At 70.0% G+C, this 56,837-nt stretch carries 51 protein-coding genes and 1 pseudogene (1 of these 52 running past the window's edge); 25 read left to right on the top strand and 27 right to left on the bottom strand.

Annotation, left to right across the window (positions count from 1 at the left end):
- The 6 genes from NXI30_25310 to NXI30_25335 all read right to left on the bottom strand — a co-directional run.
- The coding region (locus tag NXI30_25310; GenBank protein MCR9097550.1) for a hypothetical protein at window positions 1–486 on the bottom strand (486 nt) is incomplete at its 3' end.
- A gap of 450 nt (window positions 487–936) precedes the next feature.
- Window positions 937–2,040 carry a histone deacetylase gene (locus NXI30_25315; GenBank protein MCR9097551.1) on the bottom strand — a complete coding sequence of 368 codons (1,104 nt, stop codon included), beginning with the start codon at window positions 2,038–2,040 and terminating at the stop codon, window positions 937–939.
- An 88-nt stretch (window positions 2,041–2,128) separates the two neighbouring features.
- Window positions 2,129–2,800: a hypothetical protein gene (locus NXI30_25320; GenBank protein ID MCR9097552.1), complete on the bottom strand. Its 672-nt coding sequence runs from the start codon at window positions 2,798–2,800 to the stop codon at window positions 2,129–2,131.
- 67 nt (window positions 2,801–2,867) lie between these two features.
- Entirely contained in the window at window positions 2,868–3,317 is a 450-nt protein-coding gene (locus NXI30_25325) for a hypothetical protein (GenBank protein MCR9097553.1), read from the bottom strand.
- Window positions 3,314–4,492 (bottom strand): AAA family ATPase, encoded by a 1,179-nt coding sequence (locus NXI30_25330; protein ID MCR9097554.1) that lies wholly within the window; start codon window positions 4,490–4,492, stop codon window positions 3,314–3,316. Before NXI30_25330 ends, NXI30_25325 begins: the two co-directional genes overlap by 4 nt.
- Window positions 4,489–5,472: an ArsA family ATPase gene (locus NXI30_25335; protein MCR9097555.1), complete on the bottom strand. Its 984-nt coding sequence runs from the start codon at window positions 5,470–5,472 to the stop codon at window positions 4,489–4,491. The genes NXI30_25330 and NXI30_25335 overlap by 4 nt, the downstream gene beginning before the upstream one ends.
- Window positions 5,473–5,670: 198 nt before the next feature.
- Here NXI30_25335 and NXI30_25340 point away from each other — a divergent pair, with 198 nt between their 5' ends.
- Window positions 5,671–7,287 carry a zinc-ribbon domain-containing protein gene (locus NXI30_25340; protein MCR9097556.1) on the top strand — a complete coding sequence of 539 codons (1,617 nt, stop codon included), beginning with the start codon at window positions 5,671–5,673 and terminating at the stop codon, window positions 7,285–7,287.
- On the opposite strand, the gene NXI30_25345 is transcribed toward NXI30_25340, so the two are convergent.
- A complete protein-coding gene (locus tag NXI30_25345) occupies window positions 7,263–7,463 on the bottom strand; it encodes a twin-arginine translocase TatA/TatE family subunit (GenBank protein ID MCR9097557.1) in 201 nt (66 codons plus the stop codon). The two genes, NXI30_25340 and NXI30_25345, sit on opposite strands and share 25 nt — an antisense overlap.
- A gap of 266 nt (window positions 7,464–7,729) precedes the next feature.
- Between NXI30_25345 and NXI30_25350 the strand changes: the two genes are divergently transcribed.
- Together NXI30_25350 and NXI30_25355 are read left to right on the top strand one after the other, a co-directional pair.
- Window positions 7,730–9,079: a phosphomannomutase/phosphoglucomutase gene (locus NXI30_25350; GenBank protein ID MCR9097558.1), complete on the top strand. Its 1,350-nt coding sequence runs from the start codon at window positions 7,730–7,732 to the stop codon at window positions 9,077–9,079.
- Entirely contained in the window at window positions 9,079–9,888 is an 810-nt protein-coding gene (locus NXI30_25355) for an EI24 domain-containing protein (GenBank protein ID MCR9097559.1), read from the top strand. Before NXI30_25350 ends, NXI30_25355 begins: the two co-directional genes overlap by 1 nt.
- Before the next feature lie 9 nt (window positions 9,889–9,897).
- Here the strand turns inward: NXI30_25355 and NXI30_25360 are convergent, their stop codons facing one another.
- The 6 genes from NXI30_25360 to NXI30_25385 form a co-directional block, all read right to left on the bottom strand.
- Complete coding sequence (locus NXI30_25360; GenBank protein MCR9097560.1) at window positions 9,898–10,662, bottom strand: esterase FrsA; 765 nt, start codon at window positions 10,660–10,662, stop codon at window positions 9,898–9,900.
- A gap of 158 nt (window positions 10,663–10,820) precedes the next feature.
- Window positions 10,821–11,426, bottom strand: coding sequence for an RNA polymerase sigma factor (locus NXI30_25365; GenBank protein MCR9097561.1), 606 nt, complete (start codon window positions 11,424–11,426; stop codon window positions 10,821–10,823).
- Window positions 11,427–11,808: 382 nt separating this feature from the next.
- Window positions 11,809–12,444, bottom strand: coding sequence for a hypothetical protein (locus tag NXI30_25370; protein MCR9097562.1), 636 nt, complete (start codon window positions 12,442–12,444; stop codon window positions 11,809–11,811).
- Complete coding sequence (locus NXI30_25375; protein ID MCR9097563.1) at window positions 12,437–13,276, bottom strand: hypothetical protein; 840 nt, start codon at window positions 13,274–13,276, stop codon at window positions 12,437–12,439. The genes NXI30_25370 and NXI30_25375 overlap by 8 nt, the downstream gene beginning before the upstream one ends.
- An 81-nt stretch (window positions 13,277–13,357) precedes the next feature.
- The gene (locus tag NXI30_25380) at window positions 13,358–14,461 is read right to left on the bottom strand and encodes an AAA family ATPase (GenBank protein MCR9097564.1); all 1,104 of its coding nucleotides are present in this window, start codon (window positions 14,459–14,461) and stop codon (window positions 13,358–13,360) included.
- Between the two features lie 134 nt (window positions 14,462–14,595).
- Entirely contained in the window at window positions 14,596–15,846 is a 1,251-nt protein-coding gene (locus NXI30_25385; protein ID MCR9097565.1) for a MerR family transcriptional regulator, read from the bottom strand.
- A gap of 554 nt (window positions 15,847–16,400) precedes the next feature.
- Here NXI30_25385 and NXI30_25390 point away from each other — a divergent pair.
- The 4 genes from NXI30_25390 to NXI30_25405 all read left to right on the top strand — a co-directional run bounded on the left by NXI30_25390 (window position 16,401) and on the right by NXI30_25405 (window position 19,581).
- Window positions 16,401–16,925 carry a hypothetical protein gene (locus NXI30_25390; protein ID MCR9097566.1) on the top strand — a complete coding sequence of 175 codons (525 nt, stop codon included), beginning with the start codon at window positions 16,401–16,403 and terminating at the stop codon, window positions 16,923–16,925.
- Window positions 16,926–17,053: 128 nt separating this feature from the next.
- Window positions 17,054–17,716 carry a tRNA (guanosine(46)-N7)-methyltransferase TrmB gene (trmB, locus tag NXI30_25395; protein ID MCR9097567.1) on the top strand — a complete coding sequence of 221 codons (663 nt, stop codon included), beginning with the start codon at window positions 17,054–17,056 and terminating at the stop codon, window positions 17,714–17,716.
- A complete protein-coding gene (gene rlmN / locus NXI30_25400; GenBank protein ID MCR9097568.1) occupies window positions 17,709–18,782 on the top strand; it encodes a 23S rRNA (adenine(2503)-C(2))-methyltransferase RlmN in 1,074 nt (357 codons plus the stop codon). Before trmB ends, rlmN begins: the two co-directional genes overlap by 8 nt.
- Before the next feature lie 121 nt (window positions 18,783–18,903).
- Window positions 18,904–19,581: a serine/threonine protein phosphatase gene (locus NXI30_25405; GenBank protein ID MCR9097569.1), complete on the top strand. Its 678-nt coding sequence runs from the start codon at window positions 18,904–18,906 to the stop codon at window positions 19,579–19,581.
- Here the strand turns inward: NXI30_25405 and NXI30_25410 are convergent.
- Both NXI30_25410 and ffh read right to left on the bottom strand, forming a co-directional pair.
- Window positions 19,578–22,052, bottom strand: a complete 2,475-nt coding sequence (locus NXI30_25410; protein ID MCR9097570.1) for a LysM peptidoglycan-binding domain-containing protein — start codon at window positions 22,050–22,052, stop codon at window positions 19,578–19,580. The two genes, NXI30_25405 and NXI30_25410, sit on opposite strands and share 4 nt — an antisense overlap.
- Before the next feature lie 341 nt (window positions 22,053–22,393).
- Window positions 22,394–23,905 carry a signal recognition particle protein gene (gene ffh, locus NXI30_25415; protein MCR9097571.1) on the bottom strand — a complete coding sequence of 504 codons (1,512 nt, stop codon included), beginning with the start codon at window positions 23,903–23,905 and terminating at the stop codon, window positions 22,394–22,396.
- Window positions 23,906–24,095: 190 nt separating this feature from the next.
- Here ffh and NXI30_25420 point away from each other — a divergent pair, with 190 nt between their 5' ends.
- Entirely contained in the window at window positions 24,096–24,314 is a 219-nt protein-coding gene (locus tag NXI30_25420; protein MCR9097572.1) for an acetyl-CoA carboxylase biotin carboxyl carrier protein subunit, read from the top strand.
- A 7-nt stretch (window positions 24,315–24,321) separates the two neighbouring features.
- Window positions 24,322–25,200, top strand: a complete 879-nt coding sequence (locus tag NXI30_25425) for a GNAT family N-acetyltransferase (GenBank protein ID MCR9097573.1) — start codon at window positions 24,322–24,324, stop codon at window positions 25,198–25,200.
- Here the strand turns inward: NXI30_25425 and NXI30_25430 are convergent.
- Window positions 25,178–26,602 carry a DUF3500 domain-containing protein gene (locus tag NXI30_25430; GenBank protein MCR9097574.1) on the bottom strand — a complete coding sequence of 475 codons (1,425 nt, stop codon included), beginning with the start codon at window positions 26,600–26,602 and terminating at the stop codon, window positions 25,178–25,180. The genes NXI30_25425 and NXI30_25430 overlap by 23 nt on opposite strands.
- A gap of 116 nt (window positions 26,603–26,718) precedes the next feature.
- Here NXI30_25430 and NXI30_25435 point away from each other — a divergent pair, with 116 nt between their 5' ends.
- From NXI30_25435 to NXI30_25465, 7 genes and pseudogenes are all read left to right on the top strand, one after another.
- A complete protein-coding gene (locus NXI30_25435) occupies window positions 26,719–27,582 on the top strand; it encodes an SDR family oxidoreductase (protein ID MCR9097575.1) in 864 nt (287 codons plus the stop codon).
- Between the two features lie 88 nt (window positions 27,583–27,670).
- On the top strand, window positions 27,671–30,460 hold the full coding sequence (locus NXI30_25440; protein ID MCR9097576.1) for a 1-acyl-sn-glycerol-3-phosphate acyltransferase: 2,790 nt from the start codon (window positions 27,671–27,673) through the stop codon (window positions 30,458–30,460).
- Window positions 30,461–30,544: 84 nt separating this feature from the next.
- Window positions 30,545–30,949 carry a phosphoribosyl-AMP cyclohydrolase gene (gene hisI, locus NXI30_25445; protein MCR9097577.1) on the top strand — a complete coding sequence of 135 codons (405 nt, stop codon included), beginning with the start codon at window positions 30,545–30,547 and terminating at the stop codon, window positions 30,947–30,949.
- On the top strand, window positions 30,946–31,848 hold the full coding sequence (gene hisG, locus NXI30_25450; protein MCR9097578.1) for an ATP phosphoribosyltransferase: 903 nt from the start codon (window positions 30,946–30,948) through the stop codon (window positions 31,846–31,848). The genes hisI and hisG overlap by 4 nt, the downstream gene beginning before the upstream one ends.
- 136 nt (window positions 31,849–31,984) lie before the next feature.
- Window positions 31,985–32,497, top strand: a pseudogene (locus NXI30_25455) (NUDIX hydrolase).
- Between the two features lie 152 nt (window positions 32,498–32,649).
- The gene (locus NXI30_25460; protein ID MCR9097579.1) at window positions 32,650–34,878 is read left to right on the top strand and encodes a molybdopterin-dependent oxidoreductase; all 2,229 of its coding nucleotides are present in this window, start codon (window positions 32,650–32,652) and stop codon (window positions 34,876–34,878) included.
- Between the two features lie 297 nt (window positions 34,879–35,175).
- On the top strand, window positions 35,176–36,990 hold the full coding sequence (locus tag NXI30_25465) for an ATP-binding protein (protein ID MCR9097580.1): 1,815 nt from the start codon (window positions 35,176–35,178) through the stop codon (window positions 36,988–36,990).
- A gap of 67 nt (window positions 36,991–37,057) precedes the next feature.
- Here NXI30_25465 and NXI30_25470 read toward each other — a convergent pair whose 3' ends face one another.
- The 7 genes from NXI30_25470 to NXI30_25500 all read right to left on the bottom strand — a co-directional run bounded on the left by NXI30_25470 (window position 37,058) and on the right by NXI30_25500 (window position 45,022).
- Window positions 37,058–37,555: a hypothetical protein gene (locus tag NXI30_25470; GenBank protein MCR9097581.1), complete on the bottom strand. Its 498-nt coding sequence runs from the start codon at window positions 37,553–37,555 to the stop codon at window positions 37,058–37,060.
- Between the two features lie 709 nt (window positions 37,556–38,264).
- Window positions 38,265–38,990, bottom strand: coding sequence for a cytochrome c biogenesis protein CcsA (ccsA, locus tag NXI30_25475; protein MCR9097582.1), 726 nt, complete (start codon window positions 38,988–38,990; stop codon window positions 38,265–38,267).
- Window positions 38,991–39,089: 99 nt separating this feature from the next.
- Window positions 39,090–39,755 carry a heme exporter protein CcmB gene (locus NXI30_25480; GenBank protein ID MCR9097583.1) on the bottom strand — a complete coding sequence of 222 codons (666 nt, stop codon included), beginning with the start codon at window positions 39,753–39,755 and terminating at the stop codon, window positions 39,090–39,092.
- A 34-nt stretch (window positions 39,756–39,789) separates the two neighbouring features.
- Entirely contained in the window at window positions 39,790–40,539 is a 750-nt protein-coding gene (locus NXI30_25485; protein ID MCR9097584.1) for an ABC transporter ATP-binding protein, read from the bottom strand.
- On the bottom strand, window positions 40,536–42,488 hold the full coding sequence (locus NXI30_25490; protein MCR9097585.1) for a zinc ribbon domain-containing protein: 1,953 nt from the start codon (window positions 42,486–42,488) through the stop codon (window positions 40,536–40,538). The genes NXI30_25485 and NXI30_25490 overlap by 4 nt, the downstream gene beginning before the upstream one ends.
- The gene (locus tag NXI30_25495) at window positions 42,485–44,560 is read right to left on the bottom strand and encodes a heme lyase CcmF/NrfE family subunit (protein MCR9097586.1); all 2,076 of its coding nucleotides are present in this window, start codon (window positions 44,558–44,560) and stop codon (window positions 42,485–42,487) included. The genes NXI30_25490 and NXI30_25495 overlap by 4 nt, the downstream gene beginning before the upstream one ends.
- Window positions 44,561–45,022: a cytochrome c maturation protein CcmE gene (locus NXI30_25500; GenBank protein ID MCR9097587.1), complete on the bottom strand. Its 462-nt coding sequence runs from the start codon at window positions 45,020–45,022 to the stop codon at window positions 44,561–44,563.
- A gap of 267 nt (window positions 45,023–45,289) precedes the next feature.
- On the opposite strand from NXI30_25500, the gene NXI30_25505 reads away from it, so the two are divergent.
- Complete coding sequence (locus NXI30_25505) at window positions 45,290–46,528, top strand: pyridoxal phosphate-dependent aminotransferase (GenBank protein MCR9097588.1); 1,239 nt, start codon at window positions 45,290–45,292, stop codon at window positions 46,526–46,528.
- On the top strand, window positions 46,525–47,205 hold the full coding sequence (yihA, locus tag NXI30_25510) for a ribosome biogenesis GTP-binding protein YihA/YsxC (protein ID MCR9097589.1): 681 nt from the start codon (window positions 46,525–46,527) through the stop codon (window positions 47,203–47,205). Before NXI30_25505 ends, yihA begins: the two co-directional genes overlap by 4 nt.
- Window positions 47,206–47,215: 10 nt before the next feature.
- On the opposite strand, the gene cofE is transcribed toward yihA, so the two are convergent.
- From cofE to NXI30_25530, 4 genes are read right to left on the bottom strand one after another with little or no spacing between them, the layout of a single operon-like run.
- Entirely contained in the window at window positions 47,216–47,983 is a 768-nt protein-coding gene (gene cofE, locus NXI30_25515; protein MCR9097590.1) for a coenzyme F420-0:L-glutamate ligase, read from the bottom strand.
- Window positions 47,976–48,623 carry a 2-phospho-L-lactate guanylyltransferase gene (cofC, locus tag NXI30_25520; GenBank protein ID MCR9097591.1) on the bottom strand — a complete coding sequence of 216 codons (648 nt, stop codon included), beginning with the start codon at window positions 48,621–48,623 and terminating at the stop codon, window positions 47,976–47,978. Before cofC ends, cofE begins: the two co-directional genes overlap by 8 nt.
- A gap of 34 nt (window positions 48,624–48,657) precedes the next feature.
- Window positions 48,658–49,602, bottom strand: a complete 945-nt coding sequence (gene cofD, locus NXI30_25525; GenBank protein ID MCR9097592.1) for a 2-phospho-L-lactate transferase — start codon at window positions 49,600–49,602, stop codon at window positions 48,658–48,660.
- Window positions 49,599–49,934 carry a hypothetical protein gene (locus tag NXI30_25530; GenBank protein MCR9097593.1) on the bottom strand — a complete coding sequence of 112 codons (336 nt, stop codon included), beginning with the start codon at window positions 49,932–49,934 and terminating at the stop codon, window positions 49,599–49,601. The genes cofD and NXI30_25530 overlap by 4 nt, the downstream gene beginning before the upstream one ends.
- A 228-nt stretch (window positions 49,935–50,162) precedes the next feature.
- Here NXI30_25530 and NXI30_25535 point away from each other — a divergent pair, with 228 nt between their 5' ends.
- The 7 genes from NXI30_25535 to NXI30_25565 form a co-directional block, all read left to right on the top strand.
- Complete coding sequence (locus NXI30_25535; protein MCR9097594.1) at window positions 50,163–51,848, top strand: hypothetical protein; 1,686 nt, start codon at window positions 50,163–50,165, stop codon at window positions 51,846–51,848.
- On the top strand, window positions 51,845–52,543 hold the full coding sequence (locus NXI30_25540; protein MCR9097595.1) for a PEP-CTERM sorting domain-containing protein: 699 nt from the start codon (window positions 51,845–51,847) through the stop codon (window positions 52,541–52,543). Before NXI30_25535 ends, NXI30_25540 begins: the two co-directional genes overlap by 4 nt.
- A gap of 234 nt (window positions 52,544–52,777) precedes the next feature.
- The gene (locus NXI30_25545; protein MCR9097596.1) at window positions 52,778–53,029 is read left to right on the top strand and encodes a hypothetical protein; all 252 of its coding nucleotides are present in this window, start codon (window positions 52,778–52,780) and stop codon (window positions 53,027–53,029) included.
- A 372-nt stretch (window positions 53,030–53,401) separates the two neighbouring features.
- Entirely contained in the window at window positions 53,402–54,004 is a 603-nt protein-coding gene (locus NXI30_25550) for a hypothetical protein (protein MCR9097597.1), read from the top strand.
- A gap of 158 nt (window positions 54,005–54,162) precedes the next feature.
- The gene (gene ftsE, locus NXI30_25555; GenBank protein MCR9097598.1) at window positions 54,163–54,846 is read left to right on the top strand and encodes a cell division ATP-binding protein FtsE; all 684 of its coding nucleotides are present in this window, start codon (window positions 54,163–54,165) and stop codon (window positions 54,844–54,846) included.
- The gene (locus NXI30_25560; GenBank protein MCR9097599.1) at window positions 54,843–55,748 is read left to right on the top strand and encodes a permease-like cell division protein FtsX; all 906 of its coding nucleotides are present in this window, start codon (window positions 54,843–54,845) and stop codon (window positions 55,746–55,748) included. Before ftsE ends, NXI30_25560 begins: the two co-directional genes overlap by 4 nt.
- Window positions 55,745–56,837 carry the 5' portion of a peptidoglycan DD-metalloendopeptidase family protein gene (locus tag NXI30_25565; protein ID MCR9097600.1) on the top strand. 71 nt of this gene lie beyond the right edge of the window, so 1,093 of the gene's 1,164 nt are visible here — the first part of the coding sequence; its start codon is at window positions 55,745–55,747; its stop codon lies off the right edge, out of view. The genes NXI30_25560 and NXI30_25565 overlap by 4 nt, the downstream gene beginning before the upstream one ends.

Below are 56,837 nucleotides of genomic sequence, written 5' to 3' on the forward strand. Positions count from 1 at the left end.
GCGCGTCTGCGTTCCGCCACCGCAGGCCGCGGAGCAGGATCCGTAGTCGCCGGTCACCCAGTCGTAGCTGCACGCTTGCGTGTTGCACGACTGCGTATCTACCGGTCGCGATCCCGGATCGCAGAACGCATCGGCGACGACGTTGCCGAATCCGTCGTCACATACGACGGAACGCGTCTGCGTTCCGCCACCGCAGGCCGCGGAGCAGGTTCCATAGACGCCGGTCACCCAGTCGTAGCTGCACGCTTGCGTGTTGCACGACTGCGTATCTACCGGTCGCGATCCCGGATCGCAGAACGAATCGGCCACGACGTCGTCGTTCGCGTCGAGGCACTCGACGGTTCGGGTCTGGTTTCCTCCACCGCAGGCGACGGAGCACTCGCCGAACAGGCCCGTGGACCAGGTGAAGCTGGCTTGTGCCCGCGCCTCCGTGTGGGTCGCGAGCAGCGCGAGGAGCGTCAGGAAGAGGATCGACAGACTGCGCATCGGTGTGTTCTTTCCGGCAGCGGTGTTCGGTCGGAGGGTACTGCTCTCGAGTCTGCCCTTCGGCCTCCCGGCGCTCAGGCTGAAAGTGATCGGGCCTCGAACCGGATGGTGACTTCGACACGCGGACTCGTCACCGCTCGAACTGCGGTCCCTCTCGCCGCGCCAGGGTCTCCCCCGTAGGAACAGGCACGAGCCGAGCCCGGCGCCACCGCCGGGATCGGACACCGCGAGGCGCAGGAACGCGCCGCCATTTCCGGAACGCGCTGAGGGGCCCCGACAGCCTCCCGCATGGCGGGGCCGAGGCAGCGAGCAGCTCGGGCGTCACTGCGTCCGGTCACCCGTGACCGATCGGTTCGGCCGGGATACGTGCGACCCGGAGCGACGGACCGAAGAGACTCGTGTCGTCGCTCGGACGGAGCCCTGCCGCGAGCGCGAGGTCCGCCGTCACGCCTAGCGTGCGCCGAGGTTCGGAATTCGGCGTCCGTGGACCTCGAAGACGGCGTCGACGATCGCCTTGAGGGGCGTGCCGGCCTCCAGGTTGTTGCGTCCGTCCTCGGTTCCGTAGGAGAGGCGGGCCTCGTCGGCGAGGAGCGACTCGACGACCGCCGTCGCGCCTTCGCGCACGCCCGAGAGCGCATACCCCCCTTCGAGGACGTGCACGATCCGCCCTTCGCAGAGCGTGTCTGCGAGCGAGCGGAGGATGCGCGAAAGGGCGCGGTAGCCCTCGAAGCTCAACTCCATCGAGGCGAGCGGATCGTCGGCGTGGGCGTCGAAACCGCACGACACGAGGATCAGGTCCGGCGCGAAGCCCATCGCCGCGGGCACGATCAGGCGCTCGACGACGCCGACGTATTCGGCGTCGCCGCACCCGGGTGGCATCGGCACGTTCAGCGTCGTCCCGAGTCCGCGCCCTTCGCCTTCTTCGCCGAAGTCACCGGTTCCGGGATAGAAGGGGAACTGATGGGTCGACGCGTAGAGCACGTTCGGATCGTCGTCGAAGATGTGTTGCGTCCCGTTCCCGTGATGGACGTCCCAATCGAAGACGAACACCCGGAGGTCGGGCTCCTCGGCCTGGAGCGCGCGGACCGCGACCGCGACGTTGTTGAAGAGACAGAACCCCATCGAGCGCGCCGCCTCGGCGTGGTGTCCCGGCGGACGCACGGCGGCGAGACCGCGCGCGGCTTCTCCGCGCAACACGCGTCGAGCCAGGTCGATCGTGCCCCCCGCGGCGAGGAGGGCGACATCGAAGCTCGAAGGCGTGTGGTACGTGTCGGCGTCGATGCGTCCGGGCGGGAGCTCGCGGGTCGTCGCGAGGGCCTCGAGCATGCGGGTCTCGTGCGCTCGCGCGATCTCTTCGACGTCGGCCGCGCGCGGCGCGACGATCTGCACGCGATCGCGGAAGGGGGCGAGGGCTTCGCCGAGCGCGACGAGCCGCTCGGGGCGTTCGGGGTGTCCGTCCGGGCCCCGATGGCTCTGGTAGCGGGCGTCCTCGACGACCTCGACGGGCGCGGTCGGTTCGGCGTCGGTCGGACGATCCGGGGAGGCATCGGGCATGGGGACCTCGGCGGGCGCACGGGCTCCTGGATTCCGAACGGCCCGGTCGTCGTGTGTGGGGAAGCGCGTCGCGCGGGGCGGCGCGCGTTCAGTCGCGTTCGCGGAGCGACTTCTCGAGGCGTTCGATCGCGTCCGCGACTCGCGTGAGATTCTCGTTGAGCGCGTCGAGATCGCTCTTGCGCGGAATGTCCGCGAGGTTGCGGAGATCGCTGCGTTCGATCGCGCCCGCGATCGCCGACTGGATCGACTCGCGGAGGTCGGGGAGTCCGCCCACCCGGGGCCAACGTCCGGCGTCGCGGGCTTCGTCTTCCGATTGCGCGGCGCCTTCCTCGCGAGCGGGCTCGCGGGAGGTGAAGGGCGAGCGTCGTTCGTGCCCCTCGCGCGCCTCCCATCCGAAGCCTCGACCGCTCTTGCCGATCCCGGGCGATGCGTCGACGAACTCCTTGAAGCGATCCTGGAACTCGCCGAGCCCGTCGGTCGCGTCGTCGACGCTCTTCTTGATCGCGCCGTAGAGAGCATCCCCGCCCCGGGAGAGGATCTGCGTCAGCAGCGTGTCCGACGGATCCTCCTTCGCGCGCTGGTTGTCGACCAGGATCTGCGAGAGGGCGACCTGCGTGATGTCCTCACCGGTCTCCTTGTCGACGACGCGGACTTCCTCGCCTTCGTCGAGGAGCTTCGCGATCCCCTTCAGCGTGATGTAGCGGCTGGTCTCGGTGTTGTAGAGCTTGCGGTTGGCATACCGCTTGATCAGGATCGCCATGTCGTCAGTCTAGCGCGCGATCGCTCTTCTCCGGCGGCCGGGCCTCCCGTTCGCGGGGGACGCGGGCTCATTCCTCGACGTCGAAGCGCTGCACGCGACGGCCCCGCTGCGCCGGTTTCGGCCGCTGCGCCGCGGGCTCCTCCGGCGCGCCGGGTGAGTCGGCCCGGAGGCCCAGCTCCCAGAGCAGCTCCCGGAGACCGAGGAACGCGCGGAGGACCGCTCGGGCGTCGGGGTCGCGCTCGGATCGCTGCTCCCAGCGCTCGATCTCCCGGGCCAGGGCCTCTTCGAGGGGCTTGGCGAGGCCCGACGGGAAGATCGCCCCCTCCCGGAGGCGGCCGACCTGGGCCTCGAAGCGCCGCGCGACCTCGGCGGCGAGTCGCTCGGTCTGCTCGGGGTCGAGGCCGCTCGCTCGCCCGCCCGCCTCGAGGATCGCGGCGATCGCGGCGACCGATTCCCGGGCCGCATTGCCGACGTGGACCCGGGCGCGCGCGATCGCCTGGTCGAACTCGTCGCTCAAGTCGCGTCCCCGACCAGCTCGTCACCGATCCGGAGGAGCGCTTCGAGGCCTTCGATCTCCGTGGCGCGCTCGGCGATCTCGTGGAAATCGACCGCTCGACCCTGCACGCGTCGTCCCAGCGCTCGACGGGTCTCGAGCAGGTCCTTTCGGGTGTGCGAGGCTTCCTCGAGGATGGCTTCGAGGACGGCGACCTCGGCTTCGGGGGCTTCCACGCCGTGTCGGGCGAGGTCCTCGGTCAGGCGTTTGCGGTCGGCGTGGACGTCGGCGCCCTGCGCGAAGTCCGGGTCCAGGTCCTCGGGCCACGGGGCGATCCGGTTGAGGACGACCGCGGCGAGTCGGGCGCCCTCGGCGTCGAGCGCTTCGAGGAATTCGAGCGTCCCGGGCTCGGTGCCGGAATGGGCGCCTCCGACGAGCACGAAGCGCGTGTCCTCGCCGACCAGGATCTCTTCGACGCGCGTGGTGCCTGCCTGGAAGCCCTCGGTGAGGCCGGACACCGCGGAGAGGAACTCGGTCAGATCGTCGAGGAAGCCGACGCCCGCGATCCGCTCGATCAGCCCCATCATGCGCTGGAGGGAGCGGCCGAAGATCCGGAAGCCGAAACGACTGGCCGACATGGCCGGCCGGATCAGCGTCTGGACGAAGCGCCCTTCGAGGAACTCGCGCAGACGCCGAGGCGCGGAGAGGAAGTCGAGGGCGTGGCTCGCCGGCGGCGTGTCGACGACGACGAGGTCGTAGCGCCCGGATTCGACGGCCTCGCGCACCTGCTCGAGGGCCGCGTACTCCGCGCTCCCGGCGAGGGCTTCGGAGAGGTGGCGGTAGATCTTGTTGTCGAGCACCCGGGCGCGGGAGGCCGCGTCCGGGGCGAGCCGCTCGACGAGCCCGTCGAAGGTGGGCTTCGGATCGAGCATCAGGGCCTCGAGCGGAATGTCCTCAGCGTCGGCGCCGAGCGAGACGGGCGCGGGCTCGGCCCCGAGGACTTCGATGCCCAGGGCGTCGGCGAGTCGCCGGGCGGGGTCGATCGTGAGCACGAGCGTCCGTCGGCCGCCCTGCGCAGCGCGCAGGGCGAGGGCGGCGGAGATCGTCGTCTTGCCGACGCCGCCGGTGCCCGCGCAGACCAACACACGTGCGTGTCGCAGGGCTTCTTCGAGTCCCTGCGTGGACTCCCGCGGCGTCATGCGGCGCTCTCCCCGGCGTGTTCGGTGGCGGGTCGGACCGGTTGGGCGACGAGCCCGTCGGCGAATTCGCTCCAATCGGTTCCGCCCTCGAGGCCACCGGGCAGGATCGGCACGTCGACCACCGGCAGGTCGCAGCGGGTCGAGACACTCACGCGTTCGGCCTCCGCGAGGGCCGCCCGCGACGCGGCGTGCTCGACGAGCGGTGTGAGCGCGGCGGGGGGCGGCCAGGCTTCGAAGGAGAGGTCCGAGGCGGCGAGCACTTCGCGCAGGGCCGGGGACGGCCGCGGCGGGAGGCGGTTCACGATGACGCGATCCACGCCGATGTCGATGTCCTCCCGAGCCCGGTTCACGAGCTCGACGGTCTCCCGCACGGGCAGCTCTTCGGGCAACGTCACGGGGAGCAGCAGGGTACGCTCGCGGTCGTGGACGAGGGCCTCGACCCAGCCCGCATGGCGGGCGAGGGGGCCCGCGCGCACCGCCTGCTGCGCCACGCGAGGGACGTCGAGAAAGGTGAGCCCATGGCCGGTCGCCGGCGCGTCGACCACGATCAGGTCGTATTCCGGGCGTCCGTCTTCCTGGCTCTGTTCGACGTGCCAGAGCTTCCCGAGCAGGATGAGCTCACGCCATCCCGGCGCCGCCTCGAGCAGCTGGCGGAAGATCTCGCTGCCGAGGATCCGATCGGTCACGAGCCCGAGGCCGGTCTGGAGACGGACGTAGTGGGCGAGGGCCTCGTGGGGGTCGACCCGGATCGCGTGGAGCCCGGGGCGGAGCTCGCGTCCCTCGTAGCCGAGGGGCTCCGGGTCGGACTCGAACCGGGAAGCGACGGCCTCGATCGGCGCCGTCTCGGCCAGCAGGACCCGCATCCCGGTCCGCCGCGCGGCCTCCGCCAGCAGGCAGGCCACGGTCGTCTTCCCGACCCCGCCCTTGCCGGTCACGATGATCAGACGGTGATCCAGCAGGCTGCGAATCCTGGAGGTCATGCGTTCCTCGACCTACGCGGGTCGGCTCGGTGGGGAAAACCCTTCGTTCCAATCCACAGTCTAGCTCCCCCGTGGTCGCCGCGTGCTCAAGTGGTGTGCGAAAGAGGCCGAAGAATTCGGTTGTCAAAGTGTTTTTCGCGTCGCTGTCCGCCGACCGGCTCCGGTCGCGGCCCGACGCTGCCGAGTCGGGGAAACCACGTGATCGTCACCTGCGAAGAATGTACGACCAGCTTCCAGCTCGACGAAGCGCGCATTCCGCCGGGCGGGGCCCGGGTGCGCTGTTCGCGGTGCAAGCACGCCTTCTTCCTGCCCAGCCCGAACGAGTCGGCACCGGACCCGGTCCACTCGATCGCGGAAGAGGCGGCCGCCGACGCGGCCGCGGGCACGCCCGAGCCGTCGCAGGATCTGAACGAGGACACCTGGGACGGGCTCGGCGGCGATCCCGTCGAGACCGGCGACGCGGCGTCGTCCGCGATGACCGATCCGGCCGAGTCGCGTGCTGAGCCTGCGTCCCCGCCCGAGGTGGACGAAGAAGAAGATTGGCAGTTCAGCGAAGAGGTCCGCGTCGAAGGCGACGACGACCTCGAAGACGATTTCGGCGAGGACTTCTCCGGAGAGGCGGAGGGGGAGCTCGATTTCGGCGGGAGCCAGGACTTCTCCGAGGGCTTCGACGAGTCGGCGCTCTCGATGGAGGCCGACGACGCTTCGGTCGCGATGCCGTCCGTCGACGAGCCGGACATCGCGTCGGCTGCCCTCGAGGACACCGGTGCGGGTTCGGGACTCGATCTCGATGGCCCCGAGACGCCGCCGCCGGTGGCGACCGCGTCGGCGGACGCTGCGGCCGCTGGTGTTCGGGACGAGTCGAGCTTCGGCACCGTCGACGATTTCTCCTCGCTCATGGAGGACGACGTGCCGGCGGCGAACGACGCCGTGGGCGGGCTCGCGAGCGAGATCGCTGCGGAGCTCGACGCCGAGGACGCGAGCGCCGGTCTCTACGCGGGGGGCGGTCAGTCCGATGACCTCGGTGACCCCGAGAGCTGGGATCTGGTGGGCAGCGACGACTACGGCGCGCCGCGCGCGCGGGGGGCCTCGCCCGCTTCCGCCGCGATCAGCGCGCCCGTCGACGAAGACGCGTTCTTCAACGACGACGTCTTCGAGGACACGCCCGAGGAGATCGACCTCTCGGCGATGCCGCTCGCGACCGGAATCGTCGGTAAGGTCGTGCGCGCGATCGGTTGGGGCGCATCGGCGGCGGCCGTGATGGCCGTCGGTTTCCTCGCGTTCCAGGCCGAATGGGCCCGGGTCACGCCTTCGCTCCAGGCCGTCTCGGCCGGGCCGATCACCGCGCAGACCCTCGGCTCGGGCTGGGTCGAGACCGCGCGAGCCGGCACGCTCCTTCGCTTCGAAGGCGAGGTGCGCAACACGGCGGCGACCCCGCTCTTCGCGTCCGACGTGACGATCGCGCTCCTCGATGCGAAAGGGGAGCGCCTGCCCGCAGCGCCGATCCTACGCGCCGGCCTTCCGCTGCCCGAGACGTCCCTCCGCGAAGCGGCCCCGGACGTGCTCGACGAAAGCGTGGCGGCCGCGTCCACGCGCTTCGCGCGCACGCCGATCGCACCGGGCGGATCGCTTCGCTTCGAGGCGATCGTGGCCGCGGACGAGCTCCCCGAGCGAGCCGCCCGGGCGTTGCTCGAGGTCGCGGAGCCCCGGCCCGCGCCGGCGCGGCGAAGCGCGCCGGCGGCACCGGTTCCGACGGCGACCGCGGCATCCGGACCGCCGACGGAGACGGGTCAGGCCGAGCGATCCTCGCCCTGATCGACCTTCTCCTTCTCGGGCGTGACGTCGATCTCGTCGTCTCCGGAGATGCCGGCCTTGAAGTTCTTGATCGCCTTGCCGAAGCCGGAACCGATCTCCGGCAGTCGACGCGCACCGAAGAGCACCACGACGATCACCAGGATGATCCCGAGCTCCATCGGACCCATTCCGAACATCGTGTCTTCCTCTCTCTCCCCACGGCGCCCCCTCCATGATCCTGCTGAGGAAGGACGGGGCGTGTGGAATCCGGCGCGCATTCCGTCGGCAGGACTCCGCCTGCGCGATTCGGGCGGATGGTGCCGCCGGGTCCATCCCGGGTCAAGCGCCGGGGGTGCCCCGGATTGCGACGATTCGGGCAAGCAACGACCCGTAGTCGCCGCGGCGGCGACCCACTCCGGAACTTCTCCCTAGAACTCCTCACACGAAGGCTAGAATCGACTCCATGGCACTCTTCAAGGCCTACGACATCCGCGGCATCGTTCCGGATGAGCTGGATCACACCAAGGCATACGCGATCGGCCGCGCGATCGGACACTGGCTCGGAGAGGGTCCCGTCGCGGTGGGTCGCGACGCGCGGACGCATTCTCCCGAGCTGACCTCGGCTCTGGTCGACGGCCTCCGGGACGAGGGGCTCTACGTGCAGGACCTCGGGCTCGTGGCGACCCCGATGCTCTACTTCGCGGTGGAGTCCCTGGGCGCGAACGCCGGCGTGATGGTGACCGCCTCCCACAATCCGGGCGAGTACAACGGGTTCAAGATCTGCCGGGCCCACGCGGTCCCGGTCGGCGAGGCGAGCGGTCTGAAGGAGATCGAGGCGCAGGTCGAGGCGAGGCGCGATGCGCCGGCGGCGGCCGCGCGCGGCGGGGTCACGCACCACGAAGTCGGTGATGACTACACGAACCACGCGCTGTCGGTCGGGGAGCATCGCCCCCCGCTCAAGGTCGCGATCGATTGCGGCAACGGCATGGCCTCGGTGGGGCTCCGGCCGATCCTCGAGGCGCTTCCGATCGACGTCGTCGAGCTCTACTTCGAGCCGGACGGCTCCTTCCCGAATCACGAGGCGGACCCGCTCAAGGTCGAGAATCTCGCGGACGTGGCGGAGGCGGTGAAGCGCGAAGGGGCGGATCTGGGCGTCGCGTTCGATGGCGACGGAGACCGCGCGGTCTTCGTCGACGAGCAGGGTGAGCCGGTCTCCGCCGATCTGGCGACGGCGCTGATCGCGCGGCGGATGCTCGAGCGGGAGCCGGGGGCGCGGGTCCTCTACGACCTGCGTTCGAGTCGCGTGGTCGCCGAACAGGTCGAGCGATCCGGCGGCGTCGCCGGCATGTGTCGCGTCGGGCACTCCTTCGTGAAAGCGCAGATGCGGGAAGAGGGCGCGATCTTCGCGGGGGAGCTCTCGGGCCACCTCTACTTCCGGTTCACCAAGGACCTGATCGCCGACGACGGCACCGCGGCGCTCGTCGCGATGCTCGACGTCCTCGGCGCCGAGGGGCGGCCGCTCTCGGAGCTGATCGCGCCGCTGCGCTGTTATGCGGCGAGCGGTGAGATCAATCGTCGAGTCGCGGACACCGGCCACGTGATCGAGACGATCGCCGGCGAGCACGCCGACGCGCCGGAAGTCTCGCGGCTGGACGGTCTCCTGGTCCGTTACCCCACCTGGTGGTTCAACATTCGAGCCTCGAATACCGAGCCGGTGCTGCGTCTGAATCTCGAGGCGGACACCGCGGAAGAGATGGCCGCCCGGCGAGACGAGATCCTGGGTCGGATCGAGGCGCTCGGCGCGGGGGACTGATGGGTTTCGTCGCGCGCGTGCACGCCGGGATGCGCCTCGCGAGCGAGGGCTTCTCGTTCCTGCGCGGGCAGCCGCGGCTCTGGGGGCTCGCGACGGTGCCGGTGCTCTTCGCGCTCCTCTGCGTGGGAGGCGCCGGGAGCGCCTTCTGGCTCCATCTCGACGAAATCCACGCGTTCTTCGCCTCGCTCCTGCCGGAGCTCGAGGCGGGGGCGTGGTGGACCTGGCTGTGGGTCGGGCCGGGCAAGGCGCTGCTCTTCCTGGCGCGCTGGCTGGCGGTCCTGCTCTCCTTCGCGGTGACCTTCGTCGCCGCCCTGCTCGTCGCGAACGTGGCGAGCGCGCCCTTCCTCGACGTGCTCTCGGAGCGGGTCGAGGCGATCGCGCTCGGGCGAGGCGTCGCGAGCGAGGAGGGATTGCTCGCCGGGGCGCTCTCGAGCTTCGTGTCCGAGCTCGGTCGGGTGGCGTTCCTCGGCGGGATCTGGGTCCTGCTGACCGGAGCGGGGCTCGTCGTGCCGGGCGCCCATTTCGTGACGGGCCCGCTTCTGATCGCCATCACGATTGCGTTCCTGCCCCTCGACTATGCGGGCTTCGCGCTCGACCGCCGCGGGCTGTCCTTTGCCGATCGCCGTCGATGGCTGGCGGCCCATCGCCCGACGATGCTCGGCTTCGGCGGGATCGCGTTCGCCGCATGCATGGTGCCGGGCCTCAACCTGGTGCTGCTCCCGACGCTCGTCACGGCGGGGACCCTGCTCGTGGCGCGCACGAATCCGACTCGGGACGAGGCGGCCGCGCTCGGCGTCGACGCAGGCTGAGTCGTCGGCCTAGCCGGCGAGCGCTTCGGTGACGAAGTCGAGGATCGAGGCGACGTCGTCCTCGCCGTTCGGAGTCGAGACCTTCTCTGTCGTCGGCCGCCCGGGAAGCGCCTCGCCGAGCGCGCGGATCGCACCCTCCGCGTCGCTTTCGTCGGTCGCGAACACCCGGCAGCGCAGGTCGCCCAGGTCGGCGCGCGCGATCGGCCCGATCGGGTCCAGCCCGGCGTCGGCGGAGTGGCCGACCGGTCCTGCGAAGACGCATGCGCGGACGTTCGAGAGAAAGGGCAGGGCCCAGGCGCAAGCGCTCGCACCGAGGCCCACGCCGACGATCGCGATCCGGCTCCCATCGAGGCTCGGTTCGGCGCCGAGGGCCTCGAGGCTGCGTACGATGTCGGAGACCGATTGCCGCGCGAATTCCTCGACGAGGGCCCGCGTGTCCGCATCGAGGGCCTGGCCTCGGGTCAGCTTCGCGTGGCCGTCGACGAGGCGGTCGGTGAGCTTGGGGCTCTGGCGAGCGCCGAGGAGCGGGAGGTCGATCTGTGCGATCGCGAGCGGTCGTCCCGCCTCCGCAGACCAGGCGTCGGATCCGCCGAGCACGAGGACGAGGGGTGAGGACTCGCCGTTCTCCGGTCGATGGAGGCGACCCGGCACGAAGTCACCGCGGCTCACGACCTCGAAGACTTGCCCGGTCCCCCTGGCCGGGGACGCGTCTCGCAGGGTCAGGCGTGCGGGCGACTCGTCGAGGGGGCGGTAGAGAGAGGGCGCGGCGGACATGGCGCGCAACCTTAGCAGTCGCCACGCGTCGACGGGTGGCGCCCGCGGCGAAGGTGAAGCGCCCGCAGCGAAGGTTGAAGCGCCCGCGGCGAAGGCGAAGCGCCCGCAGCGACGGCGGAGCCAGCGTCGCTTGGAGGGAGAAGCCGAGGGCCGGGGTGCTACTTGAGCAGCAGCTTGCGCGTGCGGTAGAGCGTCGACTTGACGGCGTCTTCCGACTTCGACGTCGCGGCGGCGATCTCCGCGATCGGCATCGATTCGAGATGATGCATCTCGAAGAGCCGGCGCTGCTCGGCCGTGATCTCGTGCTCGAGCACGTGATCGAGGTGGCTCGCGCGTTCGACCATCTCGTAGTTCTCGAGCGGCGTCGCCTCGGGTGCGCTCGCGGCGGTCAGGCTCGAGAACGCGACGTCCTCGTCCTCCTCGAAGAGCGGGACGGTGGGGTGGCGCTTCTTGCGGAAGCGCGCGGCGAGGGTCCGGCGCGTCAGCCCGAAGATCCACGCGGCGAAGGGCGCATCGCCCCGGAAGCCGTCGATCGACGAGAAGATGTTGATGAACACCTCCTGCGTCGTCTCTTCGGTATCCGCGCGGTTGCGCAGCCGCTTGTCGAGGAACGCGTACACGCGCTTGAAGTAGCGCTCGTAGATCTCGTCGAAGGCGGCGCGATCGCCGGTCCGGATCCGATCGACCAGGACTTCGTCCGAAACGCGACCCGACGGGTTCGTGGGGTCGATCGGAGTAGCATCCGGGGAAAGCGGCGCGCCCATGGAGAGCGGTGCGCCGTTGGCGTCGGGCGATGTACGCGCGTCTCGCTCCGACTCCGGTCGGGCTCGATCTCGCGCTTCGCTGTCTCCGCTTGTGCTGCTGCTGATCGTCAAAGCCGAATTCCTCGAGCGCCGCGTTCGAGCGCTCGGACCTTCGTTCCTCCGGCTGGCCCAGTCCAATCCGGAGTCTCCCCCCACATAGACAGTTGCCCGGAGGCATGGCGGGGTGTCAAAAATTGTCACCTCCCGCCCGAATAAGCCCGAAATCGTCACTCCGACCCGAGGGGGATGGCGCCTGCTCGATTATGACGAAACGTCAGATCCGGATCCGCCGATCGGGAGCGAGCTGGACGACCTCGGGCGGCTCGGCGATTGGTGGCACCCCTCAGGCGGGGACGAGCGGCTCCGCGAGGAGGTCCGCATCCGTCAGGCCGGTGCGGAAGGCCGAGGGGCTCGGCGGGTCGACCAGGCCGGAGGCGGCCGGATCGGTGGCGCGGATCGGATGTGCGGCCCCGAGGGTCACCCGGCGCAGCCCGTCCGAAGGGCCACCGGCCTCGAGCGGCTCGAGCAGGAGCGTGAGCTGTCCCTGCTGTCGCAGTGCCCGAGTTCGCGAGAGCCCGAGGCGGCCGTCGCCGAGCAGGCCCGAAACGTGCTCGACGGCGGCGAGCACCTCGGCGTCGAAATCGGGCGCGAAGAGCTGGAGGCGCGGCGGCGCGAGGGGACGGAGGCCGAGCTCGGGGGCGAGCTTCTGGAAGTCCGCGACGCGCGGGGTGATCCAGCCGAGATCGGAGAGCCCGCTCGCGAGCAGACGGGCGACCGGGTCGCCCGCGTCCTCCGCCGTCGCGCGGATGCAGATCAGCTCACCCGCCTCCCCGATCGCGAGGAGGTCGATCGGGGACGTGGCTCCGAGGAAGCCCTCCGCGACGACGCGCCAACCCGGCGAGGAGCGCCGAAGGGCCTGCCGCAGCGCCCGTCGGAGCGATCCGACCTCGATCGCGCCCTGCCACTCGAGCTCAGCCAAGGACCCGGCTCCGCGCGTCTTCGTAGAGGAGACGCGCCACGTCCATCAGCGCCCGCGCCGCCGGCGACTGGGGATGGGCGAGCCCGATCGGCCGCTGGGCGGCGATCGCACGGTAGACGTGGAGATCGTCGACGAGCAGACCGTACGAGATCAGCGGGCGCCCGGACTCCGCCTCCGTTCGCCGCGCGAGGACGTCGAAGGCCGCCCGCGCCTCGGCGATCGACTCGACGCCGTGCAGTGTCACCCCGAGTTCGAGCGCCGGATGACGCGCGTAGAGGGCGCGAGCGAGGCCGGCGGTGTCGTCGAGGTCGCGAGGGCGCGCCCCCGAGAGCAGAAGCATCCAGCGCATCGATTCTCCGCCGGTGCCTTGCTCTTCGAGCCAGTCCGGCGGGATGCGCACGAAGACGATCCCCCCGTGACGGGCTTGCCGGGCCTGGCGCGAGGCGAGCTCTGCCGCCGTCTCGTAGAGCCCTCTCAGGTCCTTGGCCGGGCAGAACAGGAGCTCGCAGCCGAGCGGGCCCACGCCGGGCTCCGGCCAGAGCGGGGAGCCACGATCGCCGTCCGGGACGAGCAGGGTCGTCGATGCACCGAGGCGTGCCGTCTCGACGGCGAGATTCCAGGCGAGGGCGGCGCGTACGACGTCACGCTCGCCGATCGGCAGTCCGAGCACCGGGAGCGGCGGCGGCGTCGGTCCGCGATCGGTCGACTCCGTCGGCGGAAGGGCGGGTGCCTCGGGCGCCTCCGGCGCCGGGGCATCGGCCTCCGCAATCCCTTCGCCCTCTTCGAGCTCGGGCAGGAAATAGTGCAGGACGTCGGCGAGATCGCGCGGCAAGGCGTCGTCCCTCGGGCTTCGGTCCGGTCGTGAGCGAAGCGGAGGCGGATCCGACCGGCAGGACCGCTCCGGGAGCAGCAGCTAGCGGACGTGGAGGATCGAGTTCGGTTGTCCCGTCGGGCCGGGGGCCGTCTGGGGATTGTTCGGATCTTCCCGCCACTCGCCGTCGACGACGTAGCGGTACTGGTAGGTGCCGGGCTCGAGGGTCAGGACCTTGGTCCAGACCCGCTCCTGACCTTCCGAGGCGATCAGCGAACGCACGCCCCGGTCCGGTACCCAGCCGTTGAAGTCGCCCGCGATCCGCACGTCGCCGGCGACACCGTCCTTGAACCGGACGACGACCTCGCGCGGCGGCCCCCCGGCCTCGGGCGCCTCGTCCTCTTGCTCGAGGGTCGGCGGTCGCGTGGCGAGCTGGTCCGGCGGCGAAGCGGCGAGCTCGAGGGCGACGGAGGCGTAGTCGAGAGCGCCGTTCGCGGACGGTGCGTAGAGCGAGATCGGTAGACCCTGCCTCGCGGCTTCGCGGAGCTTGACGTTCAGCCGGATGACCGAGTCGAAGCAGAGCTCCTTGAACAGCTCGCGAATGTCACCGAGGGTCTGCCGCGCATAGCGCGTTCGACCGTCGTAGAGGGTCGGCAGGACCCGGACGTGGAGCTCGTGGCCAATCCGATCCGAGAGGAGGCTGATCGTCTCGAGCAGCTTCTGCACGCCGTCGATCGCGAAGAAGCTCGTCTCGAGAGGGACGATCACTTCGCTGGCGGCGCGGAGCGCGTTGAAGGTGAGGAGCCCGACGTTCGGCGGGCAGTCGATCAGCACGTAGTCGTAGAGGGGCGGCAGCGTGTCGATCGCCGCGGCGAGCCGCTCGGTCCGGGCGTCGTGGCGTTCGGTGGCGAGCTTCTGCTCGAGGGCGGAGAGCACGATGCTCGACGGTGCGATGTCGATCTGGTCGGAGACGTCGATGATCACCGAGTCCATCCGGCTCGCGCCGGCGGGTTCGACGAGGACTTCGTAGAGGTTCGCATCGAGGTCGTCGGGCTCGAGGCCGACGGCGAGCGTCGCGTGGGCCTGCGGATCCATGTCGACGATCAGGACGCGGTGGCCGTCCGCGGCGAGGGCGCCGGCGAGGTTGACCGTCGTCGTGGTCTTCCCGCAGCCGCCCTTCTGATTCACGATGGCGATGACACGCATGACGTCCCCCCCGAAACGTTCCACCGCCTCTCTTCGAAATGCGGCGTGCGATCTGTCTGCACCGGACGCGAGTCCGGTCCTCCCTCGGGACCCCCCGATCCCCAGGGCCTGCAGTCAGAGGGGCTGGCGAGCCGTCAGCCGGTCTGACTCCAATCCTTGATCCGGCGCTTGCTGGCCGGCTGTGCTGCACGCGGGCCCGGCTTGGCCGGGAACGCCGCGTCCTGGACATCATCGAGCGAATCGGTCTCGACCGCCACCGGGGCGGCGCCATTCTCGAGCGAACGATAGAGCGAGACCTCGCGCTCGAACTCCGCGACCTCGAAGACCCACTCCTGACCGGTGATCGCTTCGAAGACGGTGTCGTCCTGGAAGACGAGCACCACGTCCCCGGTCGCGACCAGCACGAGCTCGGAGAGCGGGCGACCGACCTGGGGCAGGAGCGCCTGCAGGGCGCGAACGCTCTTGCGGATCTTCTGAACGGAGACGCCCGCGTCGATCAGGCGCTTGGTCGCCTTGAGCGCGACCAGGTCGTCGAAGCTGTAGCGGTGATGGCCACCGGGCGTCCGCTCCGAGGGCTCGATCAGACCGGTCTTCGCCCAGTACTGGAGCTGTCTCCGGGACAGGTCGAGCAGATCCACGACCTCCCGGGTCTTGAATTGCGACCGTACGACTTCCGAAGCATCCCGTGTTCGACTCGACTGCGACACCTGCCCCCCTGCGCCGGTCCCGGTTCGGGAACGCGGCCTCCGACCTGCTCCTTCGCGCGATCGCGAAGTCCGCTCTGCTGTGGCGCCGCTCTCCCGCCCGCGAGGGGTGGAAGAGGCGGCTCCGGGATCCGGGGCCGAGCTCCGCTCGAAACACGGCCCGATCGACTGCTTCCGGTCTGTGCCGGGCTCCGGCCGGGGCGTCCAGCCACGGTCGAAGCGATGGATTCGGGGGGTTCGAACGCGCTCGCTGCCCCGGGGGTTTCGCCAGAGCCGGTCGAGCCTCTGCAGAGTAAATTGGGGGCGGGGCTGCAAGTCAAGCCAAAAGACCCGGGATTTGTCGCGATGAGGGGGAAATAGTGCCTCCGGCTCGGGCGTGTCCCCGAGGCATCGGCGGCCCTTTCTTCGGTGGGGTCTCCCCTCGTATGCGGCGCTCGGGCTCGCTGGGTAAGGTCGCGACGTGCCGAATGACGCCGACGTCGAGAAGCGCGCCGAATCGAGCGCGAGCGGGGGCCGCGCCGCGGACGGGGGCTCGCGGAGCGCGATGTCCCGCTTCGCGGGCCGCGAGGGCGCCGTCCTGGACGCCGAGGACCGCTCGAAAGAGGCCGAGGAAGCCGAAGAGGAAGAGGAGAGCCTGTCGCGCCTGCGGGTGGCCGACGGCGATGTGCTTCGTCCCTTCATGCGCGGGATCCTCGTGCACTCCCTCACGGAGCGGGGCGTCGCCTTCGAAGACGCCTACGAAGTCGCGCAGGCGGTCTGGAAGCGGCTCCGCGGGCGCAGCCAGGTGAGCAAGAAGGAGCTCGGGGCGCTCGTCGACGAGCTGGCCGAAGCCGGCGCGCGGACGGATCCGGCGGATCGCGGCATCAGCCTCGACACCGTGCTCGACGTCCACGGCAAGGACGGCCGCTGGCCCTTCAACCAGGGACGCCTCCAGCAGAGTCTCCTGGCTGCCGGGCTCCGGCCGCGTCAATGCTTCGAGATCGTGCTCGAGATCGAGCGCGACGTGCGCGAGCGCGGGGACGACAGCGTGACCCGCGACGCGCTCCGTGAGAGCGTGGCCGCGCTGCTGCGGGAGCGCGTCTCCGCTGCCGCGGCGGACCGCTATCTCGCCTGGCGCTCCTTCCAGGCCGAGGACGAGCGGTGTCGGCAAGTCGACCCTCGCGCTCGAGGTCGCGCGGCGTTTCTCGATCGGGCGCCTGCTCTCGACGGACTCGATCCGGGACGTGATGCGCGTGATGTTGTCCGACGATCTGGTTCCGACGCTCCACGTGTCCTCCTTCGAGGCGCATACGCGACTGGTCAATCCCGTGCGGGAAGGCGCGGATCCGGTGATCGAGGGGTTCCTCGATCAGTCGCGGACCGTCTCCGTCGGCGTCCGCGCCGTGATCGAACGCGCGATCGCCGAGGGGACGAGTACGGTCCTCGACGGGGTGAGTCTCGTCCCGGGTCTCTTCGATCCCGAGGAGTGGCGCGACCGGGCACACGTCTTCTTCCTGCTCGCGGCGGACGAGGATCGCGAGTCGCTGCACAGTCATCTCGTTGCGCGCGCGCATGGCCGCGGGGCGCGCGCCTCCGAGCGCTACGTGCGCAACTTCCAGGGCATCTTCACGATCCAGGAGGATCTGCTCGAGCGCGCCGAGCGCTTCGGCATCCCGGTCGTCGACGTCCAGGATCGGGACCGGGCGGCGAGCCGGGTCGTGAAGCACGTCGTCGACCTCCTCGGAGAGCGGCGCCGGGCCGAGCGCGGCGCCCCGGCGTAGCGCTGCCGGCTTTTCGGCGACGGCTCGAGTAGAGTCCGGGCGCCGGAGGCCCGACCGGGCCCGGCCCGGATCTGCGCGCCCCGCGCGATCCCCCCTCCCTCCCTCACTCCTGCCTCGAGGTTCGATCCATGGGTCGATCCCTGAAATACGAGATTCCCGGCGTGGACCCGCGCGTCGCCCTCGACGTGTGGGCGGAGAAGGGGTGGAGCGGGGTGTTCGGGACCGCCGCGGAGGCGGAGCGCCGCTCGCGTGTCCTCGAGATCGGCTTCGGCCGCGGGGAGTTCCTGCTCGATCTCGCGACGAGCGCGCCGGACGTCGAGTTCGTCGGCGTCGAGGTCTCGTTCAAGCGCACGCTCAAGATGGCACGGAAGGTCGCGCGGGCGGCCCTCCCGAACGTTCGCCTCGTGGAGGCGCGCGCCGAGGAGGCGATCCGGAGTCTGCCCGAGCCCGGCAGTCTCGACGCGATCTGGATCAACTTCTCCGACCCGTGGCCGAAGACGCGCCACGCTCATCGCCGCGTGATCCAGCCCGAGTTCGTCGCCGCGGCCGCCGCGGCGCTCTGCGAGGGCGGCCACCTCTACGTGGCGACCGACGACGTTCCGTACGCTCACCAGATGGACGAGGTGCTCTCCGCCGAGCCCGCCCTCCAGAACGCCTACGCCCCCTGGCCCTTCGTGAGCGAGGTCAGGGGACGGAGGCGGACCGGCTACGAATCCCAGTGGCGCGAGGAGGGGCGGCCGATGCACTTCTTCGCCTATCAGCGCTGCGGCGTGGAGCGCCCGGATGGCTGAGTCGATCGTCCAGACCCACGCGACGCGGCGACCCAACCTGAAGGATCACGGGCGGGAGGCCCTGCGTGCGCTCTTCGCCGAGCGGGGCTGGCCGGCCTATCGCGCGGACCAGGTCGCGACCTGGCTGTACCAGCAGGACGTCGACGACGTAGAGGCCATGTCGAATCTCCCTGGGGCGATTCGCGAGGCGCTGGGGTCGGAGTTCGACACGCGCTCCCTCGACGTCGTCGAGACCCAGCGCTCCGTCGACGGGACGCAGAAGCTCCTGCTGGGCGCCTTCGATGGGGCGCGGATCGAGGCGGTGCTGATTCCCGAAGAGCGCCGCAATACGCTCTGCGTGTCGACCCAGGTCGGTTGCCCGCTCACCTGCGACTTCTGCGCGACCGGCGCGCTCGGATTCACGCGCAACCTGTCGACCGCCGAGATCGTCGATCAGGTGCTCCACGCCCGTCGACACATGGAGCCTGGCTCGAGCCTCACGAACCTCGTCTTCATGGGCATGGGCGAGCCGCTCCTCAACCTGCCGGCGGTCTCGGAGGCGATCCGGATCCTGACGGACCCCAAGGCCTTCGCCCTCGCGCCGCGCCGAGTGACGGTCTCGACCGCCGGGGTCCTCCCGCAGATCGGGCCGCTCCTCGAGGTCGCGCCGATCCATCTCGCGGTCAGCCTGCACGCGACGACCGATGCCGTGCGCGACGTGCTCGTGCCGCTCAACAAGCGCTTCCCGATCGCGGAGCTGCTCGAGACCCTGCGCGAAGAGCCACGGATCCATCGACGTCGCCCGGTCTTCTTCGAGTACACGCTGATGAAGGGCGTGAACGACTCGATCGCGGACGCGAAGCGCCTGCCCGGGCTGCTGCGCGGGATTCCCTCGAAGGTGAACGTGATCCCGATGAATCCGCACGACGACGCGCCCTACGAACCCCCGAGCCAGGAGACCGTCGACGCGTTCACGGCCGCGCTCCATGACGGTGGGGTCCGGGTCACGCTCCGCCGCGATCGCGGGCGCGACATCGACGCCGCCTGCGGCCAGCTCGCGAACCGGCGCCCGGCCGGCAACGCGTAGGCAACGGGCCCGGCCCCGCCCGGCTCGACGCCCCGCGGTGCGCCCGAATCCCGTCAAGCGCACCCCGGGGAAGGCCGATGCGCCCGGGAGGACGACGGGGGGCCGCGTCCGGTGAGGGGACATGCTCTACGCGTTCGGGGACATCCACGGTGAGCTCGAGAAGCTCGACGAGCTGCTCGACCTGACGCCGCTGCAGCCCGGGGACCGCCTGGTCTTCCTCGGCGACTACATCGATCGCGGACCCGACTCGAAGGGGGTGATCGATCGCCTGATCGCGCTCTCGCAGGAGTACGAGTGCGTCTTCCTCCTGGGCAACCACGAGTCGATGTTCCTCGACTTCCTGGGTTGGACCGACGACGCCTACTTCGGAGGCGACGCGTTCCTGCTGAACGGCGGCGACCGGACCCTCGCCGGCTACGGCTACTTCGATCGCGAGGAGACGAGCCGCGAGAGCTTCCGCCTCCCGAAGGACCACGAGGACTTCCTGCTCGGTCTCCGGCTCTCGCACATCGAAGGCGACTACCTCTTCGTCCACGCAGGCATCTCGCAGGATCACCTACGCTCCGGCGACCTTTCCTACGCGCTTCGCAAGAGCCGACCCGAGGACATCCTCTGGAACCGAACGAGCGGAGAGCTGCCCCACGACCTCGGGATCACGATGGTCTACGGGCACACGCCGAACGAGGACTTCGGCGTACGCTGGAACGCGCCGTTCTCGATCGGCGTCGACACGGGCGCCGTCTACGGCGGCCCGTTGACGTCGATCCGGCTCCCGGACGAGACGATCTTCCAGGCCTAACCGCGCGGCGGCCCGCTCGCGACGGCGCTCGCTGCGTCCGTGTTCCGCTGGCGGAGCTTGGGAATCGTGAGCTTCATGCCCGCGGAGAGCGCGTCGAGATCGACGTCCGGGTTGTACTGGCGGAGCAGCCAGATCGGGACGTCGTAGCGTCGCGTGGAGAGGATCCACAGCGAGTCGCCGGGGCCGACGCGGTGGCTGACGGTTCCCTCGATCTCCCACTCGGCGAAGAAGTCTTCCTGGAGGGATCGGTGGTACTCGACCCGGATCCGCTCGAAGGCGTCCGGCGAGATGTCGGAGAAGTCGAGGCGCAGGCGCTGCTGGACGACCACCGGCTCGCCGAAGCGCAGGCCGTTGATCTTGCGCAGGCGGCTCGCGCGGAGGCCGAGCCACTCGGCGTAGTGGCCGAGGGTCTCGCCGGTCTGGACGACGATGGTGCCATTGCTGGCGACGGTGTAGTCGGTCGGGTCGGCGAGGAGGCCCGGGGAGGGCTCGGTCGCGCTCTCGTCCGAGACCGAATCGGTCTCGACCAGAAGGGCTTCGCCCTCGGCGGGCGCCGGGGTCCCGGTCGCTGCGAAGTCGGTTGCGTCGGGATCGAGCGGTGCCGTGCGCGCCGGGGAAAGCGCGGCGGCGGCGTCCGGGTGCGCCTGCTTCGCGGTCGCTCCGGCGCTCGCGATCGCCGTCGGCTTCGGGACGCGGAGCTTCTGGCCCGGATGGATCCGGTTCCGGCTGCGCAGGTCGTTCATCGCGACGAGGTCGCCGACCGTGATCCCGAAGCGTCGCGCGATCTCGGTCAGGTTGTCGCCGCGGCGAACCGTGTAGGCGTCGGTCTCGCCGGCCGACGCGATCACGCCGCTTCGCGAGACGCGAAGCCGCTGGCCGGCGTGGATGCGGTTGCGGCTGCGGAGGTTGTTCATCGCGACGAGGTCGGCGACGGTGATTCCGAAGTTGTCCGCGATCTTCGATAGGTTGTCGCCACGGCGCACGGTGTAGAACCCGCTCTGCGGGAGTGCGGCCGGGGCGTCGGCGGTCTTCTTCGAGGGCTTGTAGGAAGCGTTGCGGGTCGTGGCGCCCGAGCTGCGTCCGTCGGTCGGGAGCTTGATCTTCTGGCCGACGCGGATGCGGTGCTTGCTGCGCAGGCCGTTCAGGGCGACGAGCTCCGACATCCGGACGCCGTGGCGTCGGGCGATCGTCGAGAGCGTGTCGCCGCGTCGGACCGTGTAGGTCGTGTCGCGGGTCTGCCGGGCGTACTGCTGAGCGACGGGCAGGCTCGCGATTCCCTGGGCGAGGGGCTTCGGGAGCGACGCGCGCGGGACCTTGATCGAGAAGCCCTTCGGAACGCGCTTGGCGCCCTTCCAGACCGTCGGTCGAAGGGCGGGATTCGCCTGCTCGAGCGTCCGCCGGTCGACGCCGATCGCCTTCGCGAGGTCCGTGGCCTTCGCGTAGTAGGGCATGTCGATCGAGTCGTAGACGATCGGCTGGTCGAGGTCGAGTGGCCCGAAGTAGAACTCGGGATTGCTCGCGACCGCGCTCGCGGCGAGGAACTCGACATAGAAGTTCCGGCTCGCGAAGCCGAAGGTCCGGGACTTGTACTTGCGGACGATCGTGGTGATGTCCTTCGTACCGAGCTTGCGGGCCGCGCGGCGCATGCCGGCGGCGCCGTGGTTGTAGGCGGTGATCGCCAGGGGCCAGGAGCCCGTGACCCGTCGATTCTGTTCGAGCAGGCGGGCCGCGGCGACGGACGCGCGATAGGGATCGAGGCGCTCGTCGACCACGTGGTCGACCTGCATGAAGCGTCGGCCGGTCGAGCGCGTGAACTGCCACAGGCCGGCGGCGCCGACGCGCGAGTAGACGTTCGGCGTATACGACGACTCGACGTGAGGGAGGTTCGCGATCTCGAGGGGCAGGTTCATGTCCCGCAGCGTCTGGAGGATGTGCGGCTTGTACGCGCCCGAGCGGATGACGCCGGCGCGGAACTTGTTCGCCTGGCCGAGCTGGAACCGGACGAGGCGGGCGCTCTTCTTGAGCGTCGCGTTCTCCACGCCGGCCGGGAAGAGGGCGAGGACGCGCTGCTCTTCGCGAGAGAGTCCCGAGCGCTTGCCCTTCGCCAGCGTCAGCAGGATCTGCTTGTAGTGCTTCTTCCGCTTCTCGGTGTGGCGCTCGCGCCCGCGACCCGAGAGGCCGGTCGGGATCTTCGCGACTTCGTAGACGATGCCGAGGTCGCGGCTGTCGTGGATCAGGCCGGCGTCGGTTCCGACCTCGCTGTAGATCCGCTTCCAGAAGGCGACGTCCTTCTCGAGGGCCGCCGGTCGCGGGAAGTCCTTCGGTGCGGACATCGCGGGGGGCGCGATCAGTAAGAGGGCGGCGATCGTGAGCGCCGACAGGGCGAGCACGGCCGTCGAGACGATCCGATCCAGGTCGAAGGTCGGTACCGGACCGGTGTAGGTGGGGCGAAATTCCAGCAATCGCTTCATGGACGACTCCCTCCGCCCTTCATCCATCGGCAACTCACCGGCAGATTCGGAGCAGAAAGCGTCGTTTCCCCGCTGGGACTCGTCGAAAACCCACGATGGCGTGCATCGGGGCTCGGCGGCCAGCCTCCGTCAGTTGATGTGTCGGCCCGCCCGCCGTCGCATCGCGATCGGCGGTGGGCACCTGTCGGGGGGATTCGATTGTCGTCGCGGGGCCGCTGCCGCGAGGCATCCGAAGCGGACCCCTGGATCCGTTCAGGTGCCCGTCGGCTCGGCCCGGTTCCCGCGCGCGACCGGAACCCGAGAGGGGGAGGGGACGGTCGGTCCGCGGGATCGCCTCGAGTCTACTTCTTCTTTTTCTTCTTTCGCGAGGCCCGCTGCTGCTTTCGCTTGTTCTTCTTCGCCTTCGGGTCCTGGCGCTTCTTGGTCGCGCTGCGGCCGCCTCCGCCGCCGAGCATGGCCATCGGGTCGAAGCCGCCACCCATTCCGCCGGGGCCGCCCATCCCGGGCATCCCGCCGCCGCCACCGAGGCCACCGAGCAGACCGCCCTGCTTGCCGAGCATGCCCATCATCTGGCGCATCTGGGAGAAGCGCTCGACGAGCCCTTCGATGTCCTTGACCGTGCGCCCGCAGCCCGCAGCGATCCGGCCCGCGCGACTCTTGTCGATGATCGAAGGTTCGGCCTTCTCGGCCTTCGTCATCGACTGGATCATCGCCTCGACCTTCTTGAGCTCGCCGTCGTCGACCTGGTCGGCGAGCCCGCCGATCCCGGGCATCTTCGCGAAGACGTCCTTGAGCGGCCCGAGCTTCTGGATCATGCGCATCTGCTTGAGCAGGTCGTCGAGGCCGAAGGTCCCCTTCAGGATCCGCTCGGCGTCTTCTTCGGCCTCCTTCTCGTCGACGACCTCCTCGAAATCCTTCACGAGGCCGACGATGTCGCCCATGCCGAGGATGCGGCTGGCGAGGCCTTCCGGGCGGAACTCCTCGAGTCGGTCGACCGTCTCGCCCGTACCGAGGAACTTGATCGGGACGCCGGTCACCGCCTTGACCGCGAGGGCCGCACCACCGCGGGCGTCGCCGTCGAGCTTCGTCAGGATCACGCCGTCGAGGTCGATCTTCTGCGCGAAGGCGCCGGCGACGTTGACGGCATCACGCCCCATCAGCGCATCGCACACGAGCAGCTTGTTCGCCGGTTCGACGCGTCCGACGATCTCCTCGAGCTCCGCCATCAGGTCGTCGTCGACGGCCAGACGACCGGCGGTGTCGTAGATGATCGCGTTGTGGCCTTCGCGCTTCGCGCGCTCGAAGGCCGCGGCGCAGATCGCCGGGGGCAGGTCGCCTTCGACGCCGTGATGGACCGGGACGTCGATCTGGGCGCCGAGAGTCTTCAGCTGGTCGACCGCGGCGGGTCGATAGACGTCCGCGGCGACGAGCAGCGGCTTCAACCCCTGCTTGCGGAGGTGGACCGCGAGCTTCGCCGAGATCGTCGTCTTTCCGACGCCCTGGAGGCCGGCGAGCATGATCGACGTGATCCCGCGGTCCTTCGCGAGGGTCGTGTCGACCGGGCCCATCAGGTCGACGAGCTCTTCCTCGCAGATCGCAACGAAGTGCTGGCCGGGGGTGACCTTGATCTTCCGGCCCGACCGATCCTTGACCCGGGTCTGGACCTTCTCGCCGAGGCTGCGCTCCTTGACCCGGTCGAGGAACGAGCGGGTGACCTTGAGGTCGACGTCCGCCTCGAGCAGCGACATGCGCACGTCGCGCAGCGCTTCGTCGATGCTTTCTTCGTTCAGTTCGCGAACGCCCTTCAGCCGGTCGGTCGCGTTCTTGAAGCCCTGGGTCACGGTCTCGAGCAAGGGGTCCTCCGAGGGCCGCGAGGTTAGCAGCCGTCGTCAAAGCGGGTCGCGGATCCGCGGAAATGACCTCGAGAGGTCGCCTTGCCGCTCCGTCGGGAGGCCGGCATGCTTGGGCTTCGCCGTCGGGGACACCCGGCATCGCCGCCGGGAACCGCCGGCGCGCCGACACCATCACATCGGGAGACGAAGCGTGAGCATCGAGGTCGAGGCCCAGATCACCGGCAACGTATGGAAGGTCGAGACCGAGGTCGGGGCCGAGGTCGAGGAGGACGACGTCCTGCTCATCATCGAATCGATGAAGATGGAGATTCCCGTGGAGGCGCCCGAGGACGGGAAGGTCCTCGAGATCAAGGTCGCCGAAGGGCAGGCCATCGAGGAAGGGGACGTCCTGGTCGTCCTCGAAGCGTAGGCGTCGAATGGCCGCAGCGGAGATCCGAGAGCGAGCAGGGGACGCGCGGCTACGCGCCCGAAGGCTCGGCCCCGGAGACCGCGGCGCGGCGCTGGCACATCTCCGCGCGGACGAAGAGGCGAACCTCGTCCTGATCGACCTGGTGGATCGGCTCGGGCGGGCCCTGGGCCCCGGCGAGATTCCGCCGCAGATCTACGGCGCCTGGGACGGAGATCGGCTCGAAGCCCTGGCGGCGCTCCGGCCGAGCATCGTGCTCTCGGCCGGCGCATCCGAAGAGGCCTTCGAAGTCTTCGTTCCCTTGGTCCTGCGGGTACCGAGCGGCCTCGCGAAGTGCGACCGCCACCTCGTGGCCCCGATCTGGGACGCGCTCCGGGAGGAGGGCCGGGTCTCGACGATCGACCGGATCGAGATCGCCTACCGGCTTCGCCCGGAGGCGATCGTCGCGGCCGATGCGTCGCTGCCGGGCGTCGCCCGTCCGGCGCGCCCCGAAGAGCTCGACGAGCTCGTCTACGCCGCGCGCGCCAGCCTCTGGGAGGAGGACCGTCCGGATCCCGCAGAAGGCGACCCGGTCGGCTTCCAGCGCTGGGTCCAGGGGCGCCTCCCGCGCGCGCGGATCGTCTCGGAGGGCGGACGCACCGTCTTCGTCGCCTACGCCGACGTTCGCCGCGAGGAGGGCTGGCTCGTCCAGGGCGTCTACACCTGGCCGGAGTGCCGTCGCCGCGGCTTCGCCCGGCGTGGGATGGACTCGGTGGTGCGTGAGGCCTTCGCGTCGGGCGCGCGCCACGTCCAGCTCGCCGTCGTCGAAGGCAACGACCGCGCGGCGCGCCTCTACGAGCAGCTCGGATTCGAGCCCTTCGCCGAGCTCAGGACGGTGCTGTTCCACTGAGTCCGCGCGCACGCAGGCGGTCGATCACCGCCTCGCGCAGCCACCGACCCTCTTCGACCACGCGGAGCTGCTCGATTCCGTAGCTCTCGTGCCAGGCGGCCACGCCCGTCGGCATCGCGACGCGCCGGGTTGCCTCGATCGTCTCGGAGGACCCCATGCGACGGCTCGTGCGCGACCCATCCTGCACGGCCTCCGGTGCGACATCGCGGGGATGGATCTCGACGATCGCGACCCGATCTTCCCAGCTCTCGGCGGACCACACGTCGCCGGTCCGGATCGGCCCCGCCCGGAAGTGGCCCGCCACCGCGCGACTCGGGTAGTAGGCGAGGTCCAGCCCGGTCTCTTCCCGGAGTACGGTCTCGAAGAGTCGCCGCATCCCCATCGTGTCGATTCGCTCGGGGGCGTTCGCGACGACCTCGCCGACCGAGAGCGGTGCCTCGCCGTCGCGCGCCACGTTGAGGAACGCATGGAGGTGGGGCGCGGCGCGAAAGTGGAAGACCGCCGCCGGTGACTCGAGGCGGAAGATGGGGGACGGCTGGTCGTCGAAGCGCATCCCCTCCTGATGGTCGACGTCGTAGTCGGCGAGGTGGAACGTCTCGATCCCGCCGTTCGCCTCGATGCACGCCCAGGCGTAGTCGCGGTCGCCTTCGGCGTAGTTCCCCAGGATGCGGTCGATGACCGCCCGGGCGGCGGCGCGCTGCGTCGTCGTCAGTTCGCCGACGGGCACGCCTTCGAAGTGGCCGTCGGTCCCCTGGACGGCGACGGCGGTCTGGACCGGCGCCTTCGGACGACGCGCCTGCTTCCGGGCGGCAGGCGAGAGACTCGCGATCAGGGCCTGGCCGGCCTCGAGCTGGTCGAGATAGGCGTTGCCCGGCAGCCCGACCTCACCGTCTCCCGTCTGATCGCCGTAGACCTGGGGGCCACCGAAGGGATCGCCCTCGCGATTCGCGCCGCCCATCCGGAGGTTGAGGTGGGCGCCGGTGAGGTGGACCTGGTACGGGCCGGCCTCGGGATCCCCGACGAAGAGCAATCGACCGTAGTTCAGCCCGACGAGGCCGAGGAAGAACTGATCGAAGAGACGGGTCCGTCCGGCCGGCGAGAGCGAGGCGTGGATCAGGTCGACGAGGAGCGCCTGCTCCTGGCGCCGAAGGAACACCGTCTTGGTTCCGCCGCTCGCGACGCCGCGGTTGTGGAACTGTCGGCGGGGGTGGTCGTAGTCGACGAACGCGTCGTCGACGCCGCGCGCACGGAGACGACCCGACAAGGCCCGGGCGAGGTCGTCGACCGGCGCGAGCTCCGCGCTCGGCTTCGGCGGGAGCAGGCCGCGGCTGGCGACGCCGAAGAGGCCGCTCGCGGCGAGACCGGCGGTGCCAGCGAGGAGCTGCCGACGGGAAGGGGGCATCGTTTCGACCTCCGAGCGGACCTCGATTCTAGCGCGACCCGCCGTCGATTGAGCGCGTCCGGGGAAGGGCTACCGTGCCGCCTCCCAACGATTCATGAACGGAAAAGGAGACTCCGATGGGCCTGTTGGACGGAAAGGTCGCGATCGTGACCGGAGCGGGTGGCGGACTCGGGCGCGAACACGCGCTGGCGCTCGCGAAGGAAGGCGCCGCCGTGGTCGTGAACGACCTCGGTGGTGCGCGGGACGGTTCGGGCTCCGGCTCGGCGATGGCCGACCAGGTCGTGGACGCCATCAAGGCGGCCGGCGGCGAGGCCGCGCCGAACTACGACAACGTGTCGACCGTCGAAGGCGGGGAGTCGATCCTGAAGTCGGCGCTCGACGCCTTCGATCGCGTGGACATCCTGATCAACAACGCGGGCATCCTCCGCGACAAGAGCTTCTCGAAGACGACCGAAGATCTCTGGGATCCCGTGATCGCCGTTCACCTGAAGGGCACCTACTGCGTGACCCGCCCAGTCTTCAACTGGATGAAGGAGAACGGGAACGGCGGCACGATCATCAACACGAGCTCGACGTCGGGCCTGAACGGCAACTTCGGTCAGTGCAACTACGGCGCCGCGAAGGCGGGCATCGCCGGGTTCACGCGCTGTCTCGCCCTCGAAGGGAAGAAGTACGGCATCCGCTGTCACATCCTCGCGCCGGTCGCGCACACGCGGCTGACCGAGGACCTGCCCGGGTTCGGCGACGATGCCGCTGCGGCGAAGTACGACCCGAGCCTCGTCTCGCCGCTCATGGTCTATCTCGCATCCGACGCGGCGAAGGACATGACGGGCAAGACCTTCCTCGCCGGCGGGGGCCGGATCGCCGAGATGCGGGTCGTGACCGCGACGGGCATCACGAAGGAAGAGGACGGCGGGCTCTGGACGGCCGAAGAGGTCGGCGCCCGGATGGCCGCGGGCGAGATCCTGCTGCCCGAGTAGTCGAGGCAGGCGTGCCGGGGCGGCGTGGTCCGCTCCGGCGCGTCGCCAATTTGGCGGCCCCAGGGGGCGTCGGTACCCTGCGGTGATCATGTCCGACGATCCAGAGACGACCGAGCGGCCGCCCGAAGGCGAGCCCGTCCTCGACGCGGACGCCGAATCCGCCGACTTCTCCGGCGGCCCCGAGATCTCCGACAGCTCTGGCAGCTCTGGCAGCTCCGACGGAAAGGATCGCGCTCCGGCCCCGCTCCCGCCCCACGTGGCGAAGGGAGCGGCGCGCTCGTCGATGGCCGAGCGGTTCAATTTCCTCTTCCGCTCGTTCGCGAGTCGGTTCTTCGCGCACTTCGAGCTCGACGAGGCCGTCGTCGAGCGCCTGAAGGCCCTCGAGTCCCGCGGCAGCGTCGTCTACGTCATGCGGTACTCGAGCCGCCTCGACTACTTCCTGTTCAACACGCTCTTCCTTCGGCATGGCCTGCGGCTCTCGGGCTTCGCGAACGCCATCCACTTCTACTACTACCGGCCGCTGCATCAGCTGATCCCGACGATGCTCCGACTGAAGCGGGCGCGACCGCGGGAGGTGGAGCACGCCGAGGACTGCGAGATCGTCCGGGAGCACGTGGCCGCCGGCCACAGTCTCTTCCTCTTCCTGCGGACCCAGCGACTCAAGGCCTTCCTGCGCGGGAAGAAGCAGGAGCGGCGACGCGATGAGCTCGACCTGCTCGGCGAGGTCGTGCGTCAGGTCCGGGAGGTCGATCCGGAGCGTGAGGTCTTCGTGGTTCCCCTGGCGATCTTCTGGCGCAAGGGGCCTCGGACCGAGAATCGATTCCTGAACGTCGACTACGGGTCCCTCGCCCGTCCGTCGGACTTCGCGAAGGTCGCACGGTTCCTCTCCACCTACCGCAGCCTGACGGTCAAGGTCGGCGACGCGATCGACGTCGGTCTCTACGGGAAGGTGAACGCGGACGACGACGCGAAGCGACTCGCGCGCAAGATCCGCCGCGCGGTGCTCATCCATCTCTACCGGGAAGAGAAGGTCGTCGAGGGTCCGTCCCTCCGTCCGCGTTGGCGCGTGTTGAAGGAGGTCCTGGGCGACCCCGGCGTGCGGAAGGCGATGGCGGTCCGCGCGAGCGCCGACAAGGGGTCGCCGGAGAAGGCCGAGCGCGAGGTCGAGAAGATCTTCAAGGAGATCTCGGCCAACATGAGCTCGACGTGGCTGGCGATCGGTGCCGCCGTCGTCGGCGCGATCTTCAAGCGCCTCTTCGCCTCGATCGAAGTCCACCGGCTGAACGAGATCGCAGAGGACGCCAAACGTCATCCGATCGTCCTCGTTCCGAGCCACCGCTCCTACTTCGATTTCCTGATCCTCTCCTGGCTCTTCTACCAGAACTACCTCGTCCCGCCCCACATCGCGGCCCGGGAGAACATGGCGTTCGGCCCCTTCGGATACCTGTTCCGCAACATGGGCGCGTTCTATCTCCGCAAGTCCTTCGACGATCCGCTCTACAAGGAGGTCTTCCGCGCGTACGTCGCCTACCTCGTGCGCGAGGGCTTCACCCAGGAGTTCTTCATCGAGGGCGGCCGCTCGCGGACGGGCAAGAACCTGGCGCCGCGCCTCGGCATGCTCTCCTGGGACGTCGATGCCTTCCTCGAAGGCAACCGCAAGGATCTCTTCTTCGTCCCGATCGCGATCAGCTACGAGCGACTCGTGGAGGAATCCGGGATGGTCGAAGAGCTCGCCGGCGGCGAGAAGACCGAAGAGAGCGTCCTCGGTCTCTTTCGCGCGCGGAAATACCTCCAGCGGCGCTTCGGGTCGGTCCACGTGTCCTTCGGCGAGCCGATCTCCCTCGCCGGCGCCCTCGGCGGTCAACGCGAGCGTTTCGAGGCGCTCCAGCGCGGCGAGATCTCCTCGACGGAAGTGCGCACGGTTCTCGAGGAGCACAAGCGCGACTTCGTGGGCTCCCTCGGCCACTCCCTCGTCGAGCGCATCGGTTGGGCGATGGTCGCGAACGCGACCTCCGTCGCCTCGGTCGTCCTGATGGGCGCGCCGCATCGCGGCGTCCTGCGTGAGGACCTGGTGCGCGGGATGCAGGAGGTGGCCGGGCTGCTGCGGCTACAGGGGGTACGACTCACGACCGCCCTCGAGCACGACCTGCCCGAGCTGCGTGAGTCGATCGCGTTCCTCGAGCGATCGGACCTCCTCAAGTCCCGGCTCGACCACCGCGGAGAGATCCTTCACTTCGAGGAGAGTCGCCGGCGTGCCCTCGACATCTACCGGAACTCGATCGCCCACTTCCTCGTGATCCCGAGCGTGCTCGCGCGCGCGGCGCTCGGCGGCCTGCCGCGCAACGGTGTCCACCAGGAGCTCGAGACCTGGATCGACGTCTTCTACCGCGAATACTATGCGTCCCGCGAGCTCTACCTCACCCGCGGCGAAGCCGTCCTCGAGCACTTCGAGAGCGAGGGATGGATCACCCTCGACGGCGACGGGGTCTGGCAGGCGACCCGCGAAGGGCATCGGCCGCTCCGCGTCCTGGCAGAGCAGACGCGCGGCGTCGTCGAATGCTACGACTCGATCGTGCGTGTGCTTTCCGCGTGGATGCAGTCGGCGGACGAGGGCGTGCTCCGGAGCGGGCTCATCAAGGAGGCGCAGCTCGACTTCGAGGGCGCCCAGCTGCTCGGGGACGCACGCCGGATGGAAGCGCTCAGCGACACGACCTTCGACAACGCGCTCGCGTGGCTCGCCTCCCGGGACATCCTCGAGAGCGAGTCCATCACGACCGGCAAGCGCGGCGGTCGGGACACCCGTTATGCCCGTGGGGAGAAGTGGTCCGAGCTCGCGCGGCTCGGGGCGCTTCTGGCGGCGGCTCTCCGGGACGGGTAGCTTCCGCGCCCTTTCGGGCCCCCGTCCGGATCGTCTCTCGCGTTCGCCGGGGGCCGGTCCCCGAGCCCGTTTCCCGAGGAAGCCATGTCCGCCGAGTCCCCTGCCGACCCCATCTCCATCATCGACTTCGAAAAGGGCGGGGGTCTCGTGACCGCGATCGCCCAGGACGACGACACGGGCGAGGTCCTGATGGTCGCCTACATGAACGAGGAATCGCTCCGCCGGTCCCTCGAGATCGGCGAGGTCGTCTACTGGAGCCGGAGCCGGAAGAAGTACTGGCACAAGGGCGAAGAGAGCGGAAACGTCCAGAAGCTCAAGGGCATGTACGTCGACTGCGACGGCGACGCCCTCGTCCTGCGCGTCGAGCAGATCGGCGGCGCCGCGTGCCACACGGGGAAGCGCAACTGTTTCTTCCGCCGGATCGACGGCGGAACGATCGAGGACGTCGGCGTCCAGGTCTTCGATCCCGACGAGGTCTACAAGAAGTGAGCATACTGGCCCCCACGAACGACGAAGGTCCCAAGATCCGACTCGGCCTGCCCAAGGGCAGCCTGCAGGAAACGACCGTCTCGCTCTTCGCGAAGGCGGGCTACGACGTCCGGATCTCCGGACGTTCCTACTACCCTTCGATCGACGATGCCGAGATCGAGTGCATCCTGATCCGGCCCCAGGAGATGGCGCGCTACGTCGGGCAGGGCGTGCTCGACTGCGCGATCACGGGACTCGATTGGGTGATCGAGTCCGGAGCCGACGTCGAGGAGCTCGCCGACCTGCGCGCGCCGTGGCCGAACTACGGTCCCGTCCGGTGGATCCTCGCGGTCAAGAACGACTCGCCGTTCCAGACGCCGAAGGATCTCGAAGGCAAGCGGATCGCCACCGAGGTCATGGGCATGACCGAGCGATACTTCGCCGAGCAGGGGATCAGCGCTCAGCTCGAGTTCTCCTGGGGCGCGACCGAGGTCAAGCCGCCGGTGCTCGCCGACGCGATCGTCGACGTGACCGAGACGGGCTCGAGCCTGCGCGCCAACAATCTGCGCGTGATCGACCTGCTCCACGAGAGCACCCCCCGACTGATCGCCCATCGCGCTTCGCTCCAGGATCCCTGGAAGCGCGGCAAGCTCGAGCGGCTGAAGATGCTGCTGATGGGCGCGATCGCCGCCGCGACCCGGGTCGGGCTCTCGATGAACGTTCCGAAGGACAAGATGGAGAGCGTGCTCGCGCTCCTGCCCGATGCCGGCAAGCCGACGATCTCGCCGCTCGCCGATCCGTCCTGGGTCGACATCTTCGTGATCGTCGAGGAATCCTTCGTCCGCGATCTGCTGCCGAAGCTCCACGAGGCCGGTGCCCGCGGCATCGTCGAGAACCCGCTCAACAAGATCATCGACTGACGTGTCGCCCGCCGCGGGACGTGGGACGCCCGTCCATGACCGAGGGCGCTTCGGCCGCTTCGCCGGCGGACTGCTGGACTACGCCCGTACGGCCTGGTGGGGCACGGTCGCACCGCGCACCCTCGAGCGGCGCCCGCTCGGCGTCGCGCAGGGCGTGATCCTGCGAGAGGAAGCCGGGCGTCCCGAGGTCCTGTTGAGCGTGCGGAGCGACCTCTTCGGCTGGGAGCTTCCGGGTGGGACCCTCGAGGCCGGGGAGGATCCGGCGACCGCCCTGATGCGAGAAGTCGAGGAGGAGACCGGACTCGAGGTCGCGGTCGAGGGCGAGGTCGGCGTGTGGCAGCGCACCGGGTTCAGGCCCCACACCGCGCACGTGTTCCGATGTCGCGTACGGGGCGGGCGGCTTCGCCCGTCCCACGAGACACCGCGCGTCGCATGGTTCGACGCCGCCGCTCCGCCCGAGGCGCTCTTTCCCTGGTACCGCGCGCCCCTGGCGATCGGCTGCGAACGGCGGCCCGATGCCGTCGCGATCGAGGAGAGCCAGGGGCTGGCGTGGATTCTCGAAGCGATGCAGATCGACCTGCGGATGCGCTGGGACGGCTTGCCGGATCCGTCCGCGCCGATTTCCGAGGGCCCGCATCGCGACGGCTGACGGGCCGGTTCGCCCGGGATCGCGCGGAGGCGCATCGCCCGACGCGTATCGGCATTCCGTCTGATCGAGCCCCCTCGACTCGGGCGCCGCCGCTACGCTCGCGCCTGCCGCGCCCCGGCTCGAGGCGTATCCAAGGTCAGGAGAGATCTGTCGTGTCCGAAATCCGAACGACCCACACGTTCTGCCGGATCTGTGAGTCCCTCTGCGGGCTCGAGGTCGACATCGACGGCCAGGGTGAGATCGCGGCGATCCGTCCGGACGCCCGACACGTCGAGAGCGAGGGGTTCGCCTGCGTGAAGGGGCTCAAGCAGGATCGCCTCTTCGGGAGTCCCGACCGGCTCGAGTACCCCATGAAGCGCGTCGGCGATCGCTTCGAGCGCATCTCCTGGGAGCAGGCCCTCGAGGAGATCGGCGCGAAGGTCAAGGGCCTGCGCCGGGACCACGGGGCCGATTCGATCGGGATGTACGTCGGGACCGCGGCGGGCTTCAGCCTGCTCCACCCGATCTTCGCCCAGGGCTTCATGAACGGGGTCGGCTCGAAGAGCATGTACGCCTCGTCGACCCAGGACTGCAGCAACAAGTTCGCGGTGGCGAAGGAGGTCTACGGCTTCCCGTTCACCCAGCCCTTCCCGGACCTCGACCACACCGAGTGCCTGATCATCGTGGGCGCGAATCCGATCGTCTCGAAGTGGAGCTTCCTTCAGGTGCCGAACCCGGGGAGGCGCCTGCGCGAGATCGAGGCGCGAGGCGGCAAGATCTGGATCGTCGACCCGCGTCGGACGGAGACCGCGAAGGTCAGCGGGGAACACGTCGCGATCCGGCCGGGGACCGACGTCTTCTTCTACCTGAGCTTCCTCCACGAGCTGATCCTGACCGGCGGTGTCGACGAGGCGGTCGTGCGCGACCACCTGCGCGGCTTCGAGACCGTGAAGATGCTCGCGGCCGACTGGCCGGCGGAGCGCACCGCCGAGGTGACGCGGATTCCGGCGGAGACGTTGCGGGCGATGGTCGCGAGCTACCGCGAGGCGAACGGCGCGGCCCTCTACTGCTCGACCGGCGTGAACATGGGCGGGCACGGTGCGCTCGCTTTCTGGATCCAGGAAGTCATCAACGCGGTCTCGGGCAACCTCGACCGGGTGGGCGGTCTCCTGCTCGGTCGAGGCATCGTCGACTTCGCCCGCTTCGGCGCGAAGTCCGGTTTCGGCCTGCGCGACGACCGCTCCCGGATCGGCGGCTTCGCCTCGGTCAACGACGCCTATCCGGGAGGGATCCTCGCGGACGAGATCCTCACGCCGGGGGAGGGCAAGCTGCGCGCGCTCTTCGTGACCGGCGGCAATCCGCTGATCACGATGGCCGGGGCCGGACGTCTGCGCGACGCCTTCGAAGAGCTCGACCTGCTGGTCACGCTGGACATCCTGCCGAACGAGACCGGTCAGCTCGCGGACTACATGCTGCCGGCGACCACGCCCTTCGAGCGTCCGGATCTGCCCTTCGCGTTCCCGCTCCTGATGGGGATGCAGTCGCACCCGTACCTGCAGGCGACGGAGCCGGTCGTCGAGGCGAAGGCGGAGCAGCGCGACGAGGCGAGCATCTACCTCGACCTCGCCCGGGTCTGCGACGCTCCGCTCTTCGGCTCCCGCGTCGTCCAGAAGGTGCTCGAATGGGTGACGCGGGCCTTCGGCCCGAAGCGGGAGGGCCTCCCGCCCTCGCTTCCGCAGGCGGGTCTCATGAGCCTGCTCCTCCGCGTCACCGGCAACGGCAGCTTCCGGAAGCTCCTCGGCGAACGTCATGGGCGCCTGCTCTCGCCGCAGCAGGCCGGGACCTATCTGGGGAAGCGCGTGGCCAAGCCCGACGGACGCGTCGACCTCGCCCCCGACGGGCTCGTCGCGCGAGCGCGGTCCGTGCTCGACGAGGCTTTCCGGGAGGAGCGCAGCCAGCCCGGACGCCTCAAGCTGATCACCCGCCGCCATGTGAAGACCCACAACTCCTGGACCCACAACGAGCCGAGCTTCGTCGCCGGAACGCGGACGACGAACTACGTCTACATGCATCCCGAGGACGCGAAGGCCGCCGGACTCGCGAATGGCGACCTGGCCGACGTCCGCTCCGAGACCGGCGTCGTGCGCCTGCCCGTCGAGTTCCTGAACGAGCTCCAACCGGGCTCGGTCGCGATCCCGCACGGCTGGGGACATCAGGCCGCCAAGGGGCTGACCGTCGCGAGCGCGACGACCGGGGTGAACGTGAACGTCCTGGCCGCGAGTGGTGCGGAGGCCGTCGAGCCGATCTCCGGCATGTCCCACCTCACGGCGATCCCGGTCGAGGTCGTCCCGGCGGACGGACCCGTCGATCGCGGGGACTGGACGGGGCGTCCGGGCGCCTGATCCTCGTCGCGCGCCGGACCCGGCCAGCCGGATCGAAGGGGTCGGAAATCCGGCGATCCTGCGGTCAATCGACCCGCGGTGGGGCCGGCTCAGGCTCTGTTGCCGGTCTGCTGCGCATCCATGCGACGAACGGCGTCGATGGGCCGGAAAGTGCCGAAGCCCCATCGAGTCCGCCCGGCGCCCGCCTCCTGCTGGGCGGAGGGGCGGGCGGTCGCGGGGCACGCAGCGTTATGTTTCCACTCTTGCGAGGCCGGGCGGCCACCCACCGGGACGTCCGCGCCGCGTAGGAGCAGTCGGATGTTGGAAGCAGGGGACGCAGCTGCCTTCGGGGCCCTGTCCGTAGCGCTCTTCGCGCTCGGAGCAGGCGCGCTCGTCGCCGGCGTCCTCTTCTTGTCGGCCGAGGAGCGGCCCGGTGGTTTCTGGGTGATCGCCTGGGCGGCGATTCTGCTCGCCGGCGGCTTCTATACCGGGGAGTCGAGCGGTTGGGCGGGCGCGTCCCACCTGGGCATGGTCGTCGATGCGCTCTTCGCGCCTCTCATGCTGGTCGGCTGCTACGCGCTGCGATGCGGCGCGGCAGCGCCCCGATGGCCGCTGGGCGTCGGAGCCCTGGCGGGGGTGGCGCGCCTTTCGGCCGTCGCCTGGGGCCTCGCTTGGGCGGAGGTGCTCCTGGCGTTCACCGTCGCCCCTCTGCTCTTCCTCGCGGCGGCCGAGGTGACCTGGCGAGCGCCGGAGGCGATGCGTTTCCGACGAACGATCGCGGTCTTCCTGGCCGGATTCGCGGCCATCGAGATCCTCGACGCCGTACGCGACTCGACGACCGGGGAGAACACGGTCCTGTACGGCACGCTCGCGGCCGTCGGTTTCCCCCTCGCGGCCTTCCAGCTCGCGTCGCGCATCGACGCACTCCAGCAGGGGCTGACCTCCGCGGAAGCCGCTTCCGCCGCGGCCGAACGCCGGCGGGATGTCGATCGCAGCCACTTCCACGGCCTCTTCGACGAGGTCCGGGAGCTCGTGGCGGAGCTCGACGGCGAGACCCGGATCATCTTCGTGAACGCACGCGCGCTCGAGCTCTTCGGCATCGAGCCCGAGGCGGTGATCGGTCTCCGGGCAATCGATCTCGTTCCGCCGGCCGTCCGCCCCGCGGCCGAGGCCAGCTGGAAGATGCAGGTGCGACCGGGCGGCCTCGAGGAGCCGGTCACCTTCGCGCTCCCGGGGTTCGGCGCGAACGGCGGTGACGTCGTTCTCGAGGTGAACGTGAGCGAGCAGAGCTTCGAGGGCGAGTCCCGCTATCTCGTGCTCGCTCGGGACGTGACCGATCGGCACGAGAGCGAGGCGCAGCTCGAAGCGCGACAGCGCGAGCTCGAGGCGCGGATCGCGGCGAGCCGCGAAGAGCTGCGCGCGGCTCAGCTGCGCCTCGAGGACCAGGAGCGTCTCGCCGTCGTCGGTACGCTCGCATCCGGGATCGCCCATCAGATCAACAACCCGCTCGGCGCGATCCGCGCGGCCGCGGATTTCGCGCTCCTCGAGGCGGACACGCTGGAGGGGCCGCGGATCTCGCGCGAAGCCCTCGAGCGGATCGGAGAGGAGGCGGAGCGGGCCGGTCTGATCGTGAAGAGCGTGCTGCGCTTCGCGCGTCAGGGCGCCACGCCGAAATGGATCGACGACCTCACGCCCGTCGTGCGCCGATCGGCGACCCTCTGTCGCGACTACCTCGAGAAGAGAGGGGCGTCCCTCGAGATCCACGCGACGGACGCGGAGCTCCCGATGCTGATGAGCCCGATCGAGATCGAACAGCTGGTCGTCAATCTCGTTCGCAACGCGGCGGAGTCGAAGGAGCGCGGGGCGAACGTGCAGGTCTCGATCGATCGCCATCCGAACGCCTGCGTGGCGCGGCTGCTGGTCGAAGACGACGGAGGCGGGATTCCTCAGAACGTCTTGCCGGAGGTCTTCGATCCCTTCTATACGACCCGGATTCAGGAGGGCGGCTCGGGGCTCGGTCTCTCCGTGGCCCACGGCATCGTCGAGGACCACGGCGGAACCATCCGGATCGAGAGCAAGTCCGGCGACGGCACGCGCGTGATCGTCGAGTTCCCCCTCCGCCCGACGAGCTAGAACGAAAAAGCCCCCGGATCCGAAGATCCGAGGGCGTTCGTGGTTCGTCGGGACTCCGGAGCCCGTCCTAGCGTCGCTGCTCGCGGAGCCCGCTCGCCTCCCACTCCTTGGAGAGCTGCTTGAGCTTGCGCGAGAACTCCTCGAAGGGGTCGTCGAAGGAGAGGATGATCTCGGTCGTGCGCGGGATGTCGTCGCCGTTCAGCAGACCGCGGTAGCGGTTCAGATTCGCGAGGATGGCCTCGGCGACCTTGAGCGCGCGCTTCTCCGTCTTGATCAGGGGCGACTGGAGCGTGTAGACGTTGTTGCGTCCCCAGAGGCTCTCGTCGCGGACGATCGCGATCTCGCGGTAGACGCCGTTGATCGGATCGAAGTTGTACTCGACGCGGACCTCCTTGAAGATGTCCGAGTTGCCGGTGTAGAACCCGCGTTCCTTCTCCACCTTGCCGAGCTGTCGGCAGCGCGGACAGTAGAAGGTGTCGCCGTGATTGAGCAGGAACACGCCCTTGGCGTAGTCCTCGCAATCCGTGTTCTCGCAATATCCAACGCCGCGCTTCATGCTGGCCATCCTCTTGGATGCCTCCTTCGGTCCATCGTGTCTTGCTCGGGGCCCCTCTGAGACTCATCCCGTAGCCACACGCGTTCCGTCTATTCGCCAGGGTAGAAGAGCAAGTCGCGTGCCACGGGCGGGGGGAGCTGGGGGGCGTTCCGTCCGCGATCGAGCTTGCCGATGGTACCCGAATTGCCTGCCGGTCGACTGCCTTTGGTCCGCCGATTCGATGCCGGGGCATCGATCGAGGATCGTGTTGAAGACGCTCTTGCGTCCTGCTTCGTTCCCCCGAAGGCGCGCTCCGCGATTGGATCGCGTCGTAGGGTCCTGTCTGCTGCGGGTTCGTCGGTCGCGTTCCGACCAAAAGTGGAAGAAGACTTCCGCGCCCCACGCGGTGCGCAATTCCTCGCGCAGCGGCCTCGCGGCCTGCCCGGGCCAGGAAGTCGGCGGGCAGCGTCCAAGTGGTCGCCGCGCGATCCCTCGAGCCGGGGGGTCGCTCGGTTCGCTGCGTGTCCCTTGCTCATCGGTCGGACGACCCGATCGGCCGGCCGCTCCGCATTCGGGACGGGGAGAGGGAAGCGTGGGGAGCGCAGTTCTCCTTCGAGTCCAGGGGGTGGAAAACGCGTGCCGGGACGAGCCCGTGGCCACAATGTTTCCGGAGACCGAAGTCTTGTCAACCGCGATTTGATTTCGGTGAAGCGGTCAGGCGTCACTCTGCCGCGATGCGTCAGACGCGGTCCGCCTCCGTCGCCGCCCGATCGCCGTCGAGTCGGTCCGTCTCGGCGCGTAGAGCGCCTACACGCCAGCGCAGCGCGAGCAGATAGGCGAACACGAAGAAGAGCGTCAAATTTCCGACGAGGAAGGGGAGGCCCATCCCCTCACCCAGCCCGGAGCTCTCGTTGGCCAGATTGTCCGGATGCACCGCGCCTCCGACGAGGTCGATGATCCAGTAGTTGAGCGGGATCAGGACGACGCCGAGGATCCCGTAGATCGAAGCGAACCGGGCCGCGCGCTCGTCGCCCTCGGTGAAGCTGCGCAGCAGCAGGTACGCCACGTAGACGAAGAAGAGCAGGAGGGTGAGCGTCAGCCGCGCGTCCCACACCCACCAGTTCCCCGGTCCCCAGGCGCCGCGCGCCCAGATGGGGCCCGTGATCAACATGAGCAGACAGAAGAGCGTTCCGACCTCGGCGCCGGCGATCGCGAGCTGGTCGTGGATCTCGCGCCCGCGCCAGAGGAAGAGCCCGCCGGCGATCGCCGTCGCGACGAATCCCAGGTAGGCGCCGTAGGCGAGCGGCGGATGCACGTAGAGAATCTTCTGCATCACGCCCTGGATCGAATCGAGGGGGGCCGCCGCGACGGTCCACGCCCAGATCGGAAGCAGCACGACGACGAGCCAGCCGAGTACGCGGAGCGTCGGTTCGAGTCGATCGGGAGCGGACGGCGGGTTCGTCATGGCGGAGAATCCTTGTGGCGCGGAACAGGGTGCCTTCGGAGCGCGTCACCGTCGAGCCGCGAATGGCTGCACGGGATGGGGAATGGACTCGCCTCGCGGCTACTCGTCCAGCACGTAGTCGAAGAGCAGGAACGAGAGGACGAGATAGATCCCGCCGATCACGATCAGCGGTTGGAGGAGGCCCAGCCCGACCGGATCGCCGGCGAGGCTGACCGTGGTCCCCCGGACCGCCGCCGCGAGCACCGGGATCAGCGTCGGGATCAGGAGCACGGGCAGGAGAACTTCCCGGAACCGGCTTCGTACGCTCATCGCCGAGAGCAGCGTACCCACGCTGCAGATGGCCATGTTCGCGCAGGCGACGATCGCCGCGCTCCCCCCGAGTCCGACCGAGAGATCGACCCGGAAGAAGAGGGCGAAGACCAGGGCGGTCAGGACCTGGACCAGGGTGATCAGGATCCAGGTCGCGGCCGCCTTGCCGAGGAAGATCCAGCCGCGGGTGCCCGGCGCGAGGGCGAGGGCGGTCATCGCCTCGTTCTCGAGCTCGGTGGCGAACGTCCTTCCGAGACCGATCACCGCCGCGAACACGTAGGTCACCCAGAGCAGCCCCGGCGCGAGCCGCGCGATCTCGTCCTCCTCCATCTCGGGGAAGGCGAACTGGAAGACGATCACGACGAGGAAGGAGAAGACCGTCATCGCGACGATCCGGTCCCGCGAACGCCACTCGGTCACGAGGTCCTTCCAGAGCAGGGCGAGCGCGACGTTCACGGTCGGCTCCCCTCGCGGCCCTGCGGTCGGCTCGTCATGCGGCCACCTCTCCGCCCTGGGCGAGCTCGACCAGACACGCGCGGAGGGCCTCGGCGTCGAAGGCCGCTTCCCCGCGCGCGGGCGTCGCGCGGACGCGGCCCCGATGAAGGACGATCGCGCGATCCGCGAGGGCGACGGCGCGGCGCGGATCATGGGTCACGACGACGAGGCTTCGCGCTCGTCCCGCCGCATCGTCCCGTTGGCTCACGAGGCGCGCCTCGAGACGCGCACCGGAGGCTTCGTCGAGGCCGGTGAAGGGCTCGTCGAGCAGCAGGAGCGACGGGGCGTGGACGACGGCCCGGGCGATCGCGAGGCGCTGGGCCATGCCGCGGGAGAAGGTGTCCGCACGGCGCTCGGCGACGTCCAGGAGGTCGAACTCCGCGAGCACGGCGTCGAGGGCGTCGCGCGCCGGACGCTGGCCGTGGAGCCGCGCGGCGAACGCGAGGTTCTCGCGCGCGGTCAGCTCGCCGTAGAGCAGCGTCGCGTGTCCGACGTAGCCGACCCGGGCGCGGAGTGCATCGCGGGAGAGGTCCGCCTCCGCGCCGGCGTCGTGGGCGGCGAAGGTCCCGCCGCTCGGCCGCGAGAGCCCGGCCAGGATCTTGAGCAGACTGCTCTTCCCGGCGCCGTTTGCACCGAGGATCGCGACGGACTCGCCGGCACCGATCTCGAAGTCGACCCCGCGGAGCGCGGCCACGCGCCCGTAGCGCTTCTCGAGGGCCTCGCCGCGAAGCCGGACGGGGCTCACCCCTCGTCGCCCCCGGCGCTCGCGGGCTGGAGCGCGCCGCCGCAATGGGAGCAGAAGCGCCAGTTCGGATCGACGCGCCCGCCGCAACTCGGGCAGAACGTGCCGGTCGGGATCGCGTCGGCGTCGACCGGCGCGGCGGCGGCCTCGGTCGAGGTCGGTGCGGCGGTCGATTCGGCCGCCGCGGAGGGCGTCGGGGCCTGCGCGGCGTTCGTCTCGGGCTCGGCGTGCGCCCGCTCCTCGCGCATCAGCTCGATCGCTTGCCCGCGGAGCGACTCGCGCATGGACGCGTAGTCCGCCTCGTCGAGCTTCCCGGTCTCGAAGTCGTGGTCGAGATCGGCGATGTCGGCGTAGACGCCCTCGCGCTCTTCGCGGATGCGCGCGAGGGTCGGGTCGATCCGGCTCGTGCTGCGCTGGCTGCTCCGAAGCGGGGAGACCATGAACCAGGCGGCGGCCGCGACACCGAGGAAGGTGAGGGCGAGGGTCGCCTCCTGCGGGAGTCCGCTGCCGCGTAGCGGCTCGAGACGCAGGTCGACGGTCTCGTGCATCTCGACGTTGTAGGCCTCGCGGTGGAGATAGTTCCGCGTCCGGTTGCGGAAGGGGCGGCGGCGATGGAGACGCGAGCTCTCGAGGGCGAGGCCGGTGTCGGCGATCAGGACGTTCAGGGTCTGGACTTCGCGCGGGAAGCGCATGCCGACGTCGACGCCGTCCGGGCCACTCGGCATCCGGTACTTGAAGCCGATCGAGTGCTCGCCGGGGCCGATCGGTCCGAGCACGTCGAAGCCGCCGTCTTCGGTCGGCACGAGCCCGAAGGCCTCCGCTTCCCGGGCGACCCCGTCGAGGGTCGCTCCGCGGGGCACCGCGACGTGCAGGAGCGGCGCTTCCCGTGTGCCCGTCACGGGGGCGCCAGGCGATACGACGAGACTGAGGTCGACGTTCGCTTCGAGGCGGGTGTCGTCGAAGTCCACCCAGACGTCCGCGCGCGGAAGCACCACGGCGCCCGGATCCCGGCGACTCTCCGGCAGCGTGAAGGCGACCCGGATCGACTCGCCCGCGCGCAGGCCGTCGCGTGCCCAGCTTTCGAGCGGTTGTGCATCGTCGTCCGCGAGGGTGCGCGAGGGGACGAGGCCGTCGCCGTCGACGGTGAGACCCGAGGTGCCCGCGACCACGACGAGGCGGCCCACAGCTTCGCGCAGGGCGATCTCGAAGTCGGCGTCGCGCGACGCGCCGTCGAGGGGCAGGCTCCACTGGTACTCGACGCGCTGCTCGCCGGGATAGAGCGGGCCGAAGAAGCGGACGCGCCCGTCCTGCATCGCGAGGTCGTCGCCGATCGAGTTGGGACCGGCGTCGAAGTCGAGGGGCGCACTCGGCATCGGCCGTTCGAAGATCGCGGCCGCCGAGCCGTCCGCGGGCAGCTGGATGACGCGACTGCCGCGGCTGGTGAGCTTCAGGATCTCGGTCACGACGACGCGGTCGCCCATCCAGTCGATGCGCGCGCGGAGCTCGTCGATCGTCACGCCCTGGATCTCGGTCGTCGGGCTCGAGACGCGGATGGTGATCTCGGCGTCCGTCTCGCCTTCCACGAAGGTGATGCGCTCGCCGAAGGGGATGTCGCCGACGCGGGCACCGACGAGATAGACGATGCCGGGGTCGTTCGAGATGCCGGTGAAGACGTGGCGCCCCTCGGCGTCGGTCACGCCGTTGGCGAGGCCCGGCATGCCGTTCGGGTCGAGCGCGTAGAGGGCGAGGTCGCGGCCTTCGAGCGAGAGCGCGGGCTCGTCGGTCACGAGCTCGACGACGAGCTCGCCCGGACCCGGCGGCGGTGGGGGCGCCTGACCGACGTCGTTTCCGTGCTGTGCGAAGGCCGCGCACGGGAATCCGATCGCGAGCAGGAGGACGGTGATCGCGACGCGAACGCGCGATCGCCTGAGGCGAGGCGGCGCAAGCTTCACGCGCGGCTCTCCGCTCGAGCGCCGCTGTCCTGCTGGGCGTTTTCTTTCTGGGCGTTCTCTCTCTGGGCGTTCTCTCTCTGGGCGTTCTCTCTCTGGGCGTTCTCTCTCTGGGGATGGGGCCAGAGCACGATCAGACAACCGACGACGAAGAGGACGCCTCCGCTCCAACCCCAGTTGACCAGCGGGTTGTGATAGATCTTGAACGTGCCGGAGCCGTCGGGCTCCACCGCCGTGAGGATCACGTAGAGGTCCTCCCGCCAGCCCGACCAGATCGCCGGGATCGAGTTCGGCTGCTGTTCTAGCCAGTAGAGCCGCTTCTCCGGCGTCATGACGGCCAGGGGCGTACCGCTGTGGCCGTCCTGATCGCTGTTCCGATAGAGCGCGAGGCGCGCCTTGGCGCCGCCGTAGTGCTGGGCGGGGATCGCCTCTGCGGTCAGGTAGTGGAGCCGGAACTCGTTGATCGTGGTCGAGTCGCCCGGTCGGATGTTCTCGAGCTTCTCCGTGTTGAAGGCCGCACCGGAGACGCCGAGCAGGAGGATCACCACGCCGGCGTGGACGATGTACCCGCCGTAGCGCCGCTGGTTGCGTCGCAGGAGCGTCGTGAGCGCCGTCCAGACACCCTCGCCGCGTCGCTGCACCCGCGCGTTGATCGCGCGGGCGTACTCCTGGACGATCGTCGCGAGCACGAAGGCGCCGAGGCCCCAGGCCGAGATCGCCCAATAGCCCGGCGCGGTCCCGAAGAGCACGAGCACGCCGAGGGCGGTCACCGCTCCGATCGCGGCGGGAACGACGAACTGGCGTTGCAGACTCGCGAGGCTGGCCTTGCGCCAGGCGATCAGCGGACCGATGCCGGTCAGGACCATGAGAAGGAGCGCGAGGATGCCCGCGAAGGTGTTGAAGTAGGGCGGGCCGAGGATCCGCCGCACGCCGCCGATCGTCTCGGTGAAGACCGGGAACATCGTGCCGACGAAGACGACGAAGAGGATCGCCATGAAGATCCAGTTGTTGATGATGAAGCTCGCCTCGCGCGACAGCACGCTCTCGAGCTTGTTCGGGCTCCGCAGCCGGGGCAGGCGGAAGAGCAGCGCCGCGATGAAGCCCGCCAGCATGATCGTCACGTAGAAGAGGAAGAGTCGGCCGAAGCTGTCACTGTTCGCGAAGGCGTGGACCGACTGGACGACGCCGGAGCGGGTCAGGAACGTGCCGAAGAGGCAGAGGCCGTAGGTCAGGCCGATCAGGACGATGTTCCAGGTCTTCAGCATGTCGCGCTTTTCCTGGATCATGACCGAGTGGATATAGGCCGTCCCGGCCAGCCAGGGCATGAGCGACGCGTTCTCGACGGGATCCCAGGCCCAGTAGCCGCCCCAGCCCAGGACTTCGTAGGCCCAGCGTCCGCCGAGCATGATCCCGACCGAGAGCACGCTCCAGGCGAAGAGCGTCCAACGCCGCGTCGTCCGGAACCACGTCGTCCCGAGCTCGCCGGTCACGAGTGCCGCGAAAGCGAAGGAGAAGGGCAGGGCGAAGCCGGTGAAGCCCGTGTAGAGCATGACCGGGTGGATCATCATCACCGGGTGCTGGAGCAGCGGGTTCAACCCGTTCCCGTCCGAGAGCCGGTCTGCGTAGGGGACACGCTCGAAGGGCGGAGTCTCGAAGTTCAGCAGGTAGAGGAAGAACGCGACGTTCAGCAGCATCGCGACGCAGACCCAGGGCATCAGCCGTCGGTTCTGGGTCCGGTTGCCGAAGATCGCGACGGCGGCGTAGGCGGTCAGCATCCAGCCCCAGAGGAGCAGCGACCCGGCCTGACCGCCCCAGAGCGCGCCGAGCCGGTAGTGGAGCGGCATCGTCCGCGCGGAGTGACTGGCGACGTAGGCGAGCGAGAAGTCGTTGTTCGCGAGCGCCCAGAAGAGCGCGAGCATCGCCGTCGAGCAGGCGGCGAAGACGAGCAGCATCGAGCGCTCGCTCACTCGCGTCCATTCTTCGCGTCGGGTCAGTCCGGCGTACACGCCGGCGCCGACCCCGAGCGCGCAGAGCAGGAGTCCGAGGCGAAGCGCGTAGAGTCCGATGTCCGCCATCTACAGATCCACGCTCGCCTGGTCGGCGGGCCCCGCCTGGGCCTCGAACTTCGACGGGCACTTCGCGAGCAGATTGTCCGCCACGAAGACCCGAGCCCCGCGGTTCAACTCGAGCTGGCCTTCGACCACGACCTCGGCGCCGTCCTTGAACAGGTCGGGGGTCTCGAGGCTCTCGTAGACGACGGCGAGGGTCTGCCCGACCGGGCCGCCCGCGTGGGGCGGGTGGTTCTGGACGTGGAAGACGACGCGTTGCCCGTCGAGGTCGCGCTCGATCGACTCGTTCGCGACGTAGCCGTGGACGCGCGCGCTGCGGCCGACCATCTCGCCGGCGTTGGCGTGGAACTCGTCGAGGTCCTGGAAGTACTGGAACGAGAGGCCGGCTTCCATCTGGGTCGTGCCCCACCAACCGAGCAGTGCGGCGATGGCGACGACGCCGATGGCAATCTGGACACCCTTGGACATGGATTTCGTCCCGTTTCCTCGTCGACGAGCCGGCGTCCGTGCTCGCGTCGCAGGCCGAGGGGCCCGGCGAGCGGGGAAGCGCGCGCGGCGCGTCGGTTCGAGGGGGTTGGAGGCTTCTGGGAGCGCGTCCGGAATCGGTGGACGAGCCGAGATTAGCTTCGGCCCCCGGGTGTGTCAAAGACGGTTGGGGCGAAAATTGCTTTGTTTTCGGACACTTGGACGATTGGCTGCCTTGACGCTCTCGAACCACCGGGCTAACCGAGGCGCATGCCGCAGACGCCGCCCGCTTCGAATCCGGACCCGCCGCGAGACCGCCGCTGGAGCGCCCGGGCCGAGTCCCTCGCGCCCTTTCTGGCGATGGAGGTCCTCGAGCGCGCCGCGGAGCTCGAGCGGGACGGGATCGACGTCGCCCACCTCGAGCTGGGCGAGCCCGAATTCGCGCCGCCGGAGGCCGCCAACCGTGCCGTCGAGCTCGCCCTCGCGCGGGACGACACGAACTACACGGACAGCCGGGGGCTCTGGACGCTGCGCGAATCGATCACCGACGATCTGGCACGTCGCTTCGGTGCTTCGGTCGACCCGGAGCGGGTGCTGGTGACCCAGGGCACGTCGAGCGCGATGACCCTGGTCTTCGCGTGCCTGGTCGACCCGGGGGACGAGGTGATCCTGCCGACGCCCCACTATCCCTGCTACCCGAACTTCGTGCGTTTCTGTGGGGGCGAGCCGGTCTTCGTCGAGACCGACGCCGACGCGGGCTGGCACATCGATCCAGCGCGGGTGCGCGCAGCCATCACGCCGCGCACGAAGGCGATCGTCGTCGGCTCTCCGGCGAACCCGACCGGCGCCGTGCAGCCGCGCGACGTGATGGAGGCCCTCGCCGCCCTCGGCCCGACCCTGGTCTCCGACGAGATCTACGACGGGCTCGTCTACGACGGCGCCCGGACGACCTCGGCGCTCGAGATTTCGGACGAAGCCTTCGTCCTCGACGGGTTCTCGAAGCGGTACGCGATGACCGGCTTCCGGCTCGGGTGGGTCGTCGCGCCCGAAGCGGCCATGCGGCGGCTCCAGATCCTCCAGCAGAACCTCTTCATCTCGGCCGGCAGCTTCGTCCAGCACGCCGGGATCGCGGCGCTCGCCGAGGGGGCGGAGATGAGCGCCGCGCTGCTCGAAGCCTGCACCGACCGCCGCCGCCTGCTCGTCGACGGCCTCCGCGGGCTCGGCTTCGGGATCGAGCGGGCGCCGGAAGGCGCCTTCTACGTGCTCGCGGACGCGCGGGCGTTCGGGTCGGATTCCCGTGCGCTGGCCTTCGACCTCCTCGAGGAGGCCCACGTCGGCTGCACGCCGGGCATCGATTTCGGAGCGGCGGCGGAGGGGCGACTGCGCTTCTGTTACGCGCTGGCGCGGGAGACGATCGAGACGGCCCTCGAGAGGATGGCGCCGGTCCTTGCCGCGCGGCGCGAGAAGGTCCTTTCCGCTCGGCGCGAGAATCGGGAGGTGGGCGCATGAAGATCCTCGAGGCCGAGCTGATCGCCTCGGCGCCTCGCGTCGAGAAGCTGCCCGAGTCGGGGTTGCCGGAGGTCGCCTTCCTCGGCCGCTCGAACGTGGGGAAGTCGAGCCTGCTGAACGCGCTCGCGCGGCGGAAGAAGCTCGCGCGGACGAGCAGTACGCCGGGCAAGACCCGCGAGCTCGTGCTCTTCCGCGTACGGACCGATCGCGGGGAGATCGGCCTCGTGGACCTTCCTGGATACGGTTGGGCGAAGGTGTCTCGAAAGGAACGCGCGAGCTGGCAGCGCCTCGCGGAGGGCTACCTCGCCCGCCGCGAATCGCTCTGTCTGGCGATGGTCCTCCAGGACGTGCGCCGCAGCTGGAGCGAGGACGAAGCGCTTCTGCTCGCGTGGCTCGCCGAGCAGGGCGTGCCGGGTCGCATCCTCCTGACGAAGACCGACAAGCTGAAGCTCATGAAGCGCAAGGAAGCCGTGAAGAAGCTCCGCGCGGCGATCGGCGAAGGGTTCGGGAAACCGATCGCGACGTCGTCGCAGAAGGGCGAAGGGCTCGACGTCGTCTGGCGGACCTGTTTCGAGTTCGCGTATCCCGAGCGGTTCCGGGATCCCGACGAAGAAGCGCCGGCGGAGGCGGTGGGGACGCCCGAGCCTGCCGCGCACGAAGGTCCGGTCGAGGGCTGACGGGGTCGGCCTAGCGGAAGAGGTCGGTCGCGGGATCGCGCAGGATGTCCGCCACGCCGCCATCGCCGGAGATCGGAAACCCTTCGACGACGACCACCGGGATCCCCGCGCTCTTCAGCATGAGCAGCCCCGCTGCCGCGGCGAGCTGGTCCGCGGTCGCGGGCTGGGTCACGAGCAGCTCGCGACCGATCCGGTCGCGGGAGCCGCGGTCGTCCTTGATCGGGGCGAGACCGGCGGAGCCGAGGGCGACGTCGACGAGTCCGTCGCGCCAGGGGCGGCCGAAGGTGTCGGTGATCACGACGGGCGTGTGGGCCCCCTGGGTCGAGAGCGCCTCGTGGATCCGGCGTGCCGACGCGTCGGGGTCGAGGGGCAGCAGCACGGCGATGTCCTCGCCCGGCGCGTTCGAGAGATCGACGCCGGCGTTGGCGCAGACGAAGCCGTGCTTCGTTTCGCAGATCAGGACGTTGTTGCCGCGTCGGACGATGCGTGTGCTCTCGTCGAGCACGATCTGGACCTGGCGCGGGTCGCGGTCGTGATCGGCCGCGATCTCCTTCGCCTCCTCGCCCGGCGTCACGTCTTCGAGCCGGACGAGGCGTCCTTCCGCCTTCGACACGATCTTCTGGGCGATCACGACGATCCGGCCGTCGAGCTCGACGTCCGCGCTGGCGGCGGCATCACGGATCATCGCCGCGAGATCGGTCCCGGGCTCGACCTCGGGCAGGCCGGGGATCGGCACGAGGCGGAGTGGGAAGGTCGTGCCGGCGGGCGTCTCAGACATCGTCGTCTCCGTCGGCGGCCTCGCGCAGGAGCGTCCGCGTACGGACGCCGCCGCCCACGGTCTCGAGGAAGGCGTCGAGGTCCTCGGGCTGATCGAGGTCGATGGCCAGCGAAGCCAGGGCGAGCTCGTGAAGGGGAACGCCGGCGTCCGCTGCCGCCTCGCCGTGGCGCTTGGCGCTGTCGGGGCCGAAGCGGCACGGGATCAGCCCGGCGGGATGATGGAGGAGGGCGGACGTGCCGCCGTCCGCCGAAGGCGCGAGCCAGACGCTCGGCCCCTCGTTCGCGGCCGCTTCCAGAAGGCGCGTGAAGTCGCTCGCGAGGGCGCCCGCGACGTCGCCGAGGACGAAGAGGAGGTCGTCGCCCACGCCACAGAGTCGTTCGCGTCCGTCTTCGAGGGCCGCGTTCAATCCGGGCTCGGGACGCAGCAGGACCTCGGCGCCGGCCGCCCGGGCGTGGGTCGCGACCGTCTCGTCCGGGGTCGTGACCGCGATCCGGTCGATCCCCGGCGTCGCGTCGAGCGCCTCGATCAGGTCTTCGAGCATCGCCAGCGTGAGCCGTCGCCGCAGCCCGTCCGGCAGCCGCGAAAGGAGTCGGGACTTGCTGTCCTCGAGGTTCTTCACCGGGATCAGCGCGATCGTCATCTGCGCCGCCCGTCGTGCGTCGAACGACCCCTCGTCATCGCAGCCGGTCCGCCACCCCGAGCGCCGCCCGCGCGACCGATTCGGAGACCGTCGCATCGACCATCATCGTATCGACCGCCGTCGCCGCGAGGCCGAGGGCCTCGACCGCCGGGAGCAGCTCCGCGTCCCGTTCGTCGAACACGAACCCATCGATCCAATCCGCGTAGAAGCGCGCGACGCCGAGGGCCGAGACTTCGATGCCGAGCGCCCGCAGCAGGGTGTGCGCGGGCCCCTTGATCGGGGCGCCGCTCACGATGGGCGAGACCGCGACGATCGGCGAGTCGGTCGCGTCGAGGGCCTCTCGCACGCCGGGCACGGCGAGGATCGGGCCGATCGAGACGATGGGATTGCTCGGGCAGACGAGGATCGTGTCGGCGGCGGCGATCGCTTCGAGCACGCCCGGCGCGGGGGTGGCGGCTCGGGCCGCGGAGAGGTCGACGGCCTCGACGTCCGTCGGCGCGCCGTCGCGCACGAGGTACTCCTCGAAGTGGATCGAGGTCCCCCCGCTCAGCTCGACCCGGGTCGGGCACGGGTCGTTCGACATGGGCAGGAGCCGGAGCGCGAGACCGAGGTCCCGGCGCAGCTCGTCCGCGACCTCGTGCAGGCCGGCGCCCTCGGCGAGGCGGAGCGTGCGGTGGAGGCAGTTCGCGTAGTCCGCATCCCCGAGACGGAACCAGGCTTCGTGGCCGAGCTCCGAGAGCCGATCGACGAGGCGATGGGTGTCTCCTGCGAGACCGAAGCCGCGCTCGGGATCGATCCGATCCGCGAGGGTGTAGGTCACGATGTCGAGATCGGGGGAGACGTGCACGCCGTAGAAGGAGCGATCGTCGCCGGTGTTCACGACGACGATCACGTCCTCGGGCGGGCAGGCGCGTACGACGCCGCGCAGGTAGCGGGCCGCACCGACCCCGCCGGCGAGCACGACGACCGCGCCGCTCACAGCTCGTCTCCCGGATCGTCTTCCTCGCCTCGGAGCCGCTCGAGGCGAGCCGCGTCCGCGGTCAACCGTTCGGCGACGGCGCGCAGCTCCGGATCCTCGTGGAAGGGCGCGGCCTCGAGGTCGCGGGGCGTCGTGACCATGCCCGCGAGCCTTGCCCGGTCGCGTTCGACGCGGGCTTCGATCTCCGCGATCTCGGCGGCGCGTGCCGCCTCGTCCTGTGGGAGCGCGTGGTCCCCGTTCCCCGACGCGCAGGCCATCAAGACCGCGGCCAGGGGGAGCGCGGTGATTCGTCCCGGTCGGCGAGGGCGCGGGGATCGTTCCGGGGAGTTCATGTGGGGCGATTCTTCGGGACCCCCGGCTTCCCGTCAAGTGCGCGTCCGCAAACGTGAAATCCGGTCCACGGCAGCGACGGGAACGAACGGGCTCGACGCGCTGCACGCGTCGTCTGAGGGCCGCGAGAAGGCGGCACGCGGCTTGCTCTCTCGCCGGGGATGGCGAGAGCGACTGCACGCGAGCGGGACGGGACGAGTGGACGTCGGGCTCCCGGAACCGGGTGGATCGTGGCCGTGTGCTGCGTGTTGCTGGTGGGCTCCGCGCGGACGACGGGCGCGACGGTAGGTGCGACGGAGGACGCAGACGGTTGGCGACCCGCGGCCTGGGGCGCGCGACCGGCCGAGCCGCTGATCGCCGTCGCGGCCTCCGCACGTTCGGGGCTCGCGTTCGCTTCCGGAGGCGTGGTTCGCTGGTGGCAGGCGGAGGCCGGCGGGGGGAGCGAAGCGGCGGCGCTCCCGGACGTGCGGGACATCGCATTCGGACCGCGGGATGCGCTCTGGATCGCGACCGGCGAGGGACTCTTCCGCTGGGAAGGAGGGGCCCGGCCCGAACGTCGGTCGCTCCGGGGAGATGCCGGCGTCGCGAACGTCCATCGCGTGATCGGGGACGAGGCCGGCCTGCTCGTCGCGACGGAAGCCGGCGCCTACTGGTCGACGCGCGGACGGATCTTCCAGCCGCTCGTCGCTTCCCAAGTCGGCGGCGGCGTCGAGCACGCCGCATTCCTCGCGCTCGGGGCCGCACCCGGATTCGCCGAGCGTCGCGTGCTCTGGCTGCTGGGACCGGGCGGTCTCGAGCGGGTCGAGGGAATCGCAAGCGATGCCGGGCTCCGGATCCTTCGGCGCGATCGGCTGCCGCTCCCGCGACCGCGCAGCGAGGCGCGAGCGGTCGATCTCGTCGCGGCGGCCTCGGAGGCGTCGGCGGTGTCGGAGGCCTCGGGCGCGTCGATCGTCGTGCTCTATCCCGACGGGCTCGCCGTCGCGGACGCTTCTGCGCGGGCCCCGATCTGGCGGCGCTATCGACCGGTGCTCGCCCCGGGTGCCGTGGCGCGGCGCCTCGACTGGAACGACGAGGGGCTGATGCTCGCGACGGATCGCGGTCTCTACCGGGGCGATGCGCCGGGGGGGCGCTTCCAGCGGCTCGGCCCCGAGCCCGGCGCGCAGCCGTGCGTCGATCTCGATGTCTCGTCCGCAGAAGGGCCGGGAATCGTGCTCTGTCGCTCCGGTGTCCACGTCCGGTCGACCGATCGGGTGCGGATCGCGGCAGCCGTCATCGCGCCCGTTCCCGGGACGCGTCCTCCGGGATCGCGCGAAGACGCTTCGCCGATTCCCGAGGATCCGCCGGTCGCCGCGTTGCGGGCGCGGGCGCTCGTTCGTGCCGGGCTCGACCCCGAACGGGATCGGGCGCTGCGATCGGGACTCGCGCGACGCGGCTGGTGGCCCGAGCTCGGACTGCAGTTCGGCGCCGATTTCGATCGCGACGACCGGCGCTTCGCCGACCAGGCCTTCGTGTCCGGCGACTATCGACGGCTCTCCGACCGGACCCGAGACCGCACCACGCGTTTCGAGGCGCTGCTCCAGCTCGACTGGCGTCTCGGGGAGGTCGCCTATCCCGACGACAGCGTCGATCTCTCCCGGGAGCTCCGGCAGGTCCTCGCCTTGCGGGACGACGTGAGCGACGAGATCCATCAGCTCTACTTCGAACGCGCCCGGATCCGCGCGCGCCTCGCTGCGGGCGGTCCCTTCGAGCCGGGGGAGCCCGCGAAGCTCCGCCTCCGGGCGCGGGAGCTCGCGGCCGGACTCGATGCGTGGACCGGTGGCTGGCTCTCCGAGTGGCAGCGCGACCAGGCGTCCCTGCCGCCCGACCCTTCATCCCCGAACGAAGGTCCCGAGAACCGAGGTCTTGCTCTCGAATGACGTTTCGAACTCTCTCTCGAACCTGGCGTGCCCGCGTTGCGTGGGCCGTCTTCTTCTCGACGGCGGTCGGCGCCGGTCCCGCCGCGGCGGCCGCTCTCCTCTCGGAGGTCTACTACGACGCTCCGGGCAGCGACGACGGCGCGGTCTTCGTCGAGCTCTCCGGTCCTGCCGGCTTCGTCCTCGATGGCTGGGTGATCGAAGGCGTGAACGGCAGCAACGGTGCGGTCGGTCCTTCGATCCCGCTCAGCGGGGCGATCGGTGCGGACGGGCTCTTCGTCCTTGCCGATCGTTTCTCCGACGGGACGACCGGCGTCGCGAACGCCGACCTGCTGGCGAACTTCGACTTCCAGAACGGTCCGGACAGCGTGGTCCTGCGTGATGCCGCAGCGCTCGTGCGCGATGCGCTCGGCTACGGCGTGTTCGACGCCGACGAGATCTTCGCGGGTGAGGGCTCGGCGGCGCCGGACGGGGTCGCCGGCGAGAGTCTCGCGCGCGTCTTCGCGGATCTCGACACCGACGACAACGCGCTCGACTTCGTGCTCCTCTCGAGTCCGACGCCCGGGGAGGCGCCCTTCGCGGTCGTCCCCGAGCCGGCCACCGGATTGCTGATGGCCCTCGGGCTCGCGGGGCTCTCGGCAGCGGGGCGACCGAAAGGGCGGTGGCGTGGGGCGGACGTGCTCCGCTCGCGCCGTTAGTCTCCAGGCGCGCGATCGGAGCCGTTCTCCGGTCGCGCGCCGAAACGAATGGCGCAGTCGCCATCGGCGAGCCCTCCTCGATCCGCGTCCGGATCCGGGGGCGGGCCGGGACGCGACGAACCAGCGCACCGCGAAGGGACGAACATGGCCAAGAAGGTCGACTGGTACTACTTCCGCAAGGGTTGAACGAGCTGCACCAAAGCGTCCAAGTTTCTGGACGCCGAGAAGGTCGTGGTGAAGGAGGAGATCCCGGCGAGCCGCAAGCTCGGCGAGAGCGACGCGAAGGCGATCGCCAAGGAATCCTCGAAGGTCTACGTCGCGAAGGGCAAGAAGCTCGACGTCTTCGACATGAAGTCGGAGAAGGTCGGGGACGTCGCGGCGAAGATGCTGGGCCCCACCGGCAATCTGCGGGCGCCGACCCTGCGCGTCGGGAAGACGACGATCGTCGGCTTCAACGAGGAGACGTTCGCCGACGTGCTCACGTAGGCGCGGCCGTCGGGATGCGCGGCGATCTCGAGGGGGTCGAACGGAGGCACTCCAGCGCCCGAAAACGGCCGACCTTCCGGACGCGGCCGGCGGAGCGATCCGTCGGCCGCGTCGTCGTCGCGGGCTGCGATCCGGCAACCCCTGCGTTGATTCGTGGGTGAATCGCCGCAATTCGATCTTCGGCGTGCGCCAGGTCTCCCCGACGGCCGTCCGGGCTTTCAGATTCCGACGCGGCGACCCGATAGGAGAAGGACCTGCGTCCGGACTGCCGGCGGCGGGCGCGCCCCGCCGTGGCCACGGTCGGGCGGGGGCTATGTTGACCGGACCGCTCTGGCGGAACGGGTCGAATTTCAATGGGGGCGTCGGCTCGCGATGCTGTCGGGCTTCAACACGAATTTTCGCTACCGGGGCGTGCTCTTCCACGTCCAGACCGAAGATTCCGGCCTGGGGAACCCCCACGTGATCACCCACCTCTTCCACGGTGGGAACATCATGGCCAGCGAAAAGCGCGACTACTCCGAGTTCCTCGGAGAGAAGGAGGGCGACGCCCTCGAAGACGCGATCCGCAAGCTGATGGAGGGGCTCCACAAGTCGATGCTCAAGCAGCTCTCCCGCGGCGAGCACGACGCGGCGATCGAGCAGCGCATGGGGCCCGACGTCTTCCAGATCGACGCGACGGACGCGACCGCCGAGCCGCCCACCCTTACGGAAGAAGAACGCCCGCCGGCCCCTCCGCAGGAGCGGGCGCAGGTCCCGCCGGTCGCCGAACCGACTTTCGTCGAGCCGCACGCGCTCACCGAGCCGCAGGCGCCCATCGATCCGCCACCGGCGGCCGCGTCCGAACAGACCGATGGTGGCTCCCGCCTCTCGCGCGTCTTCGGTGACCGCGTGGTCAGTGAGAAGCCCCTCGACGAGGTCGTGCTGGACTACCTCGTCGAGAACGCGCGCAAGCGGAAGCGGACGACGAAGTCGTAGCGCGCTTACCGGCGGCGCCCCTGGAACGGGACGCCCTGCGTGTTCTGTGCGACTCTCCCCGGGTCCGTCGACGGCGGAACCTGCCCCCCGCAGAGCCCCGAAGCGAGCGCTCCTTGAGACGCAGGGTGACCAATCCGGCCGGCGAGCCGCCGGTCCGCATGTACCACGTGTCGAAGTCGTACATGGCGGGGCAGTACGCGCTGCACGACATCTCGCTCGAGGTGCGCCGCGGCGAGTTCGTCTTTCTGACCGGCGCGTCCGGTGCGGGCAAGACGACGCTGCTCGAGCTGATCTTCGCGGCGACGGAGCCGTCCGAAGGCCAGATCCTCGTGCTCGGACGGAACGTCGCGCGCCTCGGAGCCGGCGCCGTGCCCGCGTTGCGTCGTCGAGTCGGCGTCGTCTTCCAGGACTTCAAGCTCCTTGACGACCGGACCGTCGAGGAGAACGTGCGGCTCGCCCTCGACGTGATCGGGACGCCGCGGCGCGAAGCGCGCACCCGCGTCTTCCAGCTGCTCAAGTCGGTCGGACTGCAGCACCGCCGCTTTCATCATCCGAAGTCGCTCTCCGGCGGCGAGCAGCAGCGCGTCGCTCTCGCGCGTGCGCTCGTGAACGAGCCGGAGATCCTGCTCGCCGACGAGCCCACGGGCAATCTCGACCCGGAGCTCACGATCGAGATCATGGACCTGATCATGGCGGCGGCGACCCGGGGAACGACCGTGATCGTCGCGACCCACGACCATTCGCTCATCGACCGCTACGGCAAGCGCATGCTTCGCCTCGAGAACGGCCGCATCGCGGAGGACCTGCCCGCCGCGACGGCCGCCCTCGGGAGCAGCGCATGAGTCGCGTCCTCGTCCTGCTCCGCGTGATGTTCGCCAACGCCCTGCGCGGCGTGCGGCAGGCGAGTGCGACGAGCCTCCTCGCGGTGCTCACGATCGCCGTCGTCCTGGTGCTCGTGGGGAGCGCCTCGCTCCTCGTCGGCAACATGACCGGGATCCTCGACGACTTCGGCGCGGAGCTGCAGCTGACCGCCTACCTCGACCCCGATCTGCCGGAGTCCGAGCTCACCCCGCTCGCGGAGCGGGTCGCGGCGGCCCCCGGAGTGGCGGCCGTCGAGCTCGTGACGAAGGACGAGGCCCTCGAACGCTTCGAGCGGATCGCCGGGGGTGGGGCGCTCCTCGAAGGGCTCGAGGAGAATCCGCTGCCCGCCTCCCTGGAGATCGAGCTTCGGCCGGACGCGCGCACGGCGGCGTCCCTCGCGACCCTGCGCGAGTCCCTCGACGGTCTGCCGGGTATCGACGAGCTCGCCCACGGAGAGGAATGGATCGAGGGCTACACCCGTGCGGTCGCGCTCATCCGCGGCGGCGCCTGGGGCATCGGCCTCGTGCTGGGTCTCGCGGCGCTGCTGATCGTGGCGAACACGATCCGCCTCGCGTTCTACGCGCGGCGCGACGAGCTCGACATCCTGGCGCTGGTCGGCGCGAGCCGGACCTTCGTCCGCGTGCCCTTCCTGCTCGAGGGGACGCTCCAGGGCATGCTCGGCGGCGTCGTCGCGCTGGTCGTCGTCTTCGGGGCGTACGAGCTGCTGCTGCCGCAGCTCCGCTACGGGCTCGAGCTCCTCGTCGGCCGGGCCGAGCTCTCCTTCTTCACGTGGAGCGAGGCGCTCTCGCTCGTCGCGTCGGGGGCCGGGCTCGGGTTGCTCGGGGCGATGACGGCGCTCGCGGGCTGGCGCGGCGAGTCGTGAGTCGCGGATCGTTCACCGCGTGTGTGTCGGCGTGCGTGTCGGCGTGTGTGCTCGGTGTCCTCCTCGCGTCGACGGCGTCGGCGCAGGATCGCCAGGAAGAGCTGGATGCGTTGCGTGATCGCATCCACGACAGCCGCGAGCGCGTCACGGGTCACGAGGCGGACGAACGGGCGCTCCTCGAGCAGCTCGAAGACGTGGACCGGCGACTGACCGACGTGATCCGCGAGCGCGACGCGGCGCGACGCGACGTGGTGCAGGCCCAGACGCGGGTCGATGCGCTCGGCCCGGAGCTCGACCGGGCGCGCTCGGCCCTCAGCTCGACCCAGCGCGCACTCTCCGCGCGGGCGGTCGCGCTCTATCGCGGCGGCGAGCTCGGTCCCGTTCGCGTCCTCTTCTCTTCGGAATCGCTGCCCGAGATGCTCACCCGCGCGAGCGCCCTCCGCGTGCTCGTGCGGCACGACGCGGGCCTCGTGGCGCGCCATGCCGAGGAGCGGGACCGGCTCGAGGCCGTCGAGGCCAGGGAACGGGCGGCCCTCGAAGAGCGACGCGAGGCGGACGCGCGCCTCGCGGGCCACGCGAAGCGCCTCGCCGGCGAGCGCGAGCAGAAGGGCACGATCCTCGTGCGGGTCCGCGAAGACCGGACGACGGAGCGGCGGCTCCTCCTCGAACTCGAGCAGGCCGCGCAGGCCCTCGAGGAGACGATCCGGAACCTCGGCTCGCGCGCCTCGAGCGGCGGCGTCGGGGGCGGCTTCCGCGAGCGCAAGGGCAAGCTCGCGCCGCCGGTGGCGGCGAAGGTCGTCGAACGATTCGGCAAGGTCATCGACCCCGAGTTCAGGACCACGACCTTCCGGAGCGGCATCGACTTCGGCGCCGAAGCCGGCGTGAGCGTGCGGGCCGTCGCGCCGGGACTCGTCCGCTTCGCGGGCTGGTTCCGCGGCTACGGTCGGATCGTGATCGTCGACCACGGCGACGGCTTCCACACGATCTCGGGTCACCTCGACGCGATCCACGTGAAGGTCGGGACACCGGTCGAAGACGGAGAGCCCCTCGGCACCGTCGGCGAGACCGGTTCGCTCTACGGGCCGAGTC

The organism is bacterium, from assembly GCA_024742285.1.
Classification (GTDB): domain Bacteria; phylum Myxococcota_A; class UBA9160; order UBA9160; family UBA4427; genus UBA4427.

Excerpts from the sequence above, each read along its gene's own strand:
- NXI30_25320 (MCR9097552.1), bottom strand. The coding sequence starts at position 2,800 with ATGGCGATCCTGATCAAGCGGTATGCCAACCGCAAGCTCTACAACACC.
- NXI30_25335 (MCR9097555.1), bottom strand. The coding sequence starts at position 5,472 with ATGACCTCCAGGATTCGCAGCCTGCTGGATCACCGTCTGATCATCGTG.
- cofC (MCR9097591.1), bottom strand. The coding sequence starts at position 48,623 with ATGACGATCGCGCTGATCCCGGTGAAGAACCTCGAGGACAGCAAGTCC.
- trmB (MCR9097567.1), top strand. The coding sequence starts at position 17,054 with ATGGGTCGATCCCTGAAATACGAGATTCCCGGCGTGGACCCGCGCGTC.
- NXI30_25425 (MCR9097573.1), top strand. The coding sequence starts at position 24,322 with ATGGCCGCAGCGGAGATCCGAGAGCGAGCAGGGGACGCGCGGCTACGC.
- NXI30_25465 (MCR9097580.1), top strand. The coding sequence starts at position 35,176 with ATGTTGGAAGCAGGGGACGCAGCTGCCTTCGGGGCCCTGTCCGTAGCG.
- yihA (MCR9097589.1), top strand. The coding sequence starts at position 46,525 with ATGAAGATCCTCGAGGCCGAGCTGATCGCCTCGGCGCCTCGCGTCGAG.
- NXI30_25355 (MCR9097559.1), top strand. The coding sequence starts at position 9,079 with ATGGGTTTCGTCGCGCGCGTGCACGCCGGGATGCGCCTCGCGAGCGAG.
- NXI30_25385 (MCR9097565.1), bottom strand. The coding sequence starts at position 15,846 with ATGAAGGGACGAAGCACATCGCCGTCGGCCACCCGCAGGCGCGACAGG.
- NXI30_25500 (MCR9097587.1), bottom strand. The coding sequence starts at position 45,022 with ATGTCCAAGGGTGTCCAGATTGCCATCGGCGTCGTCGCCATCGCCGCA.
- NXI30_25390 (MCR9097566.1), top strand. The coding sequence starts at position 16,401 with ATGTTGTCCGACGATCTGGTTCCGACGCTCCACGTGTCCTCCTTCGAG.
- NXI30_25550 (MCR9097597.1), top strand. The coding sequence starts at position 53,402 with ATGCTGTCGGGCTTCAACACGAATTTTCGCTACCGGGGCGTGCTCTTC.
- NXI30_25430 (MCR9097574.1), bottom strand. The coding sequence starts at position 26,602 with ATGCCCCCTTCCCGTCGGCAGCTCCTCGCTGGCACCGCCGGTCTCGCC.
- rlmN (MCR9097568.1), top strand. The coding sequence starts at position 17,709 with ATGGCTGAGTCGATCGTCCAGACCCACGCGACGCGGCGACCCAACCTG.
- NXI30_25560 (MCR9097599.1), top strand. The coding sequence starts at position 54,843 with ATGAGTCGCGTCCTCGTCCTGCTCCGCGTGATGTTCGCCAACGCCCTG.
- NXI30_25440 (MCR9097576.1), top strand. The coding sequence starts at position 27,671 with ATGTCCGACGATCCAGAGACGACCGAGCGGCCGCCCGAAGGCGAGCCC.
- NXI30_25360 (MCR9097560.1), bottom strand. The coding sequence starts at position 10,662 with ATGTCCGCCGCGCCCTCTCTCTACCGCCCCCTCGACGAGTCGCCCGCA.
- ftsE (MCR9097598.1), top strand. The coding sequence starts at position 54,163 with ATGTACCACGTGTCGAAGTCGTACATGGCGGGGCAGTACGCGCTGCAC.
- NXI30_25315 (MCR9097551.1), bottom strand. The coding sequence starts at position 2,040 with ATGCCCGATGCCTCCCCGGATCGTCCGACCGACGCCGAACCGACCGCG.
- NXI30_25435 (MCR9097575.1), top strand. The coding sequence starts at position 26,719 with ATGGGCCTGTTGGACGGAAAGGTCGCGATCGTGACCGGAGCGGGTGGC.
- NXI30_25410 (MCR9097570.1), bottom strand. The coding sequence starts at position 22,052 with ATGAAGCGATTGCTGGAATTTCGCCCCACCTACACCGGTCCGGTACCG.
- NXI30_25380 (MCR9097564.1), bottom strand. The coding sequence starts at position 14,461 with ATGCGTGTCATCGCCATCGTGAATCAGAAGGGCGGCTGCGGGAAGACC.
- NXI30_25530 (MCR9097593.1), bottom strand. The coding sequence starts at position 49,934 with ATGAACTCCCCGGAACGATCCCCGCGCCCTCGCCGACCGGGACGAATC.
- cofE (MCR9097590.1), bottom strand. The coding sequence starts at position 47,983 with ATGTCTGAGACGCCCGCCGGCACGACCTTCCCACTCCGCCTCGTGCCG.
- NXI30_25405 (MCR9097569.1), top strand. The coding sequence starts at position 18,904 with ATGCTCTACGCGTTCGGGGACATCCACGGTGAGCTCGAGAAGCTCGAC.
- NXI30_25470 (MCR9097581.1), bottom strand. The coding sequence starts at position 37,555 with ATGGCCAGCATGAAGCGCGGCGTTGGATATTGCGAGAACACGGATTGC.
- NXI30_25350 (MCR9097558.1), top strand. The coding sequence starts at position 7,730 with ATGGCACTCTTCAAGGCCTACGACATCCGCGGCATCGTTCCGGATGAG.
- NXI30_25505 (MCR9097588.1), top strand. The coding sequence starts at position 45,290 with ATGCCGCAGACGCCGCCCGCTTCGAATCCGGACCCGCCGCGAGACCGC.
- NXI30_25365 (MCR9097561.1), bottom strand. The coding sequence starts at position 11,426 with ATGGGCGCGCCGCTTTCCCCGGATGCTACTCCGATCGACCCCACGAAC.
- ccsA (MCR9097582.1), bottom strand. The coding sequence starts at position 38,990 with ATGACGAACCCGCCGTCCGCTCCCGATCGACTCGAACCGACGCTCCGC.
- NXI30_25345 (MCR9097557.1), bottom strand. The coding sequence starts at position 7,463 with ATGTTCGGAATGGGTCCGATGGAGCTCGGGATCATCCTGGTGATCGTC.
- NXI30_25540 (MCR9097595.1), top strand. The coding sequence starts at position 51,845 with ATGACGTTTCGAACTCTCTCTCGAACCTGGCGTGCCCGCGTTGCGTGG.
- NXI30_25330 (MCR9097554.1), bottom strand. The coding sequence starts at position 4,492 with ATGACGCCGCGGGAGTCCACGCAGGGACTCGAAGAAGCCCTGCGACAC.
- hisI (MCR9097577.1), top strand. The coding sequence starts at position 30,545 with ATGTCCGCCGAGTCCCCTGCCGACCCCATCTCCATCATCGACTTCGAA.
- NXI30_25495 (MCR9097586.1), bottom strand. The coding sequence starts at position 44,560 with ATGGCGGACATCGGACTCTACGCGCTTCGCCTCGGACTCCTGCTCTGC.